Raw genomic sequence first — 51,761 nt, forward strand, 5'->3', positions numbered from 1 at the left:
TGGCACGGTCGGCGAGCGTCATCGAATCGAGGCCGGGGCCGAAGAATTCGACGAACTTCGACACGACGCCCTTCTTGCGCAGCATCTGCACGACGGTGAGCACGAGGTCGGTCGCGGTGACGCCCTCCTTGACCTTGCCGGTCAGCTTGAAGCCGATGACTTCCGGCAACAGCATGGAGACCGGCTGGCCGAGCATGGCGGCTTCGGCTTCGATACCGCCCACGCCCCAGCCGAGAACGCCCAGACCGTTGATCATGGTGGTGTGGCTGTCGGTGCCGACGCAGGTGTCGGGATAGGCGACCGTCTCGCCGTCCTCTTCCTTGGTCCAGACCGTCTGGCCGAGATATTCGAGGTTCACCTGGTGACAGATGCCGGTGCCAGGCGGAACGACGCGGAAGTTCTTGAACGCCTGCTGGCCCCATTTAAGGAAGCGGTAGCGCTCACCGTTGCGCTCGTATTCGAGTTCAACGTTGCGGGCAAAGGCGGTCGGCGTGCCGAATTCATCCACGATGACCGAGTGGTCGATGACGAGATCGACGGGAACCAGCGGGTTGATCTTTTCCGGATCGCCGCCGAGCGACACCATGGCGTCGCGCATGGCGGCCAGGTCGACGACGGCGGGAACGCCGGTGAAGTCCTGCATCAGCACGCGGGCCGGTCGGTAGGCAATTTCGGCTTCAGCCGTGCCCTTGTCGACGAGCCAGGCGGCAATCGCCTCGATGTCCTTCCTGGTGACCGAGCGGCCGTCTTCGTTGCGCAACAGGTTCTCGAGCAGAACCTTCATCGAATAGGGAAGCTTCGAAACGCCCGTCAGGCCGTTGGCCTCGGCCTTGGGAAGGCTGTAGTAGACATAGTCTTTGCCGTTGACGGCAAGCGTCGAGCGACAATTGAAGCTGTCGATGGATTTGGACACGGATAGAAACCCCGCTTATGCTGATAGCCTACACTTGTCGTGCGGACGCCTATGCACTTCATGCACATCAGGATGCGGGTACGACCATTTCCGCTGTCCGCCCGTGAAAATCGCTTTTGCAATCATCAAGTTCGGCACAAGGATGAACTTCACGCCGGCCGCTGGCGTGGTTGCAGGTCTTATAGATAATTTCTAAGAAAGGTGCCAGACCAACGAATGGCGAATTCGGACAATTTTTTAGAGGGGCGAAAACTATGTCGCCAGAAGGTTTGAAACCATGCGGCTGATTGCCGAAAATCTGGCTGCCCGGCGCGGTGAAGACCTTATTTTCGTTGGTGTTTCCTTCCAATTGTCGGCTGGAGAAGCCATGGTCCTGACGGGCCGGAATGGCTCCGGAAAATCGACGCTCCTGCGTGTCGTCGCTGGCCTGCTGAGACCTGAAACGGGTCGCGTCGAGACTGTGTTTCGGGATGGGCGCGAGACCCGTCCGGCGCGCGAGGCCAGCCATTATCTCGGTCATCGCAACGGCATGAAGCAGGAACTGACCGTCGTGGAGAACCTGGCCTTCTGGCGGGATTTCCTCGGCGATACCCAAGGTGGTGCAAGCCGCTCGATCGAGGCGGCGGCGGAGACGGTCGGGCTTGGCGGAATAACCCATCTGCCCTTCGGTTATCTCTCGGCCGGCCAGCAGCGCCGGTTCGCCATGGCCAAGCTCCTCGTTGCCCATCGCCCGATCTGGATCCTGGACGAACCGACGGCGGCGCTCGACGCTAAAGCCGACCAGATGTTTGCCGGCCTCGTGCACGAGCATCTTGCCCAGGGCGGCATCGCCATCGCCGCAACCCACCAGCCGCTGGGTTTGAAGGATGCGAAGACTTGGGTGATGAAAGGGTTCGAGTATCCCGAGATGGAGGAAATGGCATGATCGCCCTCTTCCTCCGCGACCTCAAACTCTCCGTGCGCGCCGGCGGTGGAGCGTTGATCGGGGTCCTGTTCTTCATGACAGTGGTCGCAGTCATCCCCTTCGGCGTTGGCCCCGACCTTAACCTGCTTTCGCGCATCGGCCCGGCCATCGTCTGGATCGGCGCGCTTCTGGCCGCCCTTCTCGGCCTCGACCGGCTGTTCCAGGCCGAGCGCGACGATGGGTCGCTGGACCTCATCCTGATGCAGGAAACGCCGCTGGTGCTGACCGTCTTCGTCAAGTGCCTGGCGCACTGGGTAGCGACCAGCCTGCCGCTGGTCATCGCCTCGCCGCTGCTCGGCCTGTTCATGAACATGAATGAGGTGGCAATCGGCGCCGTCATGCTGACACTCTTCGTCGGCTCGCCGGCGATCACGTTCATCGGTGCGGCGGGGGCTGCGGTCGCGGTCGCCCTGCCGCGCGGCGGGCTGCTGGTCTCGATCCTGGTGCTACCGCTCGCCATTCCGGTGCTGATCTTCGGGGTGAGTGCGTCCTATGCTGCGGTTGAGGATCCCGCCCCTTTCATGCCGCCTTTCCTGTTTCTAATCGCCATCACGCTGTTCTTCGCCGTGATCGGCCCGCTGGCCGCGGCGCTGGCCCTGCGCAGCGCCGCGGATTGACCGGGATCAATTGCAGTTCAACGCCTCTCAGGTTAGAAGCATTCCATGAACACTATGAATCTCGCCCTTTCAAAGTTCAGCGAACTCGCCAATCCGACCCGGTTTCTGGCGCTGTCCGGCCGCATCCTGCCGTGGCTTTCGACCATCACCGCGCTGCTCTTCGCCGTGGGGCTCTACATGAGCTTCACCACCGAGGGCGACTACCAGCAAGGCGATACCGTGCGGATCATGTATGTGCACGTGCCGGCCGCCTGGCTGGCGATGATGTGCTACTCCGTCATGGCGATCTCGGCGATCGGCACGCTGGTCTGGCGCCATCCTTTGGCCGATGTCAGCCACAAGGCGGCCGCTCCGCTCGGCGCGGCCTTCACCCTGATCTCGCTGATCACCGGCTCGCTCTGGGGCAAGCCGATGTGGGGCACCTGGTGGGTCTGGGACGCGCGGCTGACCTCGGTCTTCGTCCTCTTCCTGATGTATCTCGGCCTGATCGCTCTCAACCGCGCCATGGACGACGCCTCCAAGGCGGCTCGCCTCAGTGCCGTGCTGATCCTCGTTGGTTTCGTCAACATCCCGATCATCAAGTTCTCGGTCGAATGGTGGAACACGCTGCATCAACCGGCCAGCGTCATTCGCATGGACGGCCCGACCATCGATCCGGAATTCCTCTGGCCGCTGCTCGTGATGGCCTTTGCTTTCACCTTCCTGTTCTTCACGCTTCATCTGATGGCGATGCGTAACGAGATCTGGCGACGGCGGATCGCCACGCAGCGTCGCATGGCGGCCCGGATGGCCGGCCGGGAGGTTTCGCCGTGAGCCACGCTTTCTATATCTATCTCTCCTATGGCGTCAGCGCGCTGATCGTTCTTGCCCTGATCGCGTGGGTCTGGCTCGACGGCCGGGCGCGCCAGGCTGAGTTGAAGGCGCTCGAGGCGGCCGGTATCCGCCGACGTTCGGCGACGGCCGCATCCGGGGCTTCCGAATGAGCGAGATCGAAACCAAGGATGGCGCCCGTCGGGGCATCGGTCGCTACATGCTTGCGATCATACCGCTGGCAGTTTTCGCGGTGTTTGCCGTGACGGCGGGCAAGATGCTCTACGACCAGGAGGTCAACGGCAAGGACGTGTCGGCCATCCCCTCGGCGCTGATCGGTACCAAGGCGCCGGCTCTTGCCATGCCGGGGCTCGACGGCTCGAACACTCCGCCGCTCACCTCGGAGGCGATTGCCGGCAAGCTGACCCTGGTCAATGTCTTTGCCTCCTGGTGCGTGCCGTGCCGGCAGGAGCATCCGATCCTGAAGGAGCTGGCGAAGGATCCGCGGCTCGATGTCGTCGGCATCAACTACAAGGACAAAAACGACAACGCACTGCGTTTCCTCGGTGAACTGGGCAATCCCTACACCGCGATCGGCGTCGACCCGAATGGCCAGGCGGCGATCGACTGGGGTGTCTACGGCATACCGGAAAGCTATCTCGTCGCCGCCGACGGCACGATCCTCTACAAGAAAGTCGGCCCCTTCGATCCGCAATCGCTCGAGAACGGTCTTTATCCGGCGATCGAAAAGGCGCTCGCAGGCTCCTGAGGCGTAATCCTCAGAGCGCTGACTGCCATGCCTTGATCGCATCGACCGGCCAGACGAGCATCAGCACGTTGAGCGTAAGGTTGTCGCGGATGACGATGGCGGTTGCGACCTCGAAGCCGATGGCGAGCATTATCGTCAGCCAGACCGGCGCGCGGGCGGCGAAGAGGAAGCCGAGAACCATGGCCACCGTATCCATCGCCGAATTGAGGATGCTGTCGCCCTGATAGCCGATCGCCATGGTGGCGGTGCGGTAGCGGTCGATGATGATCGGCGAGTTCTCCAGCAGTTCCCAGGCCACTTCGACGACGACGGCGAGCGTGAGCTTGGCGCCGAACGAGGCGCGGCGCAGCACGAGGGTCGCCAGCCAATAGAACAGGAAGCCGTGGATGATGTGCGACGGCGTGTACCAGTCGGAAATGTGCTGCGAATTGCCGGCGGTGTTGACGCCGGGTTCGAACAGCCGGACATAGCCGCATTCGCAGATCGGAATGCGGCCCATCAGAGCGAGCGTGATGATCTGCACGATGAGGAAGGTGGCCGCAGCAGCGAGCCAGACGCGCGTGGCGCGGTCGTCGTCGGCAAGCGTCACGGGACCGTCGCTCATTCGGCCTCACCCCCGTTTGCCGTTTCCTTCTGCGCCTCAAGCGAGTGGCGCATGATCAGCGGCATCTGGGAGAGGGTGAACAGGATGGTGATCGGCATGGTGCCCCAGACCTTGAAATTGACCCAGACGGCATCGGAGAAGTTGCGCCAGATCACTTCATTGAGCACGGCAAGGAACAGGAAGAACAGACCCCAGCGCAGTGTCAGCTTCTTCCAGCCTTCGGCGTCGAGCTGGAAGGCGGCATTGAACACGTAGCCGAGCAAGGATTTGCCGAAGAACAGGCCACCGAGCAGGACCAAGCCGAACAGCGTGTTGACGATCGTCGGCTTCATCTTGATGAAGGTCTCGTCCTGCAACCAGATCGACAGCGAGCCGAAAACCATGACGACGACGCCCGAGACGAAGGGCATGACCGGCAGATGCTTGAAGACGATCTTGGAAACGATGAGCGAGAGGACGGTCGCCACCATGAAGAGCGCGGTGGCGATTAAGAGCGGCCCGCCGACAGCGGTGAGCGCCGGGAAGGTTTTTGCCAGCCATTCGCCACGCAGATTGCCGAAGAAGAAGACCATGAGCGGCCCGATTTCCAGTACCATCTTCAGCACGGGGTGATGGCGTTCCTCGCGCGTCGGCTTGATGTCGCTTTCGAAATTGCTCATTGTCTTTTCTTTCAATTCCGGTGTGCTGTCCGGCTTATGGCTCAATGGTGAAGACCGGCAATCGCAGCGGCGAAATCCTCGGCCTCGAAGGGCTCGAGATCGTCGATGCCTTCGCCTACCCCGATGAAATAGACCGGCAGCTTGTGCTTGGCGGCGATGGCGACGAGGATGCCGCCGCGCGCCGTGCCGTCGAGCTTGGTCATGATCAGCCCGTTGACGCCGGCGACATTGCGGAAAATCTCGACCTGATTGAGGGCGTTCTGGCCGGTGGTCGCGTCGAGCGTCTGCAACACGGTATGCGGCGCATCCGGATCGAGCTTGCCGAGCACGCGGACGATCTTTTCCAGCTCCGCCATCAGTTCCGTCTTGTTCTGCAGTCGGCCGGCGGTGTCGATGATCAGCACGTCTGACTTTTCGGCCCGCGCCTTCTCGAAGGCCTCGTAGGCAAGGCTGGCGGCATCGGCACCCAGCTTGGTGCCGATGAAGGTCGAGCCGGTGCGGTCAGCCCAGATTTTCAGCTGCTCGATTGCCGCGGCACGGAAGGTGTCACCGGCGGCCATCATGACCTTCAGGCCCGAGCCGGATAGCTTGGCAGCCAGTTTGCCAATCGTCGTTGTCTTGCCCGTACCGTTGACGCCGACCACCAGAATGACATGGGGCTTGTGGGATAGGTCGAGTGCCAGCGGTTTGGCCACCGGCTTCAGCACCTTGGTGATCTCGGCCGCCATGATGCGCGAAACGTCCTCGCCGGTCACGTCCTTGCCATAGCGCTCGGACGACAGCGTGTCGGTGATCCGCAGGGCGGTCTCGACGCCAAGATCGGCCTGAATCAGCAGGTCTTCCAGCTCCTCGAGCGTCTCCTCATCGAGCTTGCGCTTGGTGAACAGCGCGGCGATCTGACCGGTGAGCTGTGAGGAGGTGCGGGCAAGCCCCTGACGCAAGCGCTGGAACCAGGAGAGCTTCACGGCGGGCACTTCCGGCTCGGGCTCGGGCATGGATGCGGCGGTGGCGAAGCCCTTGGGCAGAGTCACCGCATCATTCTCGTCCTGCTCCAGCACGCCATGGGTGACGTCGGCCGGTTGTTCCGGCTGCGGATGAAAATTCTCTTCCGGTGTTTCTTGTTCTGCGGGCTTCGCCGGCGTGGCTGCGACCTCTGCGATCACCTCGGCCTCCAATTCATCCGCTGCCGGGCCGCCCGCGGTGTCGATGACTTCTGGCGCGATCGGATCGGTCGCTTCGGGCAGTGCCTCGATCGTCTCGCCGGCCTCGACCTCATCGGCCGCATCGACGAGGCTGGCGAAATCCTCCGCCTCTGCCGGCTTTTCGCCCATCGGCTTGTCCTTGCCGAAGGTGAAGACTTTCTTGATGAAGCCGAGCGCCATGAAGCTGTTGTCCGTTCTGTCAGGCGGCCGAGGCGGTCGCCGGTTGCATGTCGAGATGCCGGCCGTTGTGGCCGGTGATCGTCACCGCAATGAGGCTGCGGGGGATCAGGTCCGGTGCGGCGACGAGGGTGAAGTTTTCCGTATGGGCCATCCCGGTCATTTCGACAAGCACGGTCTGGCGCGAGCCGACCATGGAAGCGAGATGGCGCGCCTGCAGCCGCTCCGCCGTCTGGCGCAGCCGTGCGGCGCGCTCCTTGACGAGGCGGCGGTCGAGCTGCGGCATGCGGGCGGCCGGCGTGCCGGGGCGCGGGCTGTAGGGGAAGACGTGCAGCTGGGCGATACCGATCTCGTCTGCGAGACTTGCGGAATTCTCCGCCATGGCCTCGGTCTCGGTCGGGAAGCCGGCGATCATGTCGGCGCCGAGACTGATCTGCGGGCGCAGGCGCCGGACTTGTTCGGCGAAGGCCAGCGCATCGGCGCGGGAATGGCGCCGCTTCATGCGCTTCAGGATCATGTCGTCGCCGTGCTGCAGGGACAGGTGCAGATGCGGCATGAAACGCGGCTCGTCTGCGATCAGGTCGAAGAGGTGCCGGTCGGCCTCGATGCCGTCGATCGAGGAGAGGCGCAGCCGGGCGATTTCGGGAACCTGTTTCAGCAGGGTCTTGGCGAGCAGCCCGAGCGTCGGCTGGCCGGGCAGGTCGGCGCCGTAGCTGGTGGCGTCGACGCCGGTCAGCACCACTTCGCGGTAGCCGTTTTCGACCAGCCGGCGGGCCTGCTCGACGACCGCACCCATCGGCACGGAGCGGGAATTGCCGCGGCCGAAGGGTATGACGCAGAAGGTGCAGCGGTGGTCGCAGCCGTTTTGCACCTGAAGGAAGGCGCGCACATGGCCGTCGATATGGCCGACCAGCTGCGGGGCGGTCTCGGTCACGCTCATGATGTCGTTGACGCGCAACTTTTCGTCTGCGGCGACGCCGAAATCGGGAAGGCGCCGATAGTTCTCGGCCTTCAGCTTCTCCTCATTGCCGAGCACGGCGTCGACTTCCGGCATGGCGGCAAAGCCTGCCGCATCGGTCTGGGCGGCGCAGCCGGTGACGATGATGCGGGCCTTCGGGTTCTCGCGCCTTGCGCGGCGGATTGCCTGGCGGGCCTGGCGCACGGCCTCGCCCGTCACGGCGCAGGTATTGACGAGAATGGCCTGGTCGAGCCCGGCCTTCGCCGCCTCGGCCTTCATCACTTCCGACTCGTAGGTATTGAGCCGGCAGCCGAAGGTGATGACGTTAATGCCGCTCACGAGATCGAGGCTCCCGCCTCGGTGTTGTCGCGCTCGAACGCGCCGGTTTCCGGGTCGACATGGCCGGACCATTCCCATTCGGCGGGGCCGGTCATGACGACGCGGCCGTCGTTTTCCCGCCATTCGATGATCAACGGTTCTCTGCTTGGGCTCGAAGCCACATCGATCGTCACCTTGCGTCCGGTGCGCCCGGTGCGGGCGGCTGAAACGCCGGCTGCGCAGGCGGCCGAACCGCAGGCAAGCGTGAGACCCGCGCCGCGCTCCCAGGTGCGGGTGCGCAGGCGGTCCTTGCCGGTCACCTGGGCCAGCGTGATATTGGCCTTTTCCGGGAACATCGGGTGGTTTTCGAGCAGCGGGCCGAAGCGCTCCAGATCGAAGCTCATCGGGTCGCGGTCGACCCAGAAGATCGCGTGCGGATTGCCCATCGAGGCGACCGAGGGCGAATGCAGGACAGGCGCGTCGATCGGGCCGATCTGCAGCTCGATGCGGCTGGTATCGTGGAACTCTTCCGCAAGCGGAATGCGGCTCCATTCAAAGACCGGCCGGCCCATGTCGACCGAGATCAGGCCGTCCTCGTGCTCGATGGCGTTCAGGATGCCGCCCAGCGTGTGGAAGGTGAAGGTCTTGCGGCCGGTTTCCGCAGACAGCGCCTGCACGACGCAGCGTGTGCCGTTGCCGCAGGCCTGCGCGAGCGTGCCGTCGCAATTGATGATGTCGATCCAGGCGTCGGTGCCGTCGATTTTCGGATCGTGGATGGCCATGATCTGGTCGAAGCTGGTTTCGGGCCGGGAGGCCAGCGCGATCGCGGCTTGCGGCGTCACCTTATCCTTGCGACCGCGCATGTCGACGACGAGGATCTTGTTGCCAAGCCCGTTCATCTTCGCGAATTCAACCATTTCTGCCATTTGAGCATTCCTCGACGTCTTCGGGCTTATATGGCGGAAACCGGCGGAAATTACCAGTGCGCGGCCTTTGTCGTTTCGGTTGCCGCGGACACTGGTAATCCCCGTTTTGAGTGTATGCCGACGCTAGCCGACAGGGGTATCCGTCTGCTTCGGCCCAAGTCGTCCCCTTGCCCAGCCGGAAACTGTAGCGCGCAAATTAAAATGGCGTAGTGCGCAATAACGAGTGGCAACAAGTTAAAACCAGCTTTCACCCCACTAAAACACGGTCGATGACCACCGCCTTTAGGCGGTGGGGGAGCTCAGCTAGTGCAGTGATGCGCCTTATTAAAGTTCGATAACTTTCGGCGTCTTTCCACCATGGACCTCGAACAGCTTCAACTTCAATGGTGATATCGCCCCCCGCGCGATTGCAGCCTCAACTGCACCCAAGGCAGCCTCAGCATCTTGGAAATCAATTTTGTGCTTCAGAGGAGACAGGTCGAAGTTCCACCATTGAACGCGGAGAAAACGCTCGATGAGCTTCTCCTCAAACCTCAAGCGGATGACTCTCCCAGGCACCCCAGCCACTATTGAATATGGGGGGATATCTTTAGTCACGACCGTGCGAGCTGCAATGATGGCCCCATCTCCAATCGTCACACCCCGCTTGATGAAGGCCCCATCTCCGATCCAAACATCGCTTCCTATCTTAGTTTTTGCGCCATTCCCCTTAAAGCTCTGCCCCCCTGAAATTGCCGCATAATGTTCGGTGTGTCCGAATTGTTTGGTGCCGTCGTACTGAAAAGGGTGGATGCTAAACCAGTCGGTCGGATGCTCCGCTGGTCCGATCTCAACATTAGGCGCAATGGCGCAGAAGCGTCCGATCTCAGCGGCCGTTATCCTGGAGCCATTTCCAATATAGGACATGAACCCCAACGAGCACTCGCCCGCGAATGCCGCCGCGTTAATTGACACCGGCACCTCGACGCTCAGTCTACCTCCTACGCCACCCAGATGCGCGCAGTTGATGCCAAACGCTCGAGCTTGCTCCTTTGATACGTCTGTAAAGGTCGCCATCTATCCCCCCCCTCGAATGAGGTCGTCTGATGGCACGCTGGCTCGATTCTAGTCAACATAGACTGTAGAGGGGTTAGATCACCCCTAGCCTCTTCAGCACTCTCTCACCGCGCTTCACCAACGAGGCTGGCAAGTTTTCCTCAAGGTAGTAGAGGATAGCCCATTTGGGCCCAGTAGGTCCAGAGATGTGTCGGGCATAAGCATATTCCGGCGCTGAGCCGGCCATGATTTCACCAAGTGAAACGAGCATGCGCTTTCCGAATGCCTCAACGCCAATGATGTCGCGAACAAGTTCAGGGGCAACCGAGTAGCCATCAACGTCACCTATCACAACGCGTAGCTTGTCCAACGCGACATGCGGTTCGTAGACATTGAAGACCTCGCCGGCTTTGTGCAGTGTGATGAAGTCAGCGAAACCCGTAGCTGAATAGACAACGCTCGGTATCCCGCACATCAAGGCCTCGCCCACGCCGAGTGGAAGAGGGTCATCTATTGAACTCAGAAAGAACACACTGGTTTTTGCCAGCCAATGCGACACTTCCTCAGCGCTGACGTGACCGACCCACTCGACGGCGTTCGATTTGTAGCAGCCTTCGGCAGCCTTCGTGTGTGCCCCAAGCCAGACGAATCTCCAGTTCAGGCCGCGTTCTCTTGCAAGATCGGCAACGTGAGAAAACAGGTCCACGCCCTTCCGCCGTTGTTGCGTCCCCACCATCAGAACGACAGCAGAACCATCTTCATGTTCTCCCTTTTCCGACGGCACGAATTTTGAGCCTACGCTGTTATAGACCGTCCGGACGCTCTTGCAGCCGAGTGAGCCGAGCCAGTCGGCCTGTCTGTCACTGACAGCGAACACATGCGAGCGCGGCAGCGTGTGCTTGATAAAAGCATCAATTCCCCCCCCCGCTTCCGCCAAAAGACGGCTGTAGACGAACTGTGTCTCGTGGCAGTAGAAGACAATGGGAACCGATCGCATTTCGCAGATGCTTGTTAGATCGCGAAGATCCAACTCTCTCAGTATTCGCACCACGTCGAAGGAGTTGATGACGACGAGAGACGCCTCAGACACCTTCCTGAGCAAATTCTCGCGGCCGCCGTTCGTTGCCAGATGAAACTCAATTTCGACGTCCAGACCACGCAAATATTCAACGAACACTTTGATAGGTTTACCGACTCCGATATGGTTTCCGAACGATCCGCCGATTACGAGAACACGTTTGCCCAACAGTCTGCGTAGGCCCGAGTAAATTTCAATGTCACGCACGATCGGCTGAATTCCGGCCTTTTCCTCTCCTCTGGGAGGTAGGGCTTCCGCGACAATTCTTGACACCAAAGCGGCGCCATCATCCGGCGCCACATAGTTGAAAATGTCGGGCGGTGCCTCCCCATTCACATCAGTCTGAGCGGCACTGAGGACAGCGTCTCGCAGGCCTTCTGCCGTAGAGCAATAGGTCAGCAGCGGATGGTCGATCTGCGGGAGTTCGATATCCAGCGTTCTCGTCTTATAGATGACGCAGGGAATATTATTCGCGAGGCAGTCCAGGAACACTGTGGAATAATATGTAACGACCACGTCGTATGCCCTTAGCTCATCCTGGCCTATCTTTGGGCTACCCGTTGTCATCACCTTAACAGCCACTCCAAGACGCTTTTTTAGAGCGAGGCGACTCTTTTCTTTGGTGGAAGGATGCAAACGCAAGGTGGTGTGAAAGTCCGAGAGTTGCTCGGCAATATCCGCGAACTCCGCCAGCCAATCCTTTTCTGTCGCCTTCTTCTGATCAATGATCGCCTGATCAGCCCATAACACCTTGAGGATTTCGCCTTCGACAGGTTTGTGATCAGCTACCGCAGGAACCACAATTTCTTGCTTGGTCGGACCTGTCACACGGATGGACGAGGGATTGCTGCTATGCCTCCCGACAAGCGCGTCCTTCATTGCCTGGCCCCAAACGGCCACCAATTCTGGCTGTGACCCTCCCCAACCATAGTTCTGGTCGGTGGCCCGCAGATTTGACGTTTTGCTGACAAAATTCAGGAACCCATCCTGTATAAGCAGGCGCCGCAATCCGGTGTTGCGACAAACGGCTGCGATCGAACTGCCCCGCACGCTCGCGTCATTGAACTGGATCAGGAGAACATCGGAGCGGCCGAAATACCTTTTGAGATATTCGAAGCCCAAATCGACCAGGCCGGACTTTCTGTCTTTGGGCGTGCTGGCTGTCGTTACAGCTTTGCGAAAACCGGAGTTGACCGCATCAAAAACATTGGTAACGGACACCTCCCAACCGATGTCGGCAACAGCTCCAACGACCCACTCAATGGTTTCCTTGTCCCAGTCAAGAAGAAGGATTTCCGGGTCGACGTACGACGGGAAAAACTCCGACGAAACGAGGTTGTGACAGAGGTGGACCTGGTTCGCATTCTCGCAGAACATCAAGAGCTGCATCGCTTCACTCCTTGTAACCGGGGGCGTCCTCGATAGGCCACGTCTTTGAATGCTGCAAGCGCGAAGTTCATTAGCAGAGTTGCATCAGATGCACGAGGGACTTAGAAATACCACCAGCTACCGTAGGGAATAGGCCATGCTCCGCTTCATCACCCCCGTTGACGCCGCCATCTTCACCGGCCTGCTCGGCATCGTTTTGATCTTGACCGGCCGTGAGGTGGGCGGCGCGATCGTTATCGCCGCCTCGCTCGGCGCCTTTGTTTTCTTCGAGTGGTATCTCTATGGTCGGAAAACGGGCATCGATTATTCAACGAACAGGGGCATCCGGAAACACAATGCGATGTACCCGGATGACCCTATTCCGCTCATTGCCAAGGAAGACGAGCCGAGCTTGCCGGAACGCCTCCTTCGTATCATCGGGTTGCGCTAACCAACGTTCTCCCAACGAAGCAAGTTCTGGATGGTTGTGGTCTTGAACGTCGTGTTTGCGCCGGCCCGGACGGTGATGCGCTGACCCGCGCGCAAGTAGACCGTAGCTGACCCCGTGACAGACATGTCGGTTCCAACAGGCAGCTTGGCGCGGAACAGGGCAAATGTCGAAGATAGGTCGCCGGAGAATGCCGGGTATGCCGGCGCTGCCCCCGTGTCTTCGTCCCATAGCACGGCGGTTTGCTCCAGCCCATTACCTGAGAGCATGCTGCTGATAGTTACCTTATGCCAACCAGTCCTATCGGCGACAAAAACGCCGCCTGTGGTTAGCATGTCCCCATGCGTCTCGACGCCATAGTTAACCGGCGCGAAGACATTTCCGACCGTCACATCTGCGGAAAGACCAGTCCACTCGCAATAGCTCTTGTCGAAAAGCTCAACTGTCTGGTCAACGGATGGTCGAGCGCCGCCGACCCAACGGCTAACGTCGATCATGTAGCTGACGATGACGCCCTGCGGTCGATCCCAATGGTCCATGGGCGTTGAGCTGCCGATAATCCCCTCAAGCCTGCCACCGGGAAGCGCGATTGCAGTACCAACGCCCACACTTGATCGGCCAGACGGGCCGACATCATTCCACATGTCGAAATGATTTTCCGACCCGATAAGATGGGCATCCACCGCGCCACTGCCGCCTGCCAGTACCGTCTTAGTGGTGTGCAGCAGGTAGACAGGGATCGATGACCAGCCGTTGACCGGATTGTTGCCGCCACGGTTGCCTGCGGTCACGACAAAGATATGTTCTTCACCATCGTCGCCCAGGATCGGCACCGGAACAATGTTGTTGTCGCTGCCCCACCCACCAGACGCGGTAATGACGCGAGGCGTCGGCACCGTCGCAAAGGCGTCCGTCGTTACGGCAAGGGCCGGTGAATTGCCGTCGTCTCTCCGCAAACCAACGTAAACCACGTTTTCGTCAACCGGAGAGATGCGAAAACACGGCTCCCCGTAACCAGCCCACGACGCCTGTTTCTTGGCGAACTCAACCGTCGCCTCATTGACCCCGGCGCACAGGTTTGCCACCTTGACAACGTAAAGCCCGTATCCACCTCCAGCGCTTATGTAGGCCGCGCCAGAAAGATCAGACTTAATGACAGCCATCGAAAGGCAAACGGCGGGTTGATACGTCAGCAAAGCATCATCGCCCCCATTGACGATCAATTGCTCACCGAACGTAGCGCCCGCAGCAAACTTGCGCTGTACCCAATGGCTTTGCGGTATTTTGAAAATGGTAAACCCACCGCCCTTTGTGGTTCCCGTGAACGTGCCGGACGGCAGCAAAAACTCCATGAAAAGTGAGTTATTCGCTGTGCATGTTACCTCCGTATTGATTGTCACACCACCAACTGCCGCCGCTGTGATGACAGTAATCTTGGTACCCTCAAGGACCTCAAAATCAACATCAGCCTTGAAGACACGGAAATAGGCCAAAGTGTCGCGTGGCGTGACAACGTCTGTCTTCTCGATCCAGCGCGCGCGGTTCCGAGCGTAGATGCGATGATCTGTCGGATAAGATCCGCCCGCAGCTTGTCGGCGCACAAGTTTGAACTCTACGCCGCGAATGCTGCACTCGCCGTTCGGGTAAAAAGCATTTGGTGCATCAGTCAGATCCCGTCCGAAATCCGGCATTGCCGCTTGCCAATGTTGACCAGTGCCGCGTTGAGTATACCCAACAAATCTATTGCCCGTCTGGTGGCGAACAGATGAATATGTGACGCCGCGCACGCCGTCCTCATACCACCCGCTGTCCTCTGACCAAGACGCCTGACCAGGCGCGGCAAAAAGCACCTTGCGAGAGACAGGCAAAGTTGCCATGTCGAACGGGATATTAACCGTCAGGTCGCCTTCATAGTTTGTGACCGTCCAGTATCCGTTGACGTAGTCGTTGCCGGCCGGAATGTCCCCGGTGATGCGATATCGCCGCCCGCGTCCGTCAATGCGATGGCCGGTGATCGTCGTTTCCAGCATTGCAAACTTGGTGTCGTCCGCAGTAGAGCCGTTGGCGTTGAAGCCCCGCAGCGGGTCAATGACGCCCTGCAAGTCGCTGTAGAGCTTTGGATAGGTGACAGCACCATCAGCCAATTTGGCGTTCGTCACCGCCCCATCCGCCACCGTCGCATTGGGGAACGTCTCCCAACTGTCCCCGTCCCAATAGCGGAATACCTTGGAAACCGTGTTCCAATAGAACGCACCCTCGATGATCACATTGCCGTTGATATCCGTCGCCGGGTTGGCCGCAAACTGGCCGAGATACTGCGTCTGAAAATCCGCAAGCACGGCTTCCGCCTGCGCGATCAGCGTGGCGATGTCGTTGTCGTTGACCATCCGCGCCGTGCTGTCGGACGCGCGCACCCGGAACCAGACTTCCTGTCCGGCAGCCAGCGCCGAAGCATCCGTATCGCGCGGCGTCATGAGCGTCAGCGCAGCCCCCCCGTTGACCGAAACCGTGACCGTCGGTCCGGTCGTCGCCCGAAACAGCGGAAACACCACCATCATTCCGTCCGTCACGGGCACCCGCGTCGTGATCTGGATCGCATTGGCCGTCCCCGCGCCAGCATCCACCCCTGGCACAATCTCGTAAGGCAGCGGCAGTGCCCACACCCAGGCGCTCCCGTTCCACCCCCAGATCCCAACCTTGGAAACGTCCGGATCATTGATCACCCAGGCCGCAACCTTGTCGGTGATCGACGCGGCGAGCAGTTCGGCCTCGGTCTCGAAGATCGGCGCAACGCCGGAGAGGTAGCGCAGCGGCGCGGTCCCCGACAATTGGCGCGCAAGATTCTCGACTGACTGCCGCCGCGTGCGCTGAACGCCATCTTGGGTGACGTTGCCGAGCACCTCGTCGATCGCGGAAACGGCGGGAAGATTGGTGGTTCTGGTCGGCGTATCCATGAGTTTTACTCCCTACAAGACAGTGGCCTGGCCGAGCGAAAATCCAACGCTTGGCGTGCCGTACGAATTCAGTGTTTCGACGAAGAAATAGAAGGTACCGGCGGGCACCGTCTCGGTGCGGCTGTAGCTGCCGAGCGGCCCGGCGGCGAAGGTGATGATCTCCACCGCGCCGGTGCCATCGGCGTTGAGGCCATAGGACAGCCGCAGCTCGGCGATGCTGGCGTCGGCCGGCGTCGAGACGGTGAAGCTCGCATCTCCCGTGCCGCCCGCAACCGAGCCGCTGGTCACCGGCGCCGGCGGATCGCCGCCATCCACGGCGCTGTCCACCGTGAAGGTGTCGGACCATGGGCTCGAATAGCCGGCCGTGCTGGTCGCCAGCCGCTGCATCTCGATCGAGGCGCCCGTGCCGTATCCGGTCAGCGTGATACCGCCTTCGCCGGCATCAGCCGTCGTCACAGACCAGGTCGTCGTCCCGGCAAGCCTGTGCCGCAGGCTGAAGGTCGCAACTTCCGCCGTGCTGCCTTCGCCAGGGCTCAGAAGGACGATCAGACCGTCGGCAAGCCCGTCCTCGTCGAAATAGGGTTCGGTGCCGACGACCACGGGAATGGCGGGCACGGCGATAACGGTCCCGGCATCGCTGCCGGCGCGACCATTCCAGGCCGGCGGCACTTCCGCGTCGGTCAAAGTGTCGATGATCGGCGCCGACGCCAGCATGGAAAGCACCGTGGTCATCTGCTCGCCCGCCTGCACGCCGGCGACGACCAGGTCCATGCTCTCCTCGCCGGAAAGCCCGAACTGCACGATCGTGCCTTTGTCGGGGACGTAGCCGTCTCCCTTGAGCAGCACGCTGTCCGTCACGCCCGGCGCCGTCTGCACGCCGCGCAGCACGCTCTCGAATGTCGCGTCGTCGCCGGTCCCGACCTGCCGCATGAAGCGGATGGCATAGGTGGCACCCGCCGCCATTTCGACCTGGCCGTCGAGCGTCACATAGAGCCCGCGCACCGCGCTGACCTTCAGCGCCGCCATGGTGGAAATCAGCGTCTCGTAGGAGCCCTTGACGTGGTCGCCGCGCGTCGCGGTGCGAACGGCCGCGTCCTGCACGGCGGTGAACACGTCGGGCCGATGGATGACCTCATATTGCCGGCGCCGCGTCTCCCGCCAGATCTCGGCCGGATCGGTCTTGCCCGGCAGCTCGAGCTGCTCGGTGGTGTTGATGTCGCCGGTATAGCCCGGCCAGCGCACGATGCGCTCGCGCGCCTGGTAGTCGGCCGTCTCGTCGAGGAACTGAACACGGAAGGCGTCGGGCGGATCGATATAATTGCGCGACCAGGTGAAGTCCCGGCTGTTGCGCGAATTCACATGGGCGACGACCAGGTCCTGCGGCCGGTCGATCACCACGCTCCATTTCGTGCCGTCGTAGCGCGGTGCGGCGCGGCCGGCCGCCGCGATCTCGGTCAGCGCGCCCCATGTCGAGCTTTCAAAGCTGCGATCACGGTCGTATTTAAGGCCCTTCAAACGGCAGAAGTCATGCCAGGCCTGAAGCCCGTCGAGGTCGATAGCCGAATCGGGTTCGGCATAGGTGTTCTCCGGCCCCTGCAGGATGTGCCGGAAATGCGCCGCCGGATTGCGCGTCGGCCTGGTGATCCATGTGCCCGTCACATGATCCCAGTCCGGCAGCAGCCGCTCGGCGATCGCGTTGAACGTGTCGAGCGTCGAATTGAGCTGGTAGGTCGCCTTGACCCGCACGGCAACGAGGCAGAGCGGATGGCTGAAGTTGAGCGGATATTCCGGCCGGAAGCTCTGCAGCGCCAGACAGGTGACACGGTCGGACACGCTTGAACTCGTCGACTCGCTGGTAATGCGCGCAACCTCGATTTCCCAACGCCCGCGGCTCGGCAAGGTCCATTTGAACTGGCGGAAGAAGCCTTCCTTCTTCTTGGCCGAGAAGACGATTTCCTTGACCGTCTGCCACGCACCGCCCGCCGCCGGCCGCTGCCTGAGCCGCACGGTGACGGACCTTTTGCGCGCCTTGCCCTCGTCGTTGAAGCTGATCAGGCCAGCCGGGAAATGGAAGATCACGTTCGCCTGGTTCGCGTCCCCGGCGGTAAAGCGTGTCGTCGGCGTGATCGGCCCCTCGCCACCGATACTGCCGCTTTCGTCGCGAAGCCTGTCGCGCCTCAGTTCCACGCCGAGCGATTCCTCGATCACCTGCGTCGGATAGATCGTCACCCGGCTGTCGGTGGAGTAGCCATTGCGCACCTCGAAATCGATCTCGTCATAGCTCTCGATCGGCGTGTCCTTGATCTTCAGCTGCGAGAGTTGCACCGGCCCATAGCCGAAGGTGAACAGCGCCCGGATATACTGGAGGTCACCGACGATCTCGCTGTAGACGGGTGATGCGAACACCGGCGCGACGCGCACCTTGCCAAGCACCGATGGCACCACGCCGTCGGGTGTCACCGTGTTTTGCCATCCGGAGATCTGATAGAGCGGCTTTTCCGCCTGCAGGGCTCCGGGCCCCGGGAACAGCTTGTTGATGAGAAAGCTGCCGGCCATGGCAATCACACCCGCCGTGACAGCCGCACCGATCGAGCCGAGCAGCGCCGATCCGGTCGCCGCCGCGATCGCCGGGCCGACCCAGACCTGCCCGATGGCCACGGCTGCGATCGTAATGGCAATCGTCAGGATGTTTTTCAGGTCGATCTTGCCGGCAACGAGTTGGATCACAATTCGTGTCCCGGCCCGCGGCCTGATCCGGCGCCAGGCGGTGCGGTCGGATAGCAGCATTTCCCCGCGATCGTTGATCAGCCAGACACGGGCGCGCTCGATCGCCGCTTCCGAAGCGGCGGCAAGCGCAAGCTCGACGATCTCGGCCACGGTGAGCCCGTCGGGAAAGGTCAGTTCGATACGGCCGAAATCCGGCCCGATCGACGGCACGATGGAAACGGGCATCTTGTTCATGAGCCGCTCCTCGATCCCGCATGCCGCCAGAAGCCCGTCAGTCTGGCGCTCCAGTATTCGTCCCGGTAGCTCTCGATGCAGGACGGCATGCCCTCAGTCACATGCAACATCCGTCCGGGCTCGACGACGACGCCCACATGGCTCTCCAGCCTGCCACGCCGAAACGTGACGAGGTCCAGTTCCTGAGGCACCAACGACCGGATCCAGCTCGGCTTTGCCCCTTCGATCAGGCCGGCGATCTCTGCGCGTTCCTCGGTCGAGGCATAGCCGCCGGCATAGGACGGAACGTCGATGCCTTGGCTAGCCAGCACCAGGCGCACGAGACCCCAGCAATCGACCCCTTCCGGCGTGCGGCCGAGATCGGCATAGGCAAGGCCGATGAAACGCTCGCTCCAGTGTCTGTTCTTGTCCGCCATCATGGATGCAGCCCCGGAAAACGTTCGCGCGTCATGCGGCCGGCTGGCCATGGTTCTTCGGTGAGCGGATTGCGCGAGATCGTCAGCGTGATCCCTTCGCCGCCCTTTTCGGCGCCGACCAGCCGGAAGCCGTGCCACTCCTGTTCGGTGACGTCCGGGCTGGATGCCAGCACCACGGCCATCGACACGTTGGCGCGGGCGAGCGTCGAGCGCAGCACCTCGGTCAATTCGTTGTCGACGCCCTCGATCACCAGCCTGGCCGCCGGCGGTGCCGTCTCCTGGTCGTCCGGCAACAGCACCGAGACGAGAATGAAGAAGAAGGCCTCGTCGTCCTTTGCCGGGTCGGCACCAAGCCAGGTCGAGCGCGTGCCGTAGCGCAGCGGCTGATAGCTGATCCGCTCGGTCGGATCGGTCGAAAGGCGGATGACCTGTTCGGTTTCCGGATGCGTGATCTGCAGGAGCACGACCTCGACTTCCTGAGAGCCGTCGGCATCCAGCGCGAGATAGGCATTGAGGGAAATCTTCCGGCTCATCTGATCCCCCTCATGGCAACACCGTCAGGATGAAGGAGACCTGCCAATGCGCACCGATCGGCGCATAGCCCGGCAGCTGCTCGCCGAACATGCAAACCAGCGTCGAGGCGATGGTGAGCGGATTGTCCTCGTCGTCGGTCAAAAGCGCGCCATCCGCCGTCATCAGCCAGTCGCCATCGGTCGCGAAATCCGGGATCAGGAAGGGCAGCGCGCCTTCGCCCGTGTCCTCGTCGTAGAAGCGCTCGAAGCGCGCCCGCTGGTCGTGGTCGCAGATGAAGCTCATCTGAACCGCATCGGCAGCCTTGGAGATCCCGCGCCGCGTGCGCGGCGGACCCTGGTCGCCGCCGGCCCTGCGCCGGCTCTCGCCGCGCTGCTGGCGCCAGCCATCGGCCACGGGCTTCAGGAGTTCTGTCGGGAAGCTCGGCAGCGTCATCGTCTCACCAGCCTTCCGGTATTGCGCACGGCCGACTGTGCGCGGCCGGGCTTGCCGATCGCGCCGGCGACGGCCTCTTCGAACCACACTTCCTGCCGCTTGCCGCCCGCCGCGTCCTCTTCACGCGTGCGGGTTTCGAAACCCGACGGTGGCACAATGGTTTGCTGGAAATTGAAGCCGCCGCCGCGATCGTCCATGCGCTTCATCGCCGAATTGGGCAGCACCATCGCGCCGCTCGACGTGCCGATCACCGGCTCCGGCCCGCGTTCGCCGACGATCCCGAAGGTGCCGGAGGGAATAAGCCCGCCGGTGGCGAAGAAGCCGGAAAACAGCTGCCCCAGAAGCCCGCCGGTACCGCCGCCGGTGGCACCCATGCCGAAGATATTGCCAAGCGGTCCCTGGCCGAGCAGTGCCGCCTGCAGCACCATCTTCATCAGCGACTTGGCAAGGTCGCCCAGCACGTCGTCCAGCGACTTACTGCCGTCGATCAGGCCATCCAGCGCATCGACCGCCATGTCGCCGAAGGTCTGCATGGCCTCCTGCAGGCCGGCCAGCGCCTCGCTCTCTTTCATGTTGGCCGCGATCAGCTCCTCGACCTTGGCCTTCTGCTCGTCTGTGGCGCCGGCCAGTGTCGAGCGCAGCCGGATCATCTCCTGCTGCACCGGATCGCTCTCGCGCGTGATCGCAAGCTCTTCCTCGAGCCGTTCGATCAGGTCCTCGACGGCTTTCTTCTGCCGCTCGATCTCGCTGGTACCGGCACTCTTCTTGCCCCCGGCGGCGCCGCCGAGCAGGTCGGCGATGTTCGGCACGTTGACCGTGGGCGCTGTCGCCGGTGCCGCCGCCGGCAGCCGGCCTGTCTTTTCGCTAGCCGTGCCGTTGAATCGCTCGTTGAAGTTCTCGGGCGAGATCGTCTGATCGCGCTGCTTTCGCGCATTGTCGATGGCGGTCTTGAGCGGATTTGGTGCCACGTCGTTGCCGAATACGTCATGGCTCGACATCCATTCCATCGCGCCGGAAAAGCTCTTCCAGGCGTCGGCCGCGCCTTGAATGAGGCTGATGATCCCGCCGATCGCGGTGGCGATCGTGCCGAGCGCCTCGACCACCTGGGCAGCTGTGGCTTGCGCGTTCTCGACGAACTCCGGGTCGGCCAGCTTTTCCGACAGCCTTTCGAGTGCCGGCAACGCCTCCTTGGCGATCTTCACCACGATCCCGCGCATCGCCGCCTGCACGCGGGTCAGGTTGTCGTTGAAGGCCTCGGCGCTGCGCCCCATGTCGGTGCTGATCGTAATGCCCAGCCGATCCGCTTCCGCCGCCACATCGGCCAGGCCCTGTTTCCCGTTGTTGAGGAGCGGGATCAGTTCCGCGCCGGAGCGACCGAACAGCTTGACGGCCAGCGCCGTCTTGTCGGCGCCGTTCTCCAGCGAGGCGAACACCTGTGCCAGATCCAGCATGACCAGATCGGCCGAACGTAGCCGGCCTTCCGTGTCGGTAATGGCGATGCCGAGCCCGGAAAAGATCGCCGCGAGATCCTTGTCCTTGCCGGAGGCCGCCGCCGCCATGCCGTTTGCGAGGCGGTACATGCTTCCGGTCAGCGATTCGAGCGCAACATCGGAAAGCTCGCCTGCCCAGGCAAGCCGCGACAGCGCCTCGGTCGTCACGCCTGAGCGCTGCGCCGCCTTGCTCATCGTGTCGGCCTGGTCAATCGCCACCTTGACCAGCGCCCCGACCGCAGCGGTTGCCGCCCCTGCGGCAAGCGCGAGGTTCTTCCCCATCTTCAGGGCCTTGGCCGCCGTCATGTCGAAGCTCAGACCAAGGCGCTGCGCCTTGCGCTCGGCCTTGTCGACGGAGGAGTTGAACTTGGCATCGTTCGTATTGAGGTCGAGCAGCGCCTCGCCGAGTTTTTCAGCCATCGGATACCTCCGGCGCCGGCGCCTCAACGATCACCACGGCAATCCCGGCCGAGGCCAGCATGTTCGGCGTCGCTTTGACCGACGAGCGCTTAGCCCCGCCTGCCGTCTTTTCGAGCTTCGTCAGTGCGCGACGAAGGTCCGGCTTACGGATCAGGCCGGACGACAACATGCCGGCGTGGATCTTTGTCAGGGTTTCTTCCGCGTCGAGCCTGGGCAACATGGTGATGTAGGCCCTCAGGAGTGCAGCTGGGGCGCGGCGAAGCCACCAGTCGGGATCGCCCCCGAAGAATCGCTGGAGCCTTGGGAGGAGATCGCCCCAGTCGATGACGTCTCCGGCTTCCGGCTTTCGACCACGGCCGCGGCGATTGCTCCTGCCACGCTCAGGCGGCGTCGCAGCAGGAGCCCGGAAAAAGCCTCGACGATCGCCGTCTTCTGCGGGGGCGAGAGCTTGCCGAATACGTCGTCGGGGATCTCGACCAGGCAGCGCCGGCAGACCTTGCCGATCAGCGCCGACAGGGCGTCGACGTCGTCGCCCTTGGCCAGCTCCTCGATCTCGCGGCCCGCCCGGGTGAAATACTGGCTGTCGAATACGGACAGTTCGTCCGGAGACCACATCTCGTAGGTCTTACCGTCGATCCTGACCGCCGGCCGGTCGAACAGCGTATCAAGGTCGAGAATGGGTGCCTTGGCCATGGATCACTCCTTCGCCGGGTTGAAATTTGAGTTCGATGCCGAGGCGAGCGCAGTCGCGCTTGAGCGCCTCCAGATCTTCGCGGGCCTTGCGCGCGGCCTCGCGGTGGTTGCGCGCCTGCCGCTTGTGGTGCCGGGCCAGCCGATCGAGCGTTCGGGCTTTCCTGTCCGCCTCGTCGGCGTCGTGGATGGACATCGCGGGCCTGCCTCAGGCCAGCGGCAGCTGGTGCTGCGCCACCAGGCGGCCGAAGGAGAGTGCCTTGGTCGCGGCGTTCGGATCACGAAGTGCGGTGAATTCCAGTGCATAGCCCGCCGGTTCGCCCTTGCGGTACTGCGGCTCCGGGTTGCCGGACATGTAGCAATAGGCGACCTCGTATTGCATGTTCATGCCGTCGCCATAGGGGCTGACCTCCGCGCGCAGGAGCAGCGCCATCGTCGCCACCTGTTCGCCCTGGTAGAACTGCAGGGTCTTCGTGCCAGCGGTTCCCGAGCCGGCGGCAACCGTGGCCACCTCATTGCTGTTGAGGCCGAGGCGATAGAATTCCTGGCTGACGTCCCAGAGCGTGAACGAAATGATCAGGTCCTCGGCGGTGCGGAAGGCCTTGATCGGCACGGTCGATCCGAGCGAGCGGATCTTGTTGACCTCCTGGGAGTGCTGAACGGTCACACCTTCCTCGTCCATACTCTCGTCGCCCGACGTGCCGATCTTGACCCATCCGGCGCCAGGCGCAGCATTGACCAGCGGAAAGGCGGTGCCGAGCGGCGCGTAATAGGCCGTGAAGGGAGCCGCGATGATTTCGAAAGGCGCGGGCATGGGTCATACCTCCTTGAGCGCGTGCAGGACTTGGAAAGACTGGAAAGCGAAGGGCCAGGCCGTGTCGGGGTCGCGCCCGGTGGCAAACCCGCCGGCGGGCTCTATCCAGTGAATCAGACAACCGGCGGCGAGCTGGCGGCGCACGCCCGTCAAGGCGCGACGGCAAAGACTGCGAAGCCCGTTGGCCTCGATCAAGGTTTGACCATAGGCATGGAGGTCGAAGCGCTGGGTGTCGGTCTCGGAAAAGGTGCCGGCGGCAAGCGAGACGCCGCCGGAGGGCTGCACCAGCACGCACCGGATCGGCCCGGTCGAAGCGACATCCTTCGGCAGCTCGCCGCCGAACACGTTCTGGCCCACTTCCGCGACGACGTCGGCATCGGCCTTCAGCACCGCGACGATCGCTCCGATGATATCCGCTTCCGCCATCCGGCATGGGCCTCGCAAAATGTCCGGCGCCATGCCGGATCGTTTAAGCGAGACTAGGAAAAGGCCGGCAAGCGAAACACCCGCGCGGCTGCGCGGGTAAAGGCGAAAGGTTGAAAACTGCGGGGAATGGCGCAAAGCATCGCGGGGCGTGGGCCCTCTGTCAAGCCGTCTTCAACGCGGCTTTGAAGAGCGCTGAAAAGCCTTTGCAATGCGGTTGGCGAGCTTCGGATATTGCGTGTCGGCTGCGGGCCGAAGGTAGGGCCGCTTCGGGATCGTCACCGACTTCACCAGGAGAATGCCGCCGGGCCTGTTCGGGTCTGGAATGGCGAGCGCCTTGCCCTTCTTGGGTCGGATCACGCCGCCCTGCTCGTGAATGCGCGCATAGACCACGTCGCGCACCCCCCAGGTGCCCTTGATGCCGCCCTCGGAAGACGGCGCGGCATAAATGGCGATGTCGATGCCGCCCTCCAGGATGCCGGTCCGGTTTTGCCAGGAGTGATTTCGCTTTGCGTCGGCCACGCAGGCCGCCATGGTCTGGTTGACGCCGAGGATCTGCGCGTCACGCATCCGGCCCTTCACCGCCTTGCCGAACCATTTCAGCGATTTCGACTTTCCGGCCATGAAGCATCACTTTGAACACATAATTTAATGTGGCTGTTTGGGCCGGTCGCCACCCGTCGCGTCACCCGCAGGGAGCCCTACTGACGCGATCCGCTCTCGCCCAGCAGCTCTGTCAGGAGCCCGCTGGAATTTCCCTGACCACAAGGTAACGCGTCGAGGTCAGATAGACCGCCGCCGAGGTCATTGCCGTCGGAAAATTGAGTTTTTCGGTGAAGGCAAGGGCGTCCGGCGCACCATCAATTCCCTTGTCCCACACTTCGACGGCGACACCGAAGTTCGCGGTGTCGGCATTTTCGATTCTCACGTGCTTCGTCATGATCTGTCCCTTCAAGGCAGGTTTGAAACTAGAATGTAGACGGCGCGGCACCGACCTCGACCAGCATCGGTGGCGGTATCGTGCCAAGAATACGGACATGAATCGCGGCACCGGCATTCAGCGCTGCAAGCTCGCCCGGCGTCGGCAGCCAGGCGGTCACCATGCAACGGACTTCGCCACCGACAGTGGACTCGACGACCTCGTCCCTGATCGGAAGCCCGCCATATCCTTGTGACTTTCCGACGACCCGCGTGGCGTTCTCGATCATGCCAATCTGCATCACCCGATCCTCTTCAAAGCCGCTTCGAGATGATTGTGCTTACGCTGGACCGGTCCTTCGACCTTCAGTCGGCCGGGGATGAGAACCCCGCCCTTGCGGTCGCTGATCGAGGCGATCTCGTCGTCCTCGGTGATGTCGGCCGACAGTGCAAACATCGCCCGCATATCCTCGATCGCCGCTATCTTGTCGCCGTCGACGACCTCGCGGCTGACATTCGACCAGGCGAAGCACGGATAGGTGCCGAGCGCCGCGAAGACCGGCGGCAAGGGGTTTCCCCAATTGTCCTTGCCGGTTGCCTGGTTGCGCTCGACCACTGCGCGCATGGTGAGCCGCCCGGAGATCATCGCCGACCCCGCCGCGCGTAGCGCAATAGCCCCCAGACAAACAGAATGACGGCGATGATCACCAGCACACGAACGGGCGAGATCCCCGTCGCCCAGGAGAGAAACTGGACGACCAGATAGGCGAAGCCGGATATGCCGATCGCCGGCAAGAGGACACCCAGAAACAGGATGCCGACGATCAGCCACTCCTGCTTCGTTCCGATCCGGTCTCGATAACGATAACGATCGCCCATGCCCGTCGCCCCCTTACGCCATGACCAGGCCGTGCCGAGCGGCGAGCCCTTCGATGATCTTCTGCCGCTCGGCGCCCACGTCGCCGGCCAGCGTGAACTGATAGTCGCCGGCCCGCTCCGATTTGAGCCCGCCGCGATAGGAAAGATCGAGCTGCATCAGCTTGATCACCGCCTCCTCGCGCGCCGCCTGGTCGCCGGCATCGCCCTTGGGCGTATAGGTGACCTTGACCATGGGCGCGAAGAACTGCCGTCCGTTCGGCCCGCCGGTCAGGCGCTGCAAGGTCCGTCCGCCGTGCATCACGCGATAGTCGGCCGCCGTCAGCGTGACCTCGGCCCCGACCAGGCCGGAATTGCCCGGATCGAGTTCCACCACAGTTACGGTAAGCGCCACGTCGAGCGGCGGCGAGATCCGAAGCGTGGTCCGGTAGCGTGAATCGGGATCGGCCGGATCGCCCAGCTCGACCGTGCGTTCGCCGGCCGGGCCGAGGCGCGCCTCGATCTCGGCCGTGATCGCCGCGATCATCGCGGCAAGCTCGGTGTCGGACAGATCGGTGCCCGTGCGCTCCTTGACCCGGTCGATCAGCGCCATGGCTTAGCTGCCCGCGCCTTCGGTCGGCTTGGTCCCGTCGGGCTCGCCAGACTTCTCATCGGCGCCCTTGTCGTCGGCGCCCTTGTCCTCGCCGCCCTTGTCTTCCTTGTCCTCGGCCGGCGCCTTCATCTCCTTCGCCGAGGCTCCCGTCTTGGCCCCGGTCTTGGCATCGCTCTTGGCCTTCACCTCGCGTCCGGCCTTGACTGTGGCGGGTTTCGACTGCGGCGTCTCGGCCTTCGCCTTGCCCTTCACCTTGCCGTCGACGATGCCGAGCACGTCAGCCGCGCTCTGCGGGATCTCGTCGCCGGGCGTGGCATAGAGGAAGGCGGCCTTGCTGTCGCCGGCCGCAACCGCCATCGTCTTGTCGGCCGTCAGATAGATGCGCTCCTGCGCCTTTTGGAATTCCGGCATGGGATTGCTCCTGTCGCGCTAAGCGGTGATATGTTTGACGGCCCACATGACCGCTTCTTCGGTTTTGGTGCGGGCGATCGAAAGCTCGCGACTGCCGCCGCATTGCCCGATCAGGTCAAGCAGCTCCTGCCCCTTGTCCTTGATCGAGACCATCATCGCCTTCTCGGCATCCGAAAGGACGCGATACTGGGGGCGCACCGCATTGTTGGTCGTGCGGGCATCGCTCGCGCTATCAACCTTTTCCATATCCTTCTTCTCCCTTATTCGACCTTGGACCACAGCACGTGCAGGAACCCGCCCGTGGTGACCGTGGTGGTGTTGACGACGGTCCCGGCCTTGGTGGCGTGGATGGAAAATTCGGCCGTCCGATCGACCCGCGTCGGCGGCGTGCCGTCGGTGATGTGCTCGACCGAGAGCAGCGTATCGCCGGGCTTTAGGTTTCCGGGCACCCGATGCTCGCCGATCGGCCCGCCCGGAATGAGCGCGCACCCGACGGGCTTCGAAAATCCTGTGATGGTTGGCATAGTCGTCTCCCTGGATGATCAGCCTTGTGAACTCCGGCCCCGCCATACGCATGACCTGCGGCGGGGCCGGCTCTTGCCCTTGGGGTGAGGATCAGAGGCCCGTCACGTCGCAGAAGGCGGCGGGGCGGGTGACGACCAGGGCGACGCGCATATCGCCGCGCACGGTGCGCTTGCCTTCGGTGAACTGCGTGCCCACATAGCCGACCTGGAGGGTGACGCCCTTGCGTTCGAAGGCGGAAATCCATGCCGGCTGGAAGGAGCCGACCAGGCCGGCGCCTGCGGCGCGTGCCTCGTTCTGAACGACCGGCAGACCCCACATGCGTTCCGGGCCGCTCTCGCTCGGCGAGCCCCAGATATAGACGCCGTCCGTGGTGCGCAGCAGGCGGATGTTCTGCCAGTCGGTCGCGTGCATCACGTGATGCGTCGGGATCGCTCGGCCGGTCGTGCGGATCTTGGTCATCGCCTTGAAGAAGGCGTCGGGAACCGGATCGGTGCCCTTGGCCTGGGTCTGGATGCCGGCGACATTGACGATGCCGCGCAGGTTCGGCGCCGTGCCATTGCCGACATAGGCCTGGGTGTCGAGCCGCTGGCGGATGCCGAAGGTCAACCGGCCGTTGACATAGCCGGTCATCATCGGCACGTCGTCCATCTGCTCGTCGGTCACCGGCAGGCTGTCGGTGATCTTGCGCACGTCGGACGACTTTTCGGTAAAGACGAACGTGCTCTCGGCATAGGCGCCGCCTTCTGCCGTTTCCGCCGCCGCATGGGTGCGGGTCGTCTCCTCCATGTACTTGACCGTGTCGCTGCCGGTCTGGCTCATCGGAATGATGTCGATCAGCTGCAGCGGCCGGGTGACCGCCTCGACGAAGCCGGGCAGCCGCAGGCTTTCCGGCGCATAGCCGGCCGAGGTCGACATCAGCGCCTTCGTCAGCAGGGTCTCGACCAGCATGCCCTTGGCCAGCACGTCGGACGGATAGATGTCGTAAGCGAAGTCGATGCCCTGCGGCTTGCCGCGGCCGACCCATTCCTCATAGGACTTTTCCGCCGAAAACAGTTCGCCCAGCGACTTAATGATGGTCCGCCGTTCGTCGCCCTTGGCGCCGGGCATCGGCAGGCGCGAGCGAACGCGCTCGCGGTCGGCATGATCCCGTGCCGCCTTTTCGGCGCTTTCCAGCGTTTCCGCCTCTTTCGCCAGCGCGTCGAGTTCGGCGTTCATGGCCTTGACCTGCTCGGCCACGGCCACCGAGCCCTTCACGCCGGTGCCGAGGCAGGTGACCTTGTTGAAATCATACTGTCCGTCGTCGGTCTTGGCCTCGCTAAAGACCTTGCCGAGTTCGTCCTGTTTTGCCGCGAGCTTCTCGCGGACGTCTTTGATGGTGGGCATGATGCCGCCTCCGGTTTGATGTGCCATCGGCCCCACGTCCGCGCGCGGCCTTCTAGAAGAAAAGCCCACGTCGGCGCGGGCATTGCACGATGGAGACTAAGGGAGGGAGAGAAACGCAAACACCCGCGCGGGTGCGCGGGCGATCGGGGATCAGGGCTGTAAAGTGGATGATCTGCGAAACCGGTCCGCCTTGAAGGCTGCGTCCGGTTTTTAAAGCCTGTTTAAACGCCGTGGGGCGCTTTTACGGGCATGGGCGGCGTCACCGCCCGTCAGAACCCGGTGACAGCGCCCTGTGGCGCTCTCTGCCGATCGGGCTTCCGGCGGCCAATCAACCACCTTGGGCGTCGCCCTCGACCCTGCGCCTTGCCGCGTTCGTCAGCCGGGCGATCATGATCGCCTCCAGCTCGGCCCTGGCCTTTTCCTCGGCCTTGGCGTCTGCTTCATCGGCGCCGGTCGGATCGCCACCGGCGAGCAGCGCATCCAGCCTGGCCTTGAGGCCGGCGAGCTGCTCAAGCCGTGCCTTGCTCATATCGCGGCCCTCGGCCTCCCGCAAGGCCTTGACCGATCCGGCCCTGGCAATCACGTCGTCGATCTCTTCCAGCAGCGCGTCGAGCTGGTCGGAGAAACTGCCGCGTCCCTTCATCGACAGCGTGGCCGTGCCGACGCCGGCGCCGCGCAGCACCGGCGAGACCTCGTGCACGTCGAGCCTCTTCAGCACCCGCACCCGGTCGCCGGACCGCTCCTCGATCTGGCTGTCGAGGACGCCGAAACCGTAGGACCATTCCTGCACGGCCCGGCCGTTGGAAAGGTCGAACTTCAGCGTCGAATACCAGTCCTTGCCGGCGGGCGTATCGAGGTTGAGATGCAGCTCGGCGAACGCCGCGTCGCCGTCCTCGTAGATCCTGGCCTTGCCGAGCGGCATGGCCGATCGCTGGTGGGCCGGCAGGATCGACGCCCATTGTTCGGCCCCTTCCTTCCAGGAGAAGGCGCCCGGCAGATAGGTGTCGCCGTCATGGTCGATCGCCGAGAGCACGGCGATCCGCGCCAGCCCCTGGCCGTTGCTTTCCATCTTCTCGATGGTCAGGCTCTTGGTCTCGTGTTTCATAGGGGTCTTCTCCTAGTCGTCGTCGCCGAAGTAAGGGGCAAACGAAAGTGTTCCATTGGGATGCTCGTCGGACGCCATCTGGCTCGCCTCGTCGGCCGAAACGATCGAGCCGTCGCGGGCGATATGGTCCGGGTCCGACCGGTCAGGCCCGAGCCGCCCGTCAAAGACGATGAAGCGCTCGACGGCGGCCGCCTTCGCCCGCTCGATCGTCGAGACGTTCTGGGCATATTTCGTTTCGGTCCGGGCAATGGTGCGGGCGCGGATCTCGCTCGATCCCCAGGGCCCGCTTTCGATATGGACGCCGATCCGCTCGGCCAGCTGCGCCGCCCCTTCGCCGGCGGCACGTCCCTCGGCCAGCGCGTCGAACAGTCCCTCGCGCGCCTGTGCAGTCAGATCGACCAGGCCGGACCGCCGCCCGCCAGCCGCGGCGATCGCCCGCGCCACCGGGTCCGGCAGGCTGCCGGAGATCCCCAAAAGCTCGGCAGCCTCGCTCACCGCCTTCGCCGTCTCGACAAAGTGCGCCTCATAAAGCCGCTGGAACGTCGTGCGATGGGCAGCGATGCCCAGCCGGTCGAGGATCTGGGAAACGATCAGGTCGTCGGCTTTCGCCTCGCCGGCGTCCGCCGCCTTCGGGCCGACATCCTCCGCCTGAAGCAGCGGCGCTGCTACGGCCCTCGCGTCCTTTCCGAACGTCTTGAAGAAGCGTTTGAGGGTCTGTTCAAAGGCTTTCGAAAGCGGCGCCTCCTGGCCTTGCAGCGCGCGCAGATAGGCGGCACCCGAACGGCGGGCAGCAATGCCGGCCCGAGCCTTCTCCCCCTTCGGCGGTACTGGCTGCTGTCCTGTCTGCGGCTGCGGCGTCGGATCGGGAAGGCGCGGCGGCGCGCCTGCCGGCACTTCCAGCGACATGGCCGGCCTCAGATAGATGCGATGGCTGTCGTCGACTTCCAGCCCCATGTCCTCGCGGCCCTCGTAGACCTGGGCCCATCCGCCGCCCACCATCGTATTCCAGCGGCTGGCCTTCTTGTCGAGATCGTCCTGCAGCGCCAGCACGTCGGACACGTCCCAACCGCTTTTGAGCCCCGCCGTGTTGCCGAAATCCGGCAGCAGCGAGCGGTCGAGTTCGTCGGCAAGCACGCGCATGATCGGCAGCACGCCGTTTCGCCAGGCGAGCTTCACCATTTCTTCCATCGTCGCGCCGACCTTGGTCGACTGCAGCCCGGAGCCAAAGCCGACGACGGCTGCCGGAATGCCGAGGCATGCGCAGATCCGTTCTTCGGCAATGTCGCGCGCCTCGCTCATGTTCATCTGTTGCGGGTTGAAGCCATAAGGGGAAACATCGGTCGGTGCGCCCATGACCAGCGGCCCGCCGCGCCGGTCGCCGCTGAAGGCCTGGGAGAACCACGCCTTGGTCGCCTCGACATCCTCGGCCGAAACCACGCCGCCGTTCTTCGGGCTGATCACCACGCCCGGCACGCCCATGTTGCGCAGCAGCGAGGCGACGAAGTTCGAGCTTTCGAGATCCATGAAGATCTCGCGAATGACGCCGTCGATCGGCGACAGGCCGAGGCGCGGATTGCGCGGGTCCATGCCCTGGCGAAAATGCACGACGTCGGCCGGATCGAGGCGGAGCGGCTCATGGCCGCCGCCCGGCGAATAGAGATAGTGCGTCAGGAACTCTGTTCCGTCCTGCGACCCCTTCGGCTCCATCAGCCAGTGAGGAACATACCAGAGTTCGCCCGGCCGGCCGATGCCGTTGCGAAGCTTGATCCAGTAGGCATTGCCGGCGAGGCAATAGCTCATCACCGTCGCTGTCCAGAGTGTCAGATCGCCATAGAAGGCATTCGGTCGGGCGATCAGCGCCAGCATGGGATGATCGTCGAGCTGGGTCACCTGGCCGGCGCGATCCTTGCGCTTGACCGTGAGGTTCGCTTCCGGCGCCGCCCGCTGTATCCACTGGATCGGCGCCGTCACCACCGACGAATCGAGCCCATCGCCGATCGCCTTGCGATAGTCGAACCGCGTGCGCGTCAGCATACGCTGCATGGCGACTGGCGCTTGAGGACTGTGCAGCATCGCAGAGAGTGCCTTTTTGAACGCCTTAAACATCTGCCGGTATCCAGTTCTTGTCGATGTCCATGTCGGGACCGGAGGGCTGCCCGGCCGCCTCGGGCACCGGCATCATCGGCGTCCAGCGGGCGCCGCCCATGCCCGCCGCCGCATTGATGCCGAGGAAGGCCGCCCAGGTGCGGTCGGCGTGATCGTCGTCGCGCTCGGCGACGAAGCGCGGCACGCCGGTCGGGCCGGAGATCTTGCGCAGCTTGTGCAGGTCGGAGCGCAGCGGAACATCGCCGGCCTTGATCCTGACGCTCCTGTCCTCGAAACGTTCCTTGCCCTGGGTTGCCATGATCAGCTTGGACGACGAGGTGAACAGCACGCCCTCGATCCGGCCGGGATAGCGGATCTGCGCATCCTCGACGACCTTTTCGCCCATGCCGGTCTGGTCGATGCAGGCGCGCGCCACGCGGTAGCGGGTCATCACGTCGTCAAAGGCCATGTCCATGGCGGCAAAGGTCGCGCGCTTCTGCTCGATCCGCTCGCGTTCCCACAGCACGTCGCCGACCAGTTCCCACACCCAGATGACATGAAGGTCCTGACGGCGGCCGATATCGCGGCCGACATAGCACGGCCCGCCCTGGTAGTTTTCCGGGACGCCAGCCTGTTCGTCCTCGCAAGAGCCGATCAGTTCGTAGCTCAACCAGGCGCTGGCCTCGTCGAGCCACTTCAGTTCGAATTCCTGGGACCAGAGATCGTCGTCGGCCAGACCGGCGCGCAGCTCGTCGATATTGCGGTCGAGCCCGTCGGCCACCGCCTGGTAGATATCGACGGTATGGCGCGACCAGGTGTCGTCGTTTGCCGTCATCAGCTCGTAGAACTTGTTGCCCTTGCCGTTCGGTGTCGAGGTGACACGGATATCCCAGCCCTTGGAGATGACCGGGAAGAGCGCGCCCCATATCGCCTTGCTATCCTTGTGGAAGGCGAACTCGTCGAGAAAGACGTTGCGGGAAAAGCCGCGCGCCGTGTCCGGATTGGCCGGCAGCGCCGTGACCTTCGAACCATGCGGAAACGTCACCTCCAGCGCCTTGTGAACGGCGCCGGTGCTTTCGTCCTTCCAATCGAACTCGGCCGCCTCGAAGGACAGGCCATAGGCCTTGGCATGCGGCTTGATGCCCTCGTTCATCGCCTCGACGGCCTGGCGCTCCCCGCGCGACAGGATCACCCATGGCTCGCGCCGGCCCTCGGTGGCGGCCGCGAAGCATCGATCGGTGATTTCCAGCGTCGTCGTGAAGGTCTTGCCCGTCTGGCGTGCGAACATGCCGATCTTGAACCGTTTGCGGTCGTTGATCCAGCGCCGCTGATATGCGTGCAGCAGCGGCTTCATGATCCGATCCCATAGGCGTCGCGGATGATCTTGAGCACGGCGGGCGCGTCGAGCTTTGCCCCCTTGTCCCTGGCAATCCCGTCCTCGACCGCTTCCAGCGTGGCTTCCAGCTTGCGCTTCTGTTCGCTCTCCAGCGACCGGCGCAGTTCCGTCGCATGGCGCTGTGCCGTCACGGCCGCCCTGTTGGCATTGGCCAGCGCCCCGATTTCCTTCGGCGTCAGGTCGCCGCGGCTGAGCAGCTCGTCGGCCGCCATCTTGATCCGTTCGGCCACCGCGATCGCCATGGTGTCGGCGCCGTCCGGTCCCATGCTTTCGCAGAGCGCCTTCGACAGTCTCAGCCGTTCATCATATTCGCGCCACTGGCGGGCCTTCTTCACCGAATAACGCGAGAAGCCGCCCTTGGAGATCGGGCCGATGCCGTGATCGGCGAGCCTGGAATTAAACTCGTCCAGGATCGCCACCTGCGGGCGCTTCATCTCGCGCAGCTCTTCGTTCAGCCAGGCGAGATCGGCCTCGGCCTCCTCGGGCAAGGTCTCGATCCTGGTCAGCCGGCCGCGCCCTGCTTCGTCGGTCATGTCAGGCCTCGTCTTCCGGCCAGGCGATACCGGCCACCGGCGAGCGGCGCTCGACATGGTCGCGGCCGGTGCGCGTGATCCCCGCGATCAGCTTGCCATTGTCCTCGGTGATGTCGATCGCGCCGAGTTCCTCCAGCTTGCGCAGCTGGGTTCGGACCCATTCGATCGAGCGCGACAGCAGGTAGATATCGACCGCCTTCTGGATCAGGTCCTCGCGCAGATGGCCGTTGAACTCGCGGGCCAGAGCCTGCAGGATGACCAGCCGGCCCTTCTCGGCGATGAAGATGTTATAGGGGGTCATGGTTTCGGCCTTTCATCCAGCAGGTATCCCTCGATCCGGCTCACCGCGCGCTTTACGCCGTCATGGGTCTCGCTCATCTTGCCCAGCTCGCCCCGGATCACTTCGACGGACAGCATCAGGCCGTGGATATCGTCCTTCGACGGCAGGTGCTTGAAGTCGCCTTCCAATGCCTGGATGCGCCGGTCGTACTCGATCAGCTTCGTCTCGGCCTTTTCCACGCGGGGTGTCATATCCGTTTTGAACTGGTTGACCTGAGTTGTCAGGGTCTTCTCGCCGCTGGAGAAATAGCCCTTGGCATGGCCGAGCAGGGCGATGATCGCCAGCGCCAGGCCGAGGTATTGCGAGATCTCTGCGGGCGTCATCGGCAGCGCGCCTCCTTCTCGACGAACTCCTGGCATTCGAGGCAGCGCGTCGCCGACGGGTAGACGCGGCGGCGCGCGATCGAGATCGTCGAGCCGCAGTCGACGCAGTCTGCGGTACCGGACGCCTTGAGTGCTGCGCGCGATTTGGCGATGGCCGCCTCGCGCTCCTCCTCGATCCGCTGTTCGGCCAGGTCGAAGGCCGCATTGCTGGCGAAGTTCATGCGTCCCTCCGCCAGGTCCTGACGGCCTCGACCGCCTGTTTGCCGATCTCCTTGACGGTATGGCCGCCCATGTAGAGCGAGATGAACCAGCCGGTCAGCGTCAAGAGCTGCGCCGCGTCGATCGGATCGATCAGGAAGCCGAGCGAGCGGGCGAGCGGGAAGAACAGGAAGGCACAGAGCCAGAGGAAGGCCAGCAGATACATCCAGCCCCAGCGCCAGGCGCTCTGCCAGAAGCCTTCCGCCTGCTCGGATTGCAGCAGCGCGAACTGCCCGGATAGCCCGGCCTGCCACAGCGCGATCATCTCCGGCGTTTCCGCCTCGACGGTGCGCACCGCGCTTTCAATGGCCGTCGGGTCGGCCTGCGCCAGATCCTCGGCCGGCACGCCGACCTTGGCCGCGACCTGGTCGATGACGCTGCCGGCAAGCGTGCCGGCGAGCGGGCCGGCATGCTTCTGAACGATCGCCTTGACGACGGGCGCCCCGGCCTTGGCGGCGGCGGCAAGGATGATGGCGAGAATGGGGGCCATGTCAGAAGCTCCTCAATAGGCTTGCGAGTTTGGGGAAGCGGCCGGCGAGACGCACGGCGACGATGTCGCGGTAGCGCCAGGCGAGCCAGAGACCGTAAAGCATGCCGATGGCCAGCACGCCGCCGGCAAGCCACAGCGCGGCGCCCTCCGGCACGGTGGATGGATCGATGACGGAAGGCGCGGCCTCTCCGGCGCCGGCTGCCGCTGGCGTCGCCACCCCTGTCGTCGCAGCACCCGTCTTCGCCCTCGCGCGAGCGTCAAGCTCGCGCTGCAGGGTCGAGAGCGTGGCGCGCCCGATCCGGCCATCGATGCTGAGGTCGTAAGCTTTCTGGAAGGCCTCGACGCTGGCGCGCAAGACCTTGCCGGTCTCGGTTCCGGGATCGTAGCCGATCGAGGCAAACCCATCGCGGATTGCCGCGACATCGGCCGGCGTAACCGCGATCACGAATGCGGCGAACCGGCTGTCGGGAACCGCATCGGCCTTCACGGCCGACGGATATTTCCCGTAAAGGATGACATCGGCCTCCTCGGCGCGCCGGCGCGTCAGGCCCGGAAGCACCTTTCCGCCGCCCTTGTTCCAGAGTGCGAGGCGCTTTTTCGTCTCGGCCGAATTGCCGGCGAGGAACGCCTCGACCCAGGAGGCTTTCAGGATTGCGCCGGTATTGTAGTCGAAGGAGGTTCCGCCATCGATCGCGCGCTGGGCAGCATCGCCGCCGAGTGCCTGGACGACGCGCGGCACATAGTTGCGGCTGAGCGCAAGATCCACCAGCCGGTCGTTCTCGGCGGCCGTGATCGTCATGCCGGGCTTGACGGTAATGACACCGGAGGCGCTGGTCAGCCCGGCGCCGATGGTCAAAACGCCAACTGCGTCGCGATAGGCGCGCAACACCACACCCTCGTGGGCATAGAGAAAGGCGCGGCCTTGCCTGCTGACGGTCCTCATGTTTGAGCCTCTTCCTTTGAAGGAGCGGCGCGCCTCATTTGGGCACGCCGCGATAGGCTCAAAATGTCAGGCTTCGCGGCCGACTATCACCCGCGCACCCGCGCGGGTAATCAGAAAAGGGTGAGTTGCTTGGCGGTTTCGGACGGAAACCAGCGGCGAACGGTCGCCACGTCGGCGCGGATGGTGCGGGCGATTTCCGCCGTGGTCGCCCCTTGCGCCTTCATCTGCTCGGCCACCCAGCGGCGGGCGAGCGGAACCTTGATATAGCCATATCCCATGACCTTGGAAAGCTTGTCAATCCGGTCCGGCCCGACCGTGCGGGCCGCGATCGAGCGCGGCGAAGACTTGGCCGGCAGATAGATGTCCGACCCGCCGACCGAAAGAAACAGCCGCATGGCATCATCCACGCCGAGGGCCTCGACGAAGGGGGCGATGTTGGTCGGCATATCCTGCAGTTCTTCTTCGGTCATCTTCTCTTTCCGATCCCGAGCCTGCGCTCGATCTGGATCTGCCGCGCCGTTGCCAGCGCCAGTCTCTGTTCCTTGCGGATGCGGCTATGGGCATCCATGCCCCCACGCGCGAGATCCCGCTGCAGCTTCTCCCGCTCCGCCCTGAGACGCTCCAGTTCGACCTGGTCGAAGAGCGGGAGCGAGCCGGCCATGTCAGTCGCTCCGACTGGATCTGAGGTCGCGGGACCGCATGCCCTTTTCCAGGCACGTGACGACGCTTCCATGCAGCAGGACGAACTTCACATTCTCGATGATGACGCCGCTGGCGCCCGCCTCGGCACCGCGCAGCACAAGCTGGCGGATATGCTGGCGGAAGAACTCGACATCGAGCCCGTGCCGCCGCTCCAGGTAGCGCAGCACGGCATGGTCGGTGACTTCGATGATCGTCATCACGCACCGCCCTTCTTCGCGGCACGCACCCGCTCGCCGAGGGCGTTCATCACCACCTGCCATTGCCGGCCGGTCAGAGCCGCCAGCCAATAGTTCGGCTGATCGATTAGCCTGAACACCTCGGCGTCGAACCCCTTGCGGTTGATCAGATCGACGCCGGGGTTGAGGATCTTCCATTGCGCCCAGGCGATCTTGGCGCCGTCGCTGGCTAACCATTCCTGCCCATTCGTATTGCCGAAGGAGACGCCGGCCTCGCGCCGCAGCCATCCCTTGAGGCCGTCGATCGCGGCGCGGGCATCGTCGGCGTAGTGCAGGAAGCGAACGGCATCGAGGCCGGTCTGGCGCTTGACGAAGGCGACCAGGGCCGTGTCGCGCCGATCGGTCACGACACCGAGATTATGGCCGGCGATCCACAAGGCCTGCAACTTCTTTGCAAAGGGACCGGTAAGCTTGCCGGCGGCCGGCTTGCTCTCGGCCGGGCGGAAGCCGTCATTGCGCAGGACCGTCAGCACCTTCTGGCGCTCCGGCTCGGTCATGTCCTTCACCGACGACTTGCCGGTGATGTTGGCGAGCTTGGCCCGGTAGGTATCGTCGTCCAGACCGAGCTGCTTCTTGGCGACGTGGATGGCTGCGATGGAGGAGGTCATACACCTGCCTCCTCAAGAAGTTCTGCTGCGCGGTCGGCAATATCGGGTCGAAAGAAACCGAGGCGGATCTGGCTCGGAATACGGGCATCTCCACCCAGAGACCCTGTCATCAACGGTGTGTCGATACACTCGGAAAGGCAGGCAGCGAGTCGACGTTCCAGTGGCTCTTCATGCGAGATGTCCACACCCAATTCGGTATCGATAGCGCGATCGAGATCCTCGCCGCCGATAATAAGGTTCTCCGGAATACGCCCGGCGAAGAGGCCGCCGGCGGCGAAATCGACTTGGCGGGTTTGGCGGTTGCGCAGGAATCGGTAACGAGCGGCATCAACCTCCAGCTGCCGCTGAATGTGCTCTTGGCACCACGAGCACAAGTCGTCGTCCGCAAAGCACATGGGATCGCCGTTGATGTCAGTCACGCCGGCGGTGATTTGAGTTTGGGTGATGCCGCATTCGCGGCAAACGCGATCAGTCATGGCAAGCTCCTGTCGATCTGGTTGGCCAGGGTGCTGAGATTGAACTTCGCGGCCGGGATGGTGACGGGACCGCGCTGGACGAGCACGGCCGCGTAGACGTCGCCTTCCTCGGTGATGACGGTGTGGCCGTCGTCGCGAAACTCCTGGGTCAGCAGATAAAGGATCTGCTCACGGCGGGATGGGTGATCACTCATCTCGCACCTGTTCTTTGATCGGTAGGCCGAGTTTGCGAAGGTCGTAACCACCAGTGGACCGGATGGTCATCGATCCGTCCCTGTTGATCTTCATGGTCACGGTGACCGTCTTTGGCTTGGGCTTCTTCTTGTCCTTCATCATCCCATCCTCACGCCTTAGCGATGTCGATGGTGATGGCGACCAGATCGTCTTCCGGGTTCTCACGCTCGTAGAAGCGGATATAGCCCTTGGAACCGGTCACCCGGATGCTGTCGCGGATCGCGTCCATGGCCCGCTGCCAACGTTCGTCCTCGATGTAGAGTCGAAGCAACATGAATATCTCCGACTTGTTGATCTGGCCTTCCTTGTCGGTGTTGAAGGCGCGCGCGACGATCGCCTGGATCTCCGGCCGCGCTTCCGCCGACCATTCGGTCAGGCACTCGTCGATCAGCCTCTTGGCGACGTGGATCTGAGGACCGAAAGTGATTTGGTCGGCGAACTGGACGACAACGCGCATCCGCCCGTCGACCGTCTGGTAGGTCGTGTTGCCCTTCTTGCCGCCGATCTTCTGGCCGTATTCTTGCTCCAGAAGGGCATCGAAGGAACCGAGATCGGCGAGCGTATGGCTCTTGAACCGGGCGATCTGCGCCGACAGATCCTTGGCGAAGCCGATGATCTTGCGCACCGTCTCGTCCTGCAGCTTGTCCTCCGGCTTGATCTTCGCCAGCGGCACAAGATAGCCCTGGGCGTCTTCCATCCATTCGCGACCGTCGATGACCCTGACGCCATCGGTGCGGGTAGGTTCGATAATTACGGCTTCCATGTCAGTGCCTTTCAAAGAGGGTTTGAAGATTGTTCAATGCGGCGACGAAGCTGGCTTCCAGCGCGGCCTTCGTGGCCGGCTGGATCTGCCGCCAGCCGTGGATGACGATTTCGGCGGCGTCGTCGACGCCGTCCGCCTGCTCTTCAGCGAGGATCTCGATGGCGGCCCGAATGACGGCATAGTCGGCTGCCGTCTTGGCGGCCCGTTCGATTAGGACCTCCGTATCCCGCACGCCTTCGATGAGCGTCGTGTGATGAAACCCGCCCATGACGCGGCCGAGCTGCTTATGCGGCCGGCCGGTCAGGTGGCGGGCCAGCGTCCATGCCATGCGTCGCGCCGCAACCAGTGCCCGGCTGTTTCCCCGGCTGCACAGGTCCCGGGCCCGGACGCCGTAGGCAATGCCGACGACGTCGAGGATCAGGCCGCAGGAGATGGGCGCGAGAGCGCAGGTCATGCCCCGTCGCCCCCACTCGGCCCGCCTTGACCGCGAGAGCGGCCGGGAAAGCCGACCACGTTGCTGTCGGGGTTGCGCATGGCGTCGAGCACGATCGCCGACGGTTCGTTAACCAGTCTGCGCAGGTCGTCCTGGGCACGATGGTTCCACTCGCGGCGCGAGAGTTCCGATTCCATGTACTTCGCCATCCGGACGAACTCCCCGAAATTCTGGATCGTCTCTTCCAGGTCCTCGCCGGTGAGCACCATCCCGCCGTGGCGGTTCTCGAGCATGCGCCGGTGCGCCGTTTCGAGATGGCTGGAGAGATAGTCGAACTGCAGCTTTGTCATGCGTTTCCTCCCATGGTGTCGATGGCGGCAGAGGACATGAGACGGCCATAGAGCGCGACATGCGGTCGGCCGGTGGCGATCTCGATCCGGTTTTCAAGGTTGCGGGCTTCGAGCTCGAAGGCTTCGAGCGTCAGCAGAAGGCCTGCGGTATCCTGCGGCAGACCGCCGATCCGCACGCGTTCGCGCATTTCTTTGAGGGCATCCGAGAGCATGTCTAACCTCCGTGGTCGCTGGAAATTCGGCTGTTGGGGCATGCCGACCGGCAGGCGCGGAACATGGCCACGCGGTGCGACGAGGTCGGGCTGTAGGGCTTTCCCTGCCAGTCGAGGCAGACATTGCGGGCGACATCGCCGAGCATGGGGCAGACGACCGTCTCGGCCATCAGCGCACCGCGCACCATCTGCTCGACCCGGCCGACATCGCCCAGGTATGTCTTCGATAGGATCTGGCTGATCGTCGTCGCCGAATATTCGAGACGGCGGGCAACCGCGCTCTGGCTTCCCGCCATGCGGCAGGCCTCGGCCAGCACCACCACCCAGTCGGGAATGGCATCGCCCCAGGCAGCGGCTGCGCGTGCGACGGGATCGTTGGGCTTCTGGCTCATGTCCGATCCTCCTCGGCCACGACGTCGCCGACGATGATCTCGCGATTGGGATCATAGACCATGGTCGCCCTCATCTTGCGCGGCGCCTTCGGGCCGCTATTGGCCGACCCGCGCAGCACGTAGATATTGCGGCCCTCGCCACGTTTGCCCGCTGCCTGGACGGCCAGCATGCCGGCCCGCGCCAGCAGCAGGCAGTATTGCTTGGCGGTGTTGCGCGCGACGACCAGGTCATCGACCGAGGCATCGAGCGCCAGCTCGTCGACGGTGAAGCCGGAGCGGCGGCGGCGCATGACGTTCCACATGTTCTGCAGGCGGCGGCCGACCAGGCTTTCCTTGCGGTCCACACCGATCACCGGCACCTGGCTCTGCCGCTTGGTCAACGTGTAGACGCGGCTCCCGTCTACGACCTTGGCGATGAAGCCGGCATCCTCGAGCTTGCGCAGGAAGCGGCCGAGATAGCGGTCGTGATAGGGATCGGAGAGCCCGTCGAGGTCGGCATAGGAAAAGCTCGCGCCCTCGCGGGTGAGGTCGAGAATGCACGACCACCAGTATTCCGCGCCGAAGCGCAGCGGCCGGGCGGTGGCGACCGTAAGCGTGACGAACCGCGCCATCAGCGTGCCCTCCGCGGGGCCTGCCCGGTGAAATAGCTGCCGGTATAGTCATTGAGGCCGATCTGGCTGATCCCGCCAGCGCGGGCGAACTGGCCGATCTCGGCCAGCGACGTGACGATGCGCGAGGCCACGCCACGGGTCTGCCGCACGACCTCGGCCAGAAGATCGTCACCGAACATCAGCTTGGGATGGTAGATCTTGGCGAGCGCCCGGGCGTCGTCGAGATCCGAAGGATTGGCCATGCCATAGGCCGTGACGCGGTTCTCGCACCGCTCGTAACGGGCGAGCTTCTGCGGCAGCTGCTCTTCTCCCACCAGCAGGACCGGGATGCGCGCGCCCTTGTAGATGTCGCGCACCAGCTCGATCATCCCCTTGTCGACCAGTTTGTCGGCCTCGTCGATGATCATCAGCCGGTTGGGATCGTCCTGCAGGAGGCGCAGCGACTGCATCATCATCGTGGCAATCGTGCCGCGCGGACGATCGATGCCGAGTTCCGACAGCAGGATTTCGCAGAAGGTGCGCTTCGTCCAGAAGTCGAAGACTTCGAGATAGATCGCGTTCGTCTTGTTCTGGATATAGGTGCTGGCCTTCGACTTGCCGTAGCCTGACGGGCCGTAGAACAGCCCGAGCCCGTCGACGCCGGCAGGCCGGTCGATGATCTTCTGCGCCACGGCATAAGCCGCCGCGACGTTCTTCAGCGGCGCGACGGTGCCGTATCCTGGGGCTGTGTTGACAATCTGGTTCATGCCTGTATTTCCTTCAGATGCAGTTGATGCTCTTCGAAGCCCGCCCGGTGACAGCCGGCGGGCTTCACGCTGTTCAGGAATGCAATCCCGGCGCCTGATCGCCGAACTCTTCGAACATGGTGCGCTGGACCTTGTATTCGGCGCTGTCCCGGTAGGAGAGCAGCCACAGCGTCTCTTCGCTTTCGACCGGCTCGTGCGCCTGGATCCGCGCCTCGATCGCCAGCGCCGAGCGAAAGCGCTGCGCCGGCGTCGGCCCGTTGCGAAGCGGAGTGACATTCCCCGCGGGTGCGGTCAGCTCGGCGACGATCGTCTCGTGCAGATCCTTTTGCGCGCCGCTGAAACTTGCCGGCTCCGGCGTCTTTCCAACCTGGAGTGCTGCGCGGATCTCCGGCGTCTCGTGGCGCTCCTCGCGCTTCGGCAGGGCGATGACGTTCGGCACCTTGCGCGCGGCATTCCTCAAGGCCCGCTCGTGCAATGCCGGCCCCTTCATGATCTCGCGGATGCCCTTGCGGATCTCGGCCGTCTTCTCGGCGATGATTTCCGAGCGCAATTCCTTCTGTGCCTTCAGCCAGGTTTCCGGATGCACGCCGGAAAGCTCCGGGCAGATGGCCTCGCCGAGATAGCTTCCCTGGTCGGGAGAAAAGGCATGCACGCGGCCCATGTCGTTCGGATCGCGGCGCACGAACACGTCGGTACCGGGCAGGATGGATGCGGCGATGTAGTGATAGTGGTCGATACGCAGGCCGAACTTGGTCGCTCGGCGCCGGCCGTTGGAACCGGCGACCGGCATCAGCAGCACATCGAGCGCCCGCTCGTCGATCGTCCGGATCGGTGCGGTTGATGCGGCTGCGGCCTGGAATGGCGTCATGCCCTTCAATCCGCCATGCGGCGCATGCGCATACATGGTCTCGGTCCACTGGTCGATCGCCAGCTGCAGCTCTGCGCCCGTGAGCGACACGCCGAAGGCTTCGGCCGTGTCCTGTCCCAGCCGGTCGGCAAAGCTCTTGCGGTCCTCGATCGTCTTGCGCTCGGCAACGGAGTGCCCGACATAGCCCGGCAGCAGGCTGGCGAACTGATGCTGGAAGGTCTTGATGACCCGCTCGACATGGCCCTTTTGCTGCGGGCTATAGGCGTCCGACAGCTCCATCGTGATGCCGGTCGAGGCAAACAGCCGCTTGGTATCCTGGGCGACGAAATCGGAGCCATTGTCCGTCTTGATCGTGTCGGGCGCGCCCCAGGCGAGAATGGCCTTGCGGATCAGCAGCGCCACGGCCGAGGCGCGCGGTGTGCGCGACACGTACCAGATGGTGCGCCGCGTCGCGATATCGATGCAGGCATAGATCGCGTGACGGCCATCGACGCACAGCGCATCGACCGGCGAGGCGTCGATCTGCCAGAGCGCATTGGGCTCGGTAATATGGCGCAGCGTTCCGGTTCCGGAGAGTGCCATGGTCGAGCGGAACTTGTCGGGATTGGTCAGCTTGGTCAGCTCGACGGTGTGGCGTTCCTTCAGACCCTTCAGGAAGTGCTGGAAGGTGCGCGGCGGCGGCAGGTTGACAGACCATTCAACGCCCTTTGAAACCACCTTCAACTGAGGCCCGAACTCATCTTCAACCTGATCCTTGACCTGGGCGGCCGACAGCTGCGGCGCATGGGCGATCAGCGAGAGGATGAAGGCCTTGACCTTGCCGCCGTTCGCCGTGTCCAGCACGCCGGTCCCGGCCCGTGCCTTGGACCGGTCGACGGCGAGCGCCTCGGTGCGGCCGAGCCGCTTGATGCTCATCCACCGCATCAGGCTGCGGCGCGACACGGTCGGGATGGTCTGCTTGACCCAGTCCTCGACCTTGATCGAGCCCATTTCGTACTTGTCGCAAAAGACCGCCAGGCAGCCTTGCCGGTTGAGGCGCAAGCCCCGCTCGAACAGTTCGAAGGCGGCGAGCACCGCGAGCCGCGCATCCCGTTCGACCCCCGGCCGGCCTTGGACGAGCGGCGCTTGCGGGTCGAATGTCTGCGGCATGGGCAGCGCACCGACCGTCATGTGCTTCTGCACATAGGCAACCTGCGCCAGCGTCGGCAGCAGCCGGAAATGATACTCCATTCCGCCGCCTCGAGCCTGCCGCTTGCGGGCATAGGTGGGATGGGTGTTCCAAGCATTGGCATCGACGAACTTGTTGACGCCGCGCTTAGTGTTCGGCAGGTGCGGCAAAGCCTCGTCCGCAATTTCGTCGGCTGTGAGCCACTCTTTCATGCGAAAACTCCGGGAATGGATGGTGTCGTGGCCATGTCAGAAACACGCCTCGACCTTCGAACGCGCGTTGGCCTCTGAAAAAATCTCCCGCCCTTTGGCCAGGATTTCGCGGCTGACCCGAGCTGCGCCCGGTATCACCAGCTCCGGCGCTGGATTGTGCTGGATGTATTCTGGGTATGCCTCGGCAGACTGTCGGCAGGTGTCGAGGAACATGCGCTCGGTCTTGTTCATGCTGCACCTATGGCGGCTGCGATGATCACCAGCGCGGCGACCAGCGTGAGGGCAAACGACCCGAACATCAGTGTCGAGACGGCAATCGGTGTCGGCATGGTCGGCCGCTGGTAGGCGATCACGCTGACGAGCGTCGCGCCGAGCCAGAGCGCGAAAATAGCGCCACCGGTTTCGATCAGGGTGAGGTCGCCGCTCATCGTGCATCTCCCTCGATCGAGGCAGCCAGCAGCCGCAGCCGCTCGGCGACCAGGCGCTTGGCCCGCCCTTCGAGATCGCGTGATAGATCGGCCTTGGCCTCCGCGATCATCCGTTCGACCAGCGTGCCGGCCTCCTCGGCCGGGAACACGGGCGTAAAGAATGGCTTTCCACCCTCGACGGTCACGACTGTTGTCACGCTCAGATCCGGGCCGGTCGCCAAGTCCACGCCAGTGACGACCGTCTCCGCCTCTGCCGCGACAATCCTGGCGCCGCCGGGCCGAGCAATGTGGCCTTTCTGAACGCCGTCCAGCCAGGCGTTAAACACCTGCTGTGTCGGCTTCTCGTGACCGACCTCGTCGAGGTCGCGGCAGAGACCATTATAGATGGCAAGCGAGCTGAACCCCTTGTTGAGCGCCTTGTCGAAGGCGGCCTGCAGGGCCGGCAGCGTGTAGCGCGGCAGGCTGTCGAAATACGGCTTCTCTTTGAAGTTGGTCACGTTCATCGTTTTGCTCTCACTCTTGCTTCGAGCGCCTGTCGCCGGCTGGCGATTTCCCGCTCATGTTCTTCGATCAGGTGCAGTTCGATCAGGTCGCGGTAGCGCTCCGGCACCGCCACGAACCCGAACCCGTTGGTCACAAGCCCGAGCAGCTCGTGCGCGCCGGTCGCCTCGATCAGCGCGATGAAGGCGTCGAGCGAAATCCGGTGCTGCCCGGAGGCCTCGCTCGACCATTTGTTCAGCATGTCTTCGGAGATCGTCCGGCCGAGGAACTCGCTCATCCGCAGGGTAACCTGTGCCCGCGTCCGGCCGTTCTCCCTGGCGTCCTTCAGCGCCCGGCCGATCGACCGGGCGATGCGATTGTCGAGCGCGCCGCGACCGGCAACCTCCTCGCCGTAGCTGGCAGCCACCTGCGGCGGCTCCCAGGAAAACAGGTCGGCGGTCATGGTGTCGCGGCGTGCCATTACCGGGCGCCTCGCTGGGTCTGCCAGCGCGTGACGGCGGCCTCGTTGAGGTCGAGGAAATGATCCTGCTCGCCGGCCGGAAGCCGCGAGAAGCGCTGGTGCACGACCTCCCATTTGGCCGGACGGTTGCGGGTCGTGCCGTCGAGCAGCGCAATCGCCTCCTCGACGCTTCCCGCCTTCTCGCCGAGGATCAGGTCGATGATCGACACCTGCCGATCCACCGGCTTGACGGTGGCCAGGCGGTAGAGTTCGCCCTCGCTGTCCGCGATCCAGGTGAGCGCCATCCGTTCCCGCTGCAGCGAAGAGATCGATGCGATCTTGATCGCGCGAAACACGCCGGCCCGGGAAATGCCGAGGAATGCCTGTGCCGCCTCGGAGAAGGAGGCTGTGAAACTCTCGCTGGCCGCCATTAGTTCGGCGTCATCCGAATTGAGTCTAACGCTTAGACTATCGACAGAGGTCGAGGGCTTGCGGCCGGGCTTCAGACGCGGTTGTGTCGCCCGGTAGATTTCGCACCAATCGGCGATGGCAACCGCTCGATCGAGCGCGCCGAGACGAACGCGGGCCATGTTTTCGGTGAAGGATCTGAGGCGGCGCGCGCCGTCACTGGCGAACTCGTTAGGCTCGCGGACGATTGCGTTGATTGCCTCACGACCGAGAAACGCAGTGCCATGAACGCGCAGTGATCCGAAGATCAGTCGATAGCAACCGATGGCATCTTGGCGACGCTCGATCTCGATCGGCTGCTGCTGGCCATGAACGGCGATACTCTCGGCCATGGCCGCGACGTCGGCGCGGCTATGCTTGCGATGGTGGGCTGGGATATCGATCGCGGCAATTGCGATTGGTTCGATCGCGCGCATCGGCGCCAGGCTGTCCAGCAGCGTGGACTTTGTGGACACGGCGCTCATGCGACGCTCCGGCTATTGTCAACGCCGCGGCGTGCTTTTGCCCTTTCGTTGCAACGCTCGTTGCTGCTATCTTTCCCCTCGTCATGACGACCGCGCGTGTAGCTGTCGGGAAACAGCTCGCGGAAGGGAACGTCCAGTGCCTTGGCAATTGCCTCGGCGCCGGCCCGGCTTGCGCCGATGATACCCGCCCTGCAGGCGCTGTCGTACAGGCCGGCATCGCGGGCGATCCCGGTAAGGGTCATCCCGCGACGCCGGATCTCGGCGTTGATCTGGTGGCGATCCCACTTGGGTGTGGTGTTCATGATGGCTCCGTAAATCGGTCGTTGGAGCGACCGGTTTGTGTGTGTCGGTGTTCAACCTGTTGCAGGAACTAGTGTAGCATCTTTTTATCGGTACTCAACGCTAATAAGCGGTTCCCACATGAGATTGTGCCGATATGAAGAGTTTTCACGACGTTCATCTTAATTTTCAAGGGCTTATCAATGCCGAGATTGTCGACAAAAAGCGGGTCTGTTGTTCCCGGTTCCGATTTTTATTGGGACGACGCGACTAGAGATCGCTTCAAGCTGATGCTTGAACGAATCGGTAGCTTGGTTCGGGCTGGCGAGATCGCCGGTGTCTCGGACGAACAAGTTGCTCGGTGGCGCGATGGGAAGGCCAAGCCCAACTTCGGGGGTATCGCAGCTATTGCGATGAGTGCCGGCATGTCGCTCGACTGGCTCACCGGAAACGAACCGGCTGTAGGGACCGCAGACCTGACCATGATCGAGCGGCTCGACGTTGAGGCATCAGCCGGCAACGGCGCGCTGGTCGACAATGAGCAGGCTTTGGATTTCGTAGCGTTTCAAACGCGTTGGCTGCGCCGCAAGGGTATCAACCCGGCCGCCGTGCGGCTCCTCAACATTCGCGGCGACAGCATGGAGCCGACCATCCGCGACGGCGACATCGCCCTCGTCAACACCTCGATCGACGACATCATCGACAATGCGATCTATGTCCTGGTCGTCGGCAACCGCCTGCTGATCAAGCGCATCCACATCCTGATGAGCGGCGCGCTCCGCCTGATCAGCGACAACGCCATTTACCCCCACGAGGACGTGCCGGCCTCGGAGGCCGAATTCGTCCGCGTCTCCGGCCGCGTCGTCTGGTTCGGCCGCTCGATTTGAGCGCGATGATAAGTAAACGCTGACTGATGTCTAAAGGCCGCGCCTGCCACCTGTTCTTGCGCGGCCATTTCCCACGTCACCCCACGACGCCCCGCCAACTTCCCCGCATTCCCAGGCTGTCCCGCCCCATCCCCACCCGATTCCGCATCTCCCCGTTTCTCCCCGGTTCCCTGCCATCCGATCTTACGCGTTACAGAAACGCCGGCCGGGCCTTCGCCCTCCGGTTTCGCTCTCATTTCCTTGTGCTCAAGGTCAACTTGAGCGGACGGGGCGCCTCAGGCTGCCTCGTAAGGTAAAAAACAAATGGCACCTTTCGGCGCCCCGTTCGGCGGTTTTTGCCCGCGACTTCGATCTCTCTGCGGCGCCGGCCCTTGCCGGGGACTTTTCAGGCAGGCCCGGCTTTCACCGGCGGACGCCCGCACACCCTCGACAACCCGGTCTTACCACCATGCCACGCCACACAGGCGCTCCCGGCGCGCTGTCAGGGCCGGCAAGGGTTTGGGCCGTCCAAAGCCTTCACCCTTGCCCCCACGTCGCCAGGGGGAGACCATTTTCCGCGGACCCGGAGTGTGGGATCTTGCGTCTCTCCCCCAAACCCCGCGCCGGCCCCGCCTCGCCACAACGCCTTGTGGTGTATCCGCGACGGAACGAGGTCAGTTTAGATCGGGGCGAGCGGGCGGGGATGAAATTGTCGGTGTGGCTTTGATTCTCTTGCGGAATCGGTCGAGTTCTTCCCCGTCTGGTGGAGTTCGGTGCGGGATGCTTCGAGGCCCTCGGTGTGCGAGGGCACCTCAGCATGAGGTGCACGGCGGCGGGCCTCGCCGTGAGTCGCTGATGGGACTCCTCCAGCCAAGGCGCACCACGGTAGCCCTCACCCTGAGGTGGGAGCGCAAGCGGCCCTCGAAGGGCGAGGGCGGATCGTGGATGACGTCCGCCTTGCGCCCCTCACCAACAAAATCTGAGGTTCAGCCTTCGGCTAAGCCCTCGATCTTATAACCTCTCCCACAAAGGGGAAAGGTCGGAGGTCGCGCGTTTCACGCCGGATCGTGCCAGGGGCGGGGTGTTTACACCGCCGGAACGTCGAAAATCTCGCCGGGGCGTAAAGCGCGGAAGCGGGCGGGGGAGATCGCGGCGGTGGAAAGCGCCTGTGACAGGTCCTCGACCGGGGCCTCGATCGCCTCATCGGTGAGCTGGAAGGCGCCGAAATGATGGCCGACGGCGTGGGCGGCGTTGCAGAGACGGAAACCTTCGACGGCTTCCGCCGGGTTCTGATGCTGGCCCTTCATGAACCAGCGCGGCTCGTAGGCGCCGATCGGCAGGTTGGCGAGGCGAAAGGCGCCGTGCTTTTCCGCCGCGGCGCGGTAGTTGATGCCGTCGTGAAAGCCGGTGTCGCCGATGTGATAGATCTTGCCCGCCGGGGTCGACAGCACGAAGGCCGCCCAGAGCGCCATGCGCCGGTCCCTTAACCCCCGCGCCGACCAGTGGTGGCAGGGTTCGGCATGGATGGAAAGGCCGTCCCAATATTGTAGCCGGTCGCCCCAGTCCATGTCGGAGATCTTGGCGTCGGGCAGGGCGCGATGGATGATCGTGTCGTTGCCGAGCGGGGTGACGATGTGTGGTCCGTGCTCCTCGGTGAGCCGGGCGAGCGTGGCAAGGTCGAGATGGTCGTAGTGATTGTGGGTGACGAGCACGATGTCGATCGGCGGCAGGTTTTCGAAGGCGATGCCGGGCTCGGCCACGCGCTTCGGTCCGGCAAAGGAGAAGGGGCTGGCGCGCTTCGACCAGACCGGGTCGGTCAGGATGTTGAGGCCGGCCACCTGGATCAACAGCGTGGCGTGGCCGATCATCGTGACGCGCAGGTCGGCGCCATCGACCCTTGCCCGCGGGGCTGTCGGGCCGGGGCCATGCGACACGCGTTTCGGCCAGCGGGCGCGCTTGCCGTTGGTGCGCCATTTGAGAAGGTCGCGCATGCCGCCGGGCTCGACGCCCTCCGGGTTGAAGAAGCGCGTGCCGTCGAAATGGTCGGAAACGGGGCCGGTATAGTAAGGATTGGCGGGTTTGGCTGACATGGACGACCGTGATCGTTGAAGGACAAGTGAATCTGGGGAGCCGGTGGGCGCTTGGGAAGGTGCCGGCCGGCCAAAACGGCGCTTTTGCCAGTCAGCCTTGACTTTTCCGGCCCTTTGCTGTTAATCGCCCCAAATCTGCGAAGAGACAAGCACTCCGAGCCGCCGACCGGGACCCGTCAAGGTATAAAGAGATCCCGGAGGTCAACACCCGACAGCGCGATGCGCCCTCGGGTGCATTTTGGCTTTGCGTCTTGTTTTCAGCGCGGGAAAGACCGACGTTTCGGGGATCCGAAACGATAAGGAAGAGCCGATGTTTGAAAACCTCCAGGACCGCCTTGGTTCCATCCTGAATGGACTGACCGGCCGTGGCGCCTTGTCGGAAGCCGATGTTTCCGCCGCGCTGCGCGAGGTGCGTCGCGCGTTGCTGGAAGCCGACGTGGCGCTCGAGGTCGTGCGCAACTTTACCGATCGGGTCCGCGAGAAAGCCGTCGGCGCCGCCGTTTTGAAGTCGATCAAGCCGGGGCAGATGGTCGTCAAGATCGTCCATGACGAGCTGGTCGAAATGCTCGGCTCCGAGGGTGTTTCCATTGATCTCAATGCGCCGGCCCCGGTCGTCATCATGATGGTCGGCCTGCAGGGCTCGGGCAAGACCACGACCACCGGCAAGATCGCCAAGCGGTTGACCGACCGCGAGAAGAAGAAGGTCCTGATGGCCTCGCTCGACACGCGTCGTCCGGCCGCCCAGGAGCAGCTACGCCAGTTGGGGGTGCAGACCGGCATCGACGTGTTGCCGATCATCGCCGGCCAGTCGCCGACCGATATCGCCAGCCGCGCCGTGCAGGCCGCCAAGCTCGGCGGCCATGACGTCGTCATTCTCGACACCGCCGGCCGCACCCATATCGACGAGCCCTTGATGGTCGAGATGGCCGACATCAAGAAGAACGCGAAGCCGCATGAAATCCTGCTGGTCGCCGACAGTCTGACTGGTCAGGACGCCGTCAACCTCGCCCGCAATTTCGACGAACGCGTCGGCATCACCGGCCTGGTCTTGACCCGCATGGACGGCGACGGCCGCGGTGGTGCGGCGCTTTCGATGCGCGCCGTCACCGGCAAGCCGATCAAGCTGATCGGCGTCGGCGAGAAGATGAGCGAACTCGAGGAGTTCCATCCGCGCCGCATCGCCGACCGCATCCTCGGCATGGGCGACATCGTTTCGCTGGTCGAAAGGGCGGCGGAGAATATCGACACCGAAAAGGCGGCCGCCATGGCCGCCAAGATGGCCAAGGGCAAGTTCGACCTCGATGACCTCGCCGACCAGCTGCGCCAGATGCAGAAGATGGGCGGCATGGGCGGCATCATGGGCCTGATGCCCGGCATGGGCGGCATGAAGGACAAGATGGCCGCCGCGGGCCTGAACGACAAGTTGTTCGGCCGCCAGATCGCCATCATCCAGTCGATGACCAAGGCCGAGCGGACCAATCCCGATATTCTGAAGCATTCCCGCAAGAAGCGCATTGCAGCCGGCTCCGGCACGGACGCCGCCGAAATCAACAAGCTGCTCAAGATGCATCGCCAGATGGCCGACATGATGAAGGCCATGGGCGGCAAGAAGGGCGGCGGCATGATGAAGCAGATGATGGGCGGCCTGGCCGGCAAGATGGGTCTTGGTGGCATGGGTGGCATGGGTGGCATGCCGGACCTGTCCAGCCTCGACCCGAAGCAGCTCGAGGCGCTGGCCAAGCAGGCCGAAGCCGCCGGCCTCAAGCCGCCGCCGGGGCTTGGCGGCATGGGCGGCCTGCCCGGATTGGGCGGCGGTCTTCCGGGACTCGGTGGCGCAAAGCTCCCTGGCCTCGGCGGCCTGCCCGGCCTGCCGAAGAAGAAGTGAGGAAGCTGTGATGAGCGAACCATCCGTCAAGGAACAGCTTTCCGGCTATCGCCAGTCGATCGACAATATCGACGCGGCGCTGGTCCACATGCTGGCCGAACGCTTCCGCTGCACCAAGGCGGTCGGCGTTCTCAAAGCCAAGTACGATCTGCCGGCGGCTGACCCGGCGCGC

At 63.4% G+C, this 51,761-nt stretch carries 69 protein-coding genes (2 of these 69 cut by a window edge); 9 read left to right on the top strand and 60 right to left on the bottom strand.

The features are described from left to right. Positions 1-913, bottom strand: the start of a protein-coding gene (gene acnA / locus ACWPVA_RS17455; RefSeq protein ID WP_454288877.1) for an aconitate hydratase AcnA. Its footprint begins 1,781 nt before the window's first position; the window shows 913 of its 2,694 coding nt (coding positions 1-913); it begins with the start codon at positions 911-913; its stop codon lies off the left edge, out of view. A gap of 277 nt (positions 914-1,190) precedes the next feature. On the opposite strand from acnA, the gene ccmA reads away from it, so the two are divergent. Genes ccmA through ACWPVA_RS17480 form a run of 5 tightly spaced genes read left to right on the top strand, consistent with a single transcriptional unit; the run spans position 1,191 to position 4,073 of the window. Continuing rightward, entirely contained in the window at positions 1,191-1,838 is a 648-nt protein-coding gene (ccmA, locus tag ACWPVA_RS17460) for a heme ABC exporter ATP-binding protein CcmA (protein WP_454288878.1), read from the top strand. After that, positions 1,835-2,494 carry a heme exporter protein CcmB gene (ccmB, locus tag ACWPVA_RS17465; RefSeq protein WP_454288879.1) on the top strand — a complete coding sequence of 220 codons (660 nt, stop codon included), beginning with the start codon at positions 1,835-1,837 and terminating at the stop codon, positions 2,492-2,494. Before ccmA ends, ccmB begins: the two co-directional genes overlap by 4 nt. 45 nt (positions 2,495-2,539) lie before the next feature. Beyond that, complete coding sequence (locus ACWPVA_RS17470; RefSeq protein WP_454288880.1) at positions 2,540-3,307, top strand: heme ABC transporter permease; 768 nt, start codon at positions 2,540-2,542, stop codon at positions 3,305-3,307. Then, positions 3,304-3,477, top strand: coding sequence for a heme exporter protein CcmD (gene ccmD / locus ACWPVA_RS17475; protein ID WP_454288881.1), 174 nt, complete (start codon positions 3,304-3,306; stop codon positions 3,475-3,477). Before ACWPVA_RS17470 ends, ccmD begins: the two co-directional genes overlap by 4 nt. Beyond that, positions 3,474-4,073 (top strand): DsbE family thiol:disulfide interchange protein, encoded by a 600-nt coding sequence (locus ACWPVA_RS17480; RefSeq protein WP_454288882.1) that lies wholly within the window; start codon positions 3,474-3,476, stop codon positions 4,071-4,073. Before ccmD ends, ACWPVA_RS17480 begins: the two co-directional genes overlap by 4 nt. A gap of 10 nt (positions 4,074-4,083) precedes the next feature. Here ACWPVA_RS17480 and ACWPVA_RS17485 read toward each other — a convergent pair whose 3' ends face one another. From ACWPVA_RS17485 to ACWPVA_RS17515, 7 genes are all read right to left on the bottom strand, one after another. Continuing rightward, positions 4,084-4,677 carry a DUF2585 domain-containing protein gene (locus tag ACWPVA_RS17485; RefSeq protein WP_454288883.1) on the bottom strand — a complete coding sequence of 198 codons (594 nt, stop codon included), beginning with the start codon at positions 4,675-4,677 and terminating at the stop codon, positions 4,084-4,086. Beyond that, entirely contained in the window at positions 4,674-5,336 is a 663-nt protein-coding gene (locus ACWPVA_RS17490) for a septation protein A (protein WP_454288884.1), read from the bottom strand. Before ACWPVA_RS17490 ends, ACWPVA_RS17485 begins: the two co-directional genes overlap by 4 nt. Positions 5,337-5,377: 41 nt before the next feature. Further along, positions 5,378-6,718 (bottom strand): signal recognition particle-docking protein FtsY, encoded by a 1,341-nt coding sequence (gene ftsY, locus ACWPVA_RS17495; protein WP_454288885.1) that lies wholly within the window; start codon positions 6,716-6,718, stop codon positions 5,378-5,380. Between the two features lie 19 nt (positions 6,719-6,737). Beyond that, positions 6,738-8,012 carry a tRNA (N(6)-L-threonylcarbamoyladenosine(37)-C(2))-methylthiotransferase MtaB gene (gene mtaB / locus ACWPVA_RS17500; RefSeq protein WP_454288886.1) on the bottom strand — a complete coding sequence of 425 codons (1,275 nt, stop codon included), beginning with the start codon at positions 8,010-8,012 and terminating at the stop codon, positions 6,738-6,740. Further along, on the bottom strand, positions 8,009-8,917 hold the full coding sequence (gene dapF / locus ACWPVA_RS17505; RefSeq protein ID WP_454288887.1) for a diaminopimelate epimerase: 909 nt from the start codon (positions 8,915-8,917) through the stop codon (positions 8,009-8,011). Before dapF ends, mtaB begins: the two co-directional genes overlap by 4 nt. Before the next feature lie 324 nt (positions 8,918-9,241). Then, entirely contained in the window at positions 9,242-9,973 is a 732-nt protein-coding gene (locus ACWPVA_RS17510; protein WP_454288888.1) for a CatB-related O-acetyltransferase, read from the bottom strand. Positions 9,974-10,046: 73 nt separating this feature from the next. Further along, positions 10,047-12,419 carry a glycosyltransferase family 4 protein gene (locus ACWPVA_RS17515; protein WP_454288889.1) on the bottom strand — a complete coding sequence of 791 codons (2,373 nt, stop codon included), beginning with the start codon at positions 12,417-12,419 and terminating at the stop codon, positions 10,047-10,049. Positions 12,420-12,555: 136 nt separating this feature from the next. On the opposite strand from ACWPVA_RS17515, the gene ACWPVA_RS17520 reads away from it, so the two are divergent. Next, entirely contained in the window at positions 12,556-12,849 is a 294-nt protein-coding gene (locus ACWPVA_RS17520) for a hypothetical protein (RefSeq protein WP_454288890.1), read from the top strand. Here the strand turns inward: ACWPVA_RS17520 and ACWPVA_RS17525 are convergent. From ACWPVA_RS17525 to ACWPVA_RS17775, 51 genes are all read right to left on the bottom strand, one after another. Next, positions 12,846-15,800: a hypothetical protein gene (locus ACWPVA_RS17525; RefSeq protein WP_454288891.1), complete on the bottom strand. Its 2,955-nt coding sequence runs from the start codon at positions 15,798-15,800 to the stop codon at positions 12,846-12,848. The genes ACWPVA_RS17520 and ACWPVA_RS17525 overlap by 4 nt on opposite strands. Before the next feature lie 12 nt (positions 15,801-15,812). After that, complete coding sequence (locus tag ACWPVA_RS17530) at positions 15,813-18,761, bottom strand: host specificity protein J (RefSeq protein WP_454288892.1); 2,949 nt, start codon at positions 18,759-18,761, stop codon at positions 15,813-15,815. After that, positions 18,758-19,180 carry a C40 family peptidase gene (locus tag ACWPVA_RS17535; protein ID WP_454288893.1) on the bottom strand — a complete coding sequence of 141 codons (423 nt, stop codon included), beginning with the start codon at positions 19,178-19,180 and terminating at the stop codon, positions 18,758-18,760. The genes ACWPVA_RS17530 and ACWPVA_RS17535 overlap by 4 nt, the downstream gene beginning before the upstream one ends. Next, positions 19,177-19,710 carry a hypothetical protein gene (locus tag ACWPVA_RS17540; protein WP_454288894.1) on the bottom strand — a complete coding sequence of 178 codons (534 nt, stop codon included), beginning with the start codon at positions 19,708-19,710 and terminating at the stop codon, positions 19,177-19,179. Before ACWPVA_RS17540 ends, ACWPVA_RS17535 begins: the two co-directional genes overlap by 4 nt. A gap of 10 nt (positions 19,711-19,720) precedes the next feature. After that, the gene (locus ACWPVA_RS17545) at positions 19,721-20,143 is read right to left on the bottom strand and encodes a hypothetical protein (protein ID WP_454288895.1); all 423 of its coding nucleotides are present in this window, start codon (positions 20,141-20,143) and stop codon (positions 19,721-19,723) included. Next, complete coding sequence (locus ACWPVA_RS17550; protein ID WP_454288896.1) at positions 20,140-22,053, bottom strand: hypothetical protein; 1,914 nt, start codon at positions 22,051-22,053, stop codon at positions 20,140-20,142. The genes ACWPVA_RS17545 and ACWPVA_RS17550 overlap by 4 nt, the downstream gene beginning before the upstream one ends. Next, complete coding sequence (locus tag ACWPVA_RS17555) at positions 22,046-22,273, bottom strand: hypothetical protein (RefSeq protein ID WP_454288897.1); 228 nt, start codon at positions 22,271-22,273, stop codon at positions 22,046-22,048. Before ACWPVA_RS17555 ends, ACWPVA_RS17550 begins: the two co-directional genes overlap by 8 nt. A gap of 14 nt (positions 22,274-22,287) precedes the next feature. Then, positions 22,288-22,746, bottom strand: coding sequence for a hypothetical protein (locus ACWPVA_RS17560; RefSeq protein WP_454288898.1), 459 nt, complete (start codon positions 22,744-22,746; stop codon positions 22,288-22,290). Further along, complete coding sequence (locus tag ACWPVA_RS17565) at positions 22,718-22,939, bottom strand: hypothetical protein (protein WP_454288899.1); 222 nt, start codon at positions 22,937-22,939, stop codon at positions 22,718-22,720. Before ACWPVA_RS17565 ends, ACWPVA_RS17560 begins: the two co-directional genes overlap by 29 nt. A 12-nt stretch (positions 22,940-22,951) precedes the next feature. Continuing rightward, on the bottom strand, positions 22,952-23,557 hold the full coding sequence (locus ACWPVA_RS17570) for a hypothetical protein (RefSeq protein ID WP_454288900.1): 606 nt from the start codon (positions 23,555-23,557) through the stop codon (positions 22,952-22,954). 3 nt (positions 23,558-23,560) lie between these two features. Continuing rightward, the gene (gp17, locus tag ACWPVA_RS17575; protein WP_454288901.1) at positions 23,561-24,016 is read right to left on the bottom strand and encodes a tail completion protein gp17; all 456 of its coding nucleotides are present in this window, start codon (positions 24,014-24,016) and stop codon (positions 23,561-23,563) included. 138 nt (positions 24,017-24,154) lie between these two features. Further along, positions 24,155-24,604, bottom strand: a complete 450-nt coding sequence (locus tag ACWPVA_RS17580; RefSeq protein ID WP_454288902.1) for a phage morphogenesis protein — start codon at positions 24,602-24,604, stop codon at positions 24,155-24,157. A 112-nt stretch (positions 24,605-24,716) separates the two neighbouring features. Next, a complete protein-coding gene (locus ACWPVA_RS17585; RefSeq protein ID WP_454288903.1) occupies positions 24,717-24,920 on the bottom strand; it encodes a hypothetical protein in 204 nt (67 codons plus the stop codon). A 28-nt stretch (positions 24,921-24,948) separates the two neighbouring features. Next, positions 24,949-25,200, bottom strand: coding sequence for a hypothetical protein (locus tag ACWPVA_RS17590; protein ID WP_454288904.1), 252 nt, complete (start codon positions 25,198-25,200; stop codon positions 24,949-24,951). Next, on the bottom strand, positions 25,200-25,544 hold the full coding sequence (locus ACWPVA_RS17595; protein ID WP_454288905.1) for a hypothetical protein: 345 nt from the start codon (positions 25,542-25,544) through the stop codon (positions 25,200-25,202). The genes ACWPVA_RS17590 and ACWPVA_RS17595 overlap by 1 nt, the downstream gene beginning before the upstream one ends. After that, the gene (locus ACWPVA_RS17600) at positions 25,541-25,777 is read right to left on the bottom strand and encodes a hypothetical protein (RefSeq protein WP_454288906.1); all 237 of its coding nucleotides are present in this window, start codon (positions 25,775-25,777) and stop codon (positions 25,541-25,543) included. Before ACWPVA_RS17600 ends, ACWPVA_RS17595 begins: the two co-directional genes overlap by 4 nt. A 13-nt stretch (positions 25,778-25,790) precedes the next feature. After that, on the bottom strand, positions 25,791-26,366 hold the full coding sequence (locus ACWPVA_RS17605; protein ID WP_454288907.1) for a hypothetical protein: 576 nt from the start codon (positions 26,364-26,366) through the stop codon (positions 25,791-25,793). 3 nt (positions 26,367-26,369) lie between these two features. Continuing rightward, the gene (locus ACWPVA_RS17610; RefSeq protein WP_454288908.1) at positions 26,370-26,777 is read right to left on the bottom strand and encodes a hypothetical protein; all 408 of its coding nucleotides are present in this window, start codon (positions 26,775-26,777) and stop codon (positions 26,370-26,372) included. 18 nt (positions 26,778-26,795) lie between these two features. Next, positions 26,796-27,023: an Acb2/Tad1 domain-containing protein gene (locus tag ACWPVA_RS17615; RefSeq protein ID WP_454288909.1), complete on the bottom strand. Its 228-nt coding sequence runs from the start codon at positions 27,021-27,023 to the stop codon at positions 26,796-26,798. 14 nt (positions 27,024-27,037) lie between these two features. Beyond that, positions 27,038-27,301, bottom strand: coding sequence for a hypothetical protein (locus ACWPVA_RS17620; RefSeq protein WP_454288910.1), 264 nt, complete (start codon positions 27,299-27,301; stop codon positions 27,038-27,040). A gap of 91 nt (positions 27,302-27,392) precedes the next feature. Further along, a complete protein-coding gene (locus tag ACWPVA_RS17625; protein WP_454288911.1) occupies positions 27,393-28,685 on the bottom strand; it encodes a phage major capsid protein in 1,293 nt (430 codons plus the stop codon). Positions 28,686-29,013: 328 nt separating this feature from the next. After that, complete coding sequence (locus ACWPVA_RS17630) at positions 29,014-29,790, bottom strand: HK97 family phage prohead protease (protein ID WP_454288912.1); 777 nt, start codon at positions 29,788-29,790, stop codon at positions 29,014-29,016. 12 nt (positions 29,791-29,802) lie between these two features. Beyond that, entirely contained in the window at positions 29,803-31,896 is a 2,094-nt protein-coding gene (locus ACWPVA_RS17635; protein ID WP_454288913.1) for a phage portal protein, read from the bottom strand. Further along, complete coding sequence (locus tag ACWPVA_RS17640) at positions 31,889-33,229, bottom strand: terminase large subunit domain-containing protein (protein WP_454288914.1); 1,341 nt, start codon at positions 33,227-33,229, stop codon at positions 31,889-31,891. The genes ACWPVA_RS17635 and ACWPVA_RS17640 overlap by 8 nt, the downstream gene beginning before the upstream one ends. Continuing rightward, a complete protein-coding gene (locus ACWPVA_RS17645) occupies positions 33,226-33,804 on the bottom strand; it encodes a phage protein Gp27 family protein (RefSeq protein ID WP_454288915.1) in 579 nt (192 codons plus the stop codon). The genes ACWPVA_RS17640 and ACWPVA_RS17645 overlap by 4 nt, the downstream gene beginning before the upstream one ends. Before the next feature lies 1 nt (position 33,805). Continuing rightward, positions 33,806-34,105, bottom strand: a complete 300-nt coding sequence (locus ACWPVA_RS17650; protein ID WP_454288916.1) for a VpaChn25_0724 family phage protein — start codon at positions 34,103-34,105, stop codon at positions 33,806-33,808. Then, positions 34,102-34,467, bottom strand: coding sequence for a DUF2730 family protein (locus tag ACWPVA_RS17655; protein WP_454288917.1), 366 nt, complete (start codon positions 34,465-34,467; stop codon positions 34,102-34,104). The genes ACWPVA_RS17650 and ACWPVA_RS17655 overlap by 4 nt, the downstream gene beginning before the upstream one ends. Continuing rightward, positions 34,464-34,688, bottom strand: coding sequence for a TraR/DksA C4-type zinc finger protein (locus ACWPVA_RS17660; RefSeq protein WP_454288918.1), 225 nt, complete (start codon positions 34,686-34,688; stop codon positions 34,464-34,466). The genes ACWPVA_RS17655 and ACWPVA_RS17660 overlap by 4 nt, the downstream gene beginning before the upstream one ends. Beyond that, positions 34,685-35,215 (bottom strand): hypothetical protein, encoded by a 531-nt coding sequence (locus ACWPVA_RS17665; protein ID WP_454288919.1) that lies wholly within the window; start codon positions 35,213-35,215, stop codon positions 34,685-34,687. The genes ACWPVA_RS17660 and ACWPVA_RS17665 overlap by 4 nt, the downstream gene beginning before the upstream one ends. A gap of 1 nt (position 35,216) precedes the next feature. Next, the gene (locus tag ACWPVA_RS17670) at positions 35,217-36,158 is read right to left on the bottom strand and encodes a glycoside hydrolase family protein (protein WP_454288920.1); all 942 of its coding nucleotides are present in this window, start codon (positions 36,156-36,158) and stop codon (positions 35,217-35,219) included. 110 nt (positions 36,159-36,268) lie between these two features. Further along, positions 36,269-36,628, bottom strand: a complete 360-nt coding sequence (locus ACWPVA_RS17675) for a helix-turn-helix domain containing protein (protein WP_454288921.1) — start codon at positions 36,626-36,628, stop codon at positions 36,269-36,271. Further along, entirely contained in the window at positions 36,625-36,819 is a 195-nt protein-coding gene (locus ACWPVA_RS17680) for a hypothetical protein (RefSeq protein ID WP_454288922.1), read from the bottom strand. Before ACWPVA_RS17680 ends, ACWPVA_RS17675 begins: the two co-directional genes overlap by 4 nt. Position 36,820: 1 nt before the next feature. Further along, complete coding sequence (locus tag ACWPVA_RS17685; protein WP_454288923.1) at positions 36,821-37,057, bottom strand: hypothetical protein; 237 nt, start codon at positions 37,055-37,057, stop codon at positions 36,821-36,823. After that, complete coding sequence (locus ACWPVA_RS17690) at positions 37,057-37,704, bottom strand: gp16 family protein (RefSeq protein ID WP_454288924.1); 648 nt, start codon at positions 37,702-37,704, stop codon at positions 37,057-37,059. The genes ACWPVA_RS17685 and ACWPVA_RS17690 overlap by 1 nt, the downstream gene beginning before the upstream one ends. After that, positions 37,701-38,180, bottom strand: coding sequence for a hypothetical protein (locus tag ACWPVA_RS17695; protein ID WP_454288925.1), 480 nt, complete (start codon positions 38,178-38,180; stop codon positions 37,701-37,703). The genes ACWPVA_RS17690 and ACWPVA_RS17695 overlap by 4 nt, the downstream gene beginning before the upstream one ends. Continuing rightward, positions 38,177-38,374 carry a hypothetical protein gene (locus ACWPVA_RS17700; protein WP_454288926.1) on the bottom strand — a complete coding sequence of 66 codons (198 nt, stop codon included), beginning with the start codon at positions 38,372-38,374 and terminating at the stop codon, positions 38,177-38,179. Before ACWPVA_RS17700 ends, ACWPVA_RS17695 begins: the two co-directional genes overlap by 4 nt. Next, positions 38,367-38,513: a hypothetical protein gene (locus ACWPVA_RS17705; RefSeq protein ID WP_454288927.1), complete on the bottom strand. Its 147-nt coding sequence runs from the start codon at positions 38,511-38,513 to the stop codon at positions 38,367-38,369. Before ACWPVA_RS17705 ends, ACWPVA_RS17700 begins: the two co-directional genes overlap by 8 nt. A 10-nt stretch (positions 38,514-38,523) precedes the next feature. Continuing rightward, on the bottom strand, positions 38,524-39,177 hold the full coding sequence (locus tag ACWPVA_RS17710; protein WP_454288928.1) for a DUF3164 family protein: 654 nt from the start codon (positions 39,175-39,177) through the stop codon (positions 38,524-38,526). A 1-nt stretch (position 39,178) separates the two neighbouring features. Continuing rightward, a complete protein-coding gene (locus ACWPVA_RS17715) occupies positions 39,179-39,631 on the bottom strand; it encodes a helix-turn-helix domain-containing protein (protein WP_454288929.1) in 453 nt (150 codons plus the stop codon). Then, the gene (locus ACWPVA_RS17720; protein ID WP_454288930.1) at positions 39,628-39,960 is read right to left on the bottom strand and encodes a hypothetical protein; all 333 of its coding nucleotides are present in this window, start codon (positions 39,958-39,960) and stop codon (positions 39,628-39,630) included. The genes ACWPVA_RS17715 and ACWPVA_RS17720 overlap by 4 nt, the downstream gene beginning before the upstream one ends. Further along, a complete protein-coding gene (locus ACWPVA_RS17725) occupies positions 39,957-40,172 on the bottom strand; it encodes a hypothetical protein (protein ID WP_454288931.1) in 216 nt (71 codons plus the stop codon). Before ACWPVA_RS17725 ends, ACWPVA_RS17720 begins: the two co-directional genes overlap by 4 nt. Positions 40,173-40,174: 2 nt before the next feature. Next, a complete protein-coding gene (locus tag ACWPVA_RS17730; protein WP_454288932.1) occupies positions 40,175-40,564 on the bottom strand; it encodes a transcriptional regulator in 390 nt (129 codons plus the stop codon). Next, complete coding sequence (locus ACWPVA_RS17735) at positions 40,561-41,175, bottom strand: hypothetical protein (RefSeq protein ID WP_454288933.1); 615 nt, start codon at positions 41,173-41,175, stop codon at positions 40,561-40,563. Before ACWPVA_RS17735 ends, ACWPVA_RS17730 begins: the two co-directional genes overlap by 4 nt. Then, the gene (locus ACWPVA_RS17740) at positions 41,175-41,921 is read right to left on the bottom strand and encodes an AAA family ATPase (RefSeq protein WP_454288934.1); all 747 of its coding nucleotides are present in this window, start codon (positions 41,919-41,921) and stop codon (positions 41,175-41,177) included. The genes ACWPVA_RS17735 and ACWPVA_RS17740 overlap by 1 nt, the downstream gene beginning before the upstream one ends. Positions 41,922-41,994: 73 nt before the next feature. Next, positions 41,995-44,169, bottom strand: a complete 2,175-nt coding sequence (locus ACWPVA_RS17745) for a DDE-type integrase/transposase/recombinase (RefSeq protein ID WP_454288935.1) — start codon at positions 44,167-44,169, stop codon at positions 41,995-41,997. A gap of 36 nt (positions 44,170-44,205) precedes the next feature. Then, complete coding sequence (locus ACWPVA_RS17750) at positions 44,206-44,400, bottom strand: hypothetical protein (protein WP_454288936.1); 195 nt, start codon at positions 44,398-44,400, stop codon at positions 44,206-44,208. After that, positions 44,397-44,597, bottom strand: a complete 201-nt coding sequence (locus ACWPVA_RS17755; RefSeq protein ID WP_454288937.1) for a hypothetical protein — start codon at positions 44,595-44,597, stop codon at positions 44,397-44,399. The genes ACWPVA_RS17750 and ACWPVA_RS17755 overlap by 4 nt, the downstream gene beginning before the upstream one ends. Beyond that, entirely contained in the window at positions 44,594-45,100 is a 507-nt protein-coding gene (locus ACWPVA_RS17760) for a hypothetical protein (RefSeq protein ID WP_454288938.1), read from the bottom strand. Before ACWPVA_RS17760 ends, ACWPVA_RS17755 begins: the two co-directional genes overlap by 4 nt. After that, positions 45,097-45,558, bottom strand: a complete 462-nt coding sequence (locus ACWPVA_RS17765) for a hypothetical protein (protein WP_454288939.1) — start codon at positions 45,556-45,558, stop codon at positions 45,097-45,099. Before ACWPVA_RS17765 ends, ACWPVA_RS17760 begins: the two co-directional genes overlap by 4 nt. Then, the gene (locus ACWPVA_RS17770; protein WP_454288940.1) at positions 45,558-46,469 is read right to left on the bottom strand and encodes a ParB/RepB/Spo0J family partition protein; all 912 of its coding nucleotides are present in this window, start codon (positions 46,467-46,469) and stop codon (positions 45,558-45,560) included. The genes ACWPVA_RS17765 and ACWPVA_RS17770 overlap by 1 nt, the downstream gene beginning before the upstream one ends. Further along, positions 46,466-46,771: a helix-turn-helix domain-containing protein gene (locus ACWPVA_RS17775; protein ID WP_454288941.1), complete on the bottom strand. Its 306-nt coding sequence runs from the start codon at positions 46,769-46,771 to the stop codon at positions 46,466-46,468. Before ACWPVA_RS17775 ends, ACWPVA_RS17770 begins: the two co-directional genes overlap by 4 nt. A gap of 267 nt (positions 46,772-47,038) precedes the next feature. Between ACWPVA_RS17775 and ACWPVA_RS17780 the strand changes: the two genes are divergently transcribed. Continuing rightward, positions 47,039-47,635 (top strand): LexA family transcriptional regulator, encoded by a 597-nt coding sequence (locus ACWPVA_RS17780; RefSeq protein ID WP_454288942.1) that lies wholly within the window; start codon positions 47,039-47,041, stop codon positions 47,633-47,635. A gap of 1,064 nt (positions 47,636-48,699) precedes the next feature. Here the strand turns inward: ACWPVA_RS17780 and ACWPVA_RS17785 are convergent. Further along, on the bottom strand, positions 48,700-49,704 hold the full coding sequence (locus ACWPVA_RS17785) for an MBL fold metallo-hydrolase (RefSeq protein ID WP_454288943.1): 1,005 nt from the start codon (positions 49,702-49,704) through the stop codon (positions 48,700-48,702). Between the two features lie 310 nt (positions 49,705-50,014). On the opposite strand from ACWPVA_RS17785, the gene ffh reads away from it, so the two are divergent. Both ffh and ACWPVA_RS17795 read left to right on the top strand, forming a co-directional pair. Beyond that, positions 50,015-51,589 (top strand): signal recognition particle protein, encoded by a 1,575-nt coding sequence (ffh, locus tag ACWPVA_RS17790; RefSeq protein ID WP_454288944.1) that lies wholly within the window; start codon positions 50,015-50,017, stop codon positions 51,587-51,589. A gap of 10 nt (positions 51,590-51,599) precedes the next feature. After that, positions 51,600-51,761 carry the 5' portion of a chorismate mutase gene (locus ACWPVA_RS17795; protein ID WP_454288945.1) on the top strand. Its footprint extends 159 nt past the window's final position, so the window shows 162 of its 321 coding nt (coding positions 1-162); its start codon is at positions 51,600-51,602; its stop codon lies off the right edge, out of view.

The sequence above is a fragment of the Rhizobium arsenicireducens genome, assembly GCF_964021225.1.

What these genes read in the sequence shown, in the direction of transcription:
- ACWPVA_RS17775 (WP_454288941.1), bottom strand. Translation starts at nt 46,771, where the DNA reads ATGAACACCACACCCAAGTGGGATCGCCACCAGATCAACGCCGAGATC.
- ACWPVA_RS17720 (WP_454288930.1), bottom strand. Translation starts at nt 39,960, where the DNA reads ATGACAAAGCTGCAGTTCGACTATCTCTCCAGCCATCTCGAAACGGCG.
- ACWPVA_RS17600 (WP_454288906.1), bottom strand. Translation starts at nt 25,777, where the DNA reads ATGGGCGATCGTTATCGTTATCGAGACCGGATCGGAACGAAGCAGGAG.
- ACWPVA_RS17590 (WP_454288904.1), bottom strand. Translation starts at nt 25,200, where the DNA reads ATGCAGATTGGCATGATCGAGAACGCCACGCGGGTCGTCGGAAAGTCA.
- ACWPVA_RS17660 (WP_454288918.1), bottom strand. Translation starts at nt 34,688, where the DNA reads ATGAACTTCGCCAGCAATGCGGCCTTCGACCTGGCCGAACAGCGGATC.
- ACWPVA_RS17630 (WP_454288912.1), bottom strand. Translation starts at nt 29,790, where the DNA reads ATGAAACACGAGACCAAGAGCCTGACCATCGAGAAGATGGAAAGCAAC.
- ACWPVA_RS17770 (WP_454288940.1), bottom strand. Translation starts at nt 46,469, where the DNA reads ATGAGCGCCGTGTCCACAAAGTCCACGCTGCTGGACAGCCTGGCGCCG.
- ACWPVA_RS17525 (WP_454288891.1), bottom strand. Translation starts at nt 15,800, where the DNA reads ATGGATACGCCGACCAGAACCACCAATCTTCCCGCCGTTTCCGCGATC.
- ACWPVA_RS17765 (WP_454288939.1), bottom strand. Translation starts at nt 45,558, where the DNA reads ATGGCACGCCGCGACACCATGACCGCCGACCTGTTTTCCTGGGAGCCG.
- ACWPVA_RS17780 (WP_454288942.1), top strand. Translation starts at nt 47,039, where the DNA reads ATGCTTGAACGAATCGGTAGCTTGGTTCGGGCTGGCGAGATCGCCGGT.
- ACWPVA_RS17615 (WP_454288909.1), bottom strand. Translation starts at nt 27,023, where the DNA reads ATGGAAAAGGTTGATAGCGCGAGCGATGCCCGCACGACCAACAATGCG.
- ACWPVA_RS17665 (WP_454288919.1), bottom strand. Translation starts at nt 35,215, where the DNA reads ATGGCCCCCATTCTCGCCATCATCCTTGCCGCCGCCGCCAAGGCCGGG.
- ACWPVA_RS17520 (WP_454288890.1), top strand. Translation starts at nt 12,556, where the DNA reads ATGCTCCGCTTCATCACCCCCGTTGACGCCGCCATCTTCACCGGCCTG.
- ccmA (WP_454288878.1), top strand. Translation starts at nt 1,191, where the DNA reads ATGCGGCTGATTGCCGAAAATCTGGCTGCCCGGCGCGGTGAAGACCTT.
- ACWPVA_RS17750 (WP_454288936.1), bottom strand. Translation starts at nt 44,400, where the DNA reads ATGAACAAGACCGAGCGCATGTTCCTCGACACCTGCCGACAGTCTGCC.
- ACWPVA_RS17645 (WP_454288915.1), bottom strand. Translation starts at nt 33,804, where the DNA reads ATGACCGACGAAGCAGGGCGCGGCCGGCTGACCAGGATCGAGACCTTG.
- ACWPVA_RS17545 (WP_454288895.1), bottom strand. Translation starts at nt 20,143, where the DNA reads ATGACGCTGCCGAGCTTCCCGACAGAACTCCTGAAGCCCGTGGCCGAT.
- ACWPVA_RS17560 (WP_454288898.1), bottom strand. Translation starts at nt 22,746, where the DNA reads ATGGCCAAGGCACCCATTCTCGACCTTGATACGCTGTTCGACCGGCCG.
- ACWPVA_RS17540 (WP_454288894.1), bottom strand. Translation starts at nt 19,710, where the DNA reads ATGAGCCGGAAGATTTCCCTCAATGCCTATCTCGCGCTGGATGCCGAC.
- ACWPVA_RS17585 (WP_454288903.1), bottom strand. Translation starts at nt 24,920, where the DNA reads ATGACGAAGCACGTGAGAATCGAAAATGCCGACACCGCGAACTTCGGT.
- ACWPVA_RS17605 (WP_454288907.1), bottom strand. Translation starts at nt 26,366, where the DNA reads ATGGCGCTGATCGACCGGGTCAAGGAGCGCACGGGCACCGATCTGTCC.
- ACWPVA_RS17535 (WP_454288893.1), bottom strand. Translation starts at nt 19,180, where the DNA reads ATGATGGCGGACAAGAACAGACACTGGAGCGAGCGTTTCATCGGCCTT.
- ACWPVA_RS17555 (WP_454288897.1), bottom strand. Translation starts at nt 22,273, where the DNA reads ATGTTGCCCAGGCTCGACGCGGAAGAAACCCTGACAAAGATCCACGCC.
- ACWPVA_RS17740 (WP_454288934.1), bottom strand. Translation starts at nt 41,921, where the DNA reads ATGAACCAGATTGTCAACACAGCCCCAGGATACGGCACCGTCGCGCCG.
- ACWPVA_RS17745 (WP_454288935.1), bottom strand. Translation starts at nt 44,169, where the DNA reads ATGAAAGAGTGGCTCACAGCCGACGAAATTGCGGACGAGGCTTTGCCG.
- ACWPVA_RS17760 (WP_454288938.1), bottom strand. Translation starts at nt 45,100, where the DNA reads ATGAACGTGACCAACTTCAAAGAGAAGCCGTATTTCGACAGCCTGCCG.
- ACWPVA_RS17715 (WP_454288929.1), bottom strand. Translation starts at nt 39,631, where the DNA reads ATGACCTGCGCTCTCGCGCCCATCTCCTGCGGCCTGATCCTCGACGTC.
- ACWPVA_RS17680 (WP_454288922.1), bottom strand. Translation starts at nt 36,819, where the DNA reads ATGGCCGGCTCGCTCCCGCTCTTCGACCAGGTCGAACTGGAGCGTCTC.
- ACWPVA_RS17620 (WP_454288910.1), bottom strand. Translation starts at nt 27,301, where the DNA reads ATGCCAACCATCACAGGATTTTCGAAGCCCGTCGGGTGCGCGCTCATT.
- ACWPVA_RS17510 (WP_454288888.1), bottom strand. Translation starts at nt 9,973, where the DNA reads ATGGCGACCTTTACAGACGTATCAAAGGAGCAAGCTCGAGCGTTTGGC.
- ACWPVA_RS17675 (WP_454288921.1), bottom strand. Translation starts at nt 36,628, where the DNA reads ATGACCGAAGAAGAACTGCAGGATATGCCGACCAACATCGCCCCCTTC.
- ACWPVA_RS17640 (WP_454288914.1), bottom strand. Translation starts at nt 33,229, where the DNA reads ATGAAGCCGCTGCTGCACGCATATCAGCGGCGCTGGATCAACGACCGC.
- ACWPVA_RS17595 (WP_454288905.1), bottom strand. Translation starts at nt 25,544, where the DNA reads ATGATCTCCGGGCGGCTCACCATGCGCGCAGTGGTCGAGCGCAACCAG.
- gp17 (WP_454288901.1), bottom strand. Translation starts at nt 24,016, where the DNA reads ATGGCGCCGGACATTTTGCGAGGCCCATGCCGGATGGCGGAAGCGGAT.
- ACWPVA_RS17490 (WP_454288884.1), bottom strand. Translation starts at nt 5,336, where the DNA reads ATGAGCAATTTCGAAAGCGACATCAAGCCGACGCGCGAGGAACGCCAT.
- ACWPVA_RS17655 (WP_454288917.1), bottom strand. Translation starts at nt 34,467, where the DNA reads ATGACGCCCGCAGAGATCTCGCAATACCTCGGCCTGGCGCTGGCGATC.
- ACWPVA_RS17530 (WP_454288892.1), bottom strand. Translation starts at nt 18,761, where the DNA reads ATGAACAAGATGCCCGTTTCCATCGTGCCGTCGATCGGGCCGGATTTC.
- ACWPVA_RS17610 (WP_454288908.1), bottom strand. Translation starts at nt 26,777, where the DNA reads ATGCCGGAATTCCAAAAGGCGCAGGAGCGCATCTATCTGACGGCCGAC.
- ftsY (WP_454288885.1), bottom strand. Translation starts at nt 6,718, where the DNA reads ATGGCGCTCGGCTTCATCAAGAAAGTCTTCACCTTCGGCAAGGACAAG.
- ACWPVA_RS17480 (WP_454288882.1), top strand. Translation starts at nt 3,474, where the DNA reads ATGAGCGAGATCGAAACCAAGGATGGCGCCCGTCGGGGCATCGGTCGC.
- ACWPVA_RS17710 (WP_454288928.1), bottom strand. Translation starts at nt 39,177, where the DNA reads ATGGAAGCCGTAATTATCGAACCTACCCGCACCGATGGCGTCAGGGTC.
- ACWPVA_RS17695 (WP_454288925.1), bottom strand. Translation starts at nt 38,180, where the DNA reads ATGACTGATCGCGTTTGCCGCGAATGCGGCATCACCCAAACTCAAATC.
- dapF (WP_454288887.1), bottom strand. Translation starts at nt 8,917, where the DNA reads ATGGCAGAAATGGTTGAATTCGCGAAGATGAACGGGCTTGGCAACAAG.
- ACWPVA_RS17485 (WP_454288883.1), bottom strand. Translation starts at nt 4,677, where the DNA reads ATGAGCGACGGTCCCGTGACGCTTGCCGACGACGACCGCGCCACGCGC.
- ACWPVA_RS17650 (WP_454288916.1), bottom strand. Translation starts at nt 34,105, where the DNA reads ATGACCCCCTATAACATCTTCATCGCCGAGAAGGGCCGGCTGGTCATC.
- ACWPVA_RS17705 (WP_454288927.1), bottom strand. Translation starts at nt 38,513, where the DNA reads ATGAAGGACAAGAAGAAGCCCAAGCCAAAGACGGTCACCGTGACCATG.
- ffh (WP_454288944.1), top strand. Translation starts at nt 50,015, where the DNA reads ATGTTTGAAAACCTCCAGGACCGCCTTGGTTCCATCCTGAATGGACTG.
- ACWPVA_RS17785 (WP_454288943.1), bottom strand. Translation starts at nt 49,704, where the DNA reads ATGTCAGCCAAACCCGCCAATCCTTACTATACCGGCCCCGTTTCCGAC.
- ACWPVA_RS17550 (WP_454288896.1), bottom strand. Translation starts at nt 22,053, where the DNA reads ATGGCTGAAAAACTCGGCGAGGCGCTGCTCGACCTCAATACGAACGAT.
- ACWPVA_RS17725 (WP_454288931.1), bottom strand. Translation starts at nt 40,172, where the DNA reads ATGCTCTCGGATGCCCTCAAAGAAATGCGCGAACGCGTGCGGATCGGC.
- ACWPVA_RS17690 (WP_454288924.1), bottom strand. Translation starts at nt 37,704, where the DNA reads ATGACCTCCTCCATCGCAGCCATCCACGTCGCCAAGAAGCAGCTCGGT.
- ACWPVA_RS17685 (WP_454288923.1), bottom strand. Translation starts at nt 37,057, where the DNA reads ATGACGATCATCGAAGTCACCGACCATGCCGTGCTGCGCTACCTGGAG.
- ACWPVA_RS17735 (WP_454288933.1), bottom strand. Translation starts at nt 41,175, where the DNA reads ATGGCGCGGTTCGTCACGCTTACGGTCGCCACCGCCCGGCCGCTGCGC.
- ACWPVA_RS17635 (WP_454288913.1), bottom strand. Translation starts at nt 31,896, where the DNA reads ATGTTTAAGGCGTTCAAAAAGGCACTCTCTGCGATGCTGCACAGTCCT.
- ACWPVA_RS17700 (WP_454288926.1), bottom strand. Translation starts at nt 38,374, where the DNA reads ATGAGTGATCACCCATCCCGCCGTGAGCAGATCCTTTATCTGCTGACC.
- ACWPVA_RS17755 (WP_454288937.1), bottom strand. Translation starts at nt 44,597, where the DNA reads ATGAGCGGCGACCTCACCCTGATCGAAACCGGTGGCGCTATTTTCGCG.
- ACWPVA_RS17515 (WP_454288889.1), bottom strand. Translation starts at nt 12,419, where the DNA reads ATGCAGCTCTTGATGTTCTGCGAGAATGCGAACCAGGTCCACCTCTGT.
- ACWPVA_RS17570 (WP_454288900.1), bottom strand. Translation starts at nt 23,557, where the DNA reads ATGCCCGCGCCTTTCGAAATCATCGCGGCTCCCTTCACGGCCTATTAC.
- ACWPVA_RS17565 (WP_454288899.1), bottom strand. Translation starts at nt 22,939, where the DNA reads ATGTCCATCCACGACGCCGACGAGGCGGACAGGAAAGCCCGAACGCTC.
- ACWPVA_RS17470 (WP_454288880.1), top strand. Translation starts at nt 2,540, where the DNA reads ATGAACACTATGAATCTCGCCCTTTCAAAGTTCAGCGAACTCGCCAAT.
- ACWPVA_RS17625 (WP_454288911.1), bottom strand. Translation starts at nt 28,685, where the DNA reads ATGCCCACCATCAAAGACGTCCGCGAGAAGCTCGCGGCAAAACAGGAC.
- ACWPVA_RS17670 (WP_454288920.1), bottom strand. Translation starts at nt 36,158, where the DNA reads ATGAGGACCGTCAGCAGGCAAGGCCGCGCCTTTCTCTATGCCCACGAG.
- ACWPVA_RS17730 (WP_454288932.1), bottom strand. Translation starts at nt 40,564, where the DNA reads ATGAGCCAGAAGCCCAACGATCCCGTCGCACGCGCAGCCGCTGCCTGG.
- ACWPVA_RS17580 (WP_454288902.1), bottom strand. Translation starts at nt 24,604, where the DNA reads ATGGCCGGAAAGTCGAAATCGCTGAAATGGTTCGGCAAGGCGGTGAAG.
- ccmB (WP_454288879.1), top strand. Translation starts at nt 1,835, where the DNA reads ATGATCGCCCTCTTCCTCCGCGACCTCAAACTCTCCGTGCGCGCCGGC.